Source organism: Pantoea sp. EABMAA-21 (assembly GCF_030053335.1).
GTDB lineage: Bacteria > Pseudomonadota > Gammaproteobacteria > Enterobacterales > Enterobacteriaceae > Pantoea > Pantoea communis.
In genome coordinates this window covers 1-52,519 of record NZ_JASGBX010000023.1, presented here as the reverse complement: position 1 = coordinate 52,519, position 52,519 = coordinate 1, and the positions used below count along the sequence as shown (strand labels likewise).

The window sequence follows — 52,519 nt, the reverse complement described above, 5'->3', positions numbered from 1 at the left end:
TTTTACGTCCGGAGACGCTGATATCAATCCTGCGAGTGCCCACACAGATTGTCTGATAAATTGTTAAAGAGCGGTGCAATCAGCGCCTTAAGCTGCTGTTGCGAGGTGGCGTATATTACGCTCTCCTCCTTCAGAGTCAAACACTTTTTTCAGCGTTTTTCTCCAGCGGGATGAATTTCTTCACTCCCTGCTGAGCCGTCTGCGTTGCCGCTTTGCCGTCTCAGTGGTGGCGCATTATAGGGAGTTATTCGGGGCTGACAAGGGTTTATTGCAAAAAAATGATCGTTCGACCTAAATTTAGCCACAACGCTTTATTTCACAACGATTTGCCTGGTAACTGCACAAAATCCTGGGCAAAAACCGCCACTTTATTCCAATCGGTGTATTCCACTTCTTTAGAGGTATCGGTCTCACCGCCCGTCATACGCATAATCAGTTGAATCATGACACGGTCAAACCAGCGATAGTGAGGATAACGCAACGCGCCGGCAAACACCGCACAGCAATCTGGCTGCCAGGGTGACTGCTCCAGGAACTTATGCGTATAGGCGTTGGTTGCTGGCGTGCACTTATCTGCTTTACGCGCCGTAAGATTGACGCTGAAGAAGCCACTGACGCGCTGATGCAGCTCAGCTTTATGCTGAGTAACAAACTTCATTAATGCCGGATGGAAATGTCCGTAACGAATTGAAGCGCCAATCAGCACGCGATCATACTGCGACCACTCAACCTGCTGTACTTCCAGTAAATCAATCACGTCACACAGCTGCTGCGGCGCTAGCGTCTGTGCAATACGCGCTGCGATCTCACGGGTTTGCCCATCACGGCTGGAATATAGAATCAATGCTTTCATTAGATAATCCTGTTTCTCTTATTCACGCCAGAAGGTCGGGGTGAACAGGACCAGCAGTGTGAACACCTCAAGGCGTCCAAACAGCATGGTTAAAATCAAAATCCACTTAGCGACGTCATTCATAGACGTGAAGTTATCCGCTACAACACCTAAGCCTGGGCCGAGGTTATTCAGCGTTGCGGCAACCGCAGCGAAAGCGGAGAAGTCATCGACGCCCGTCGCGATAATCGCCAGCATGCTGAGTAAGAACACCAGCGCATAAGCAGAGAAGAATCCCCATACCGCTTCAAGGATACGCTCCGGCAGTGCGCGATTACCCAACTTGATGGTGTAGACCGCGTTCGGATGCACCAAACGCTTAAGCTCACGCGACCCCTGCTTAAACAGCAGCAGAATACGAATCACCTTCAAGCCACCGCCAGTCGATCCCGCCATACCGCCGATAAAAGCCGAACAGAGCAACAGTACAGGCAGGAATAATGGCCAGCGCGCAATACTATCGGTGGTAAAGCCAGCAGTCGTTGCCATCGACACCACCTGGAAAAAGGCCTGGTTCAATGTTTGCCAACCGCTGGCATAGACGTTGTGGAACCACAGCACTACCGTACAGATCAGCACTAACGTCAGCTGTACGCCAATAAACATGCGAAATTCGGGATCGCGCCAGTAAACTTTGAGGCTGCGGCCGCTCAATAAAGAGAAGTGCAAGCCATAGTTACAGCCCGAGATCAGCAGGAACACCGCCACGATGGTATTGATGGTAGGACTGTTGAAGTAGCCGATACTCGCATCATGTGTAGAAAAGCCACCAATCGCGATGGTCGAGAAGCTGTGACCGATGGCATCAAACACCGGCATGCCCGCCAGCCACAGCGCCACCGCACAGGCCACGGTAAGTAAGACATAGATTAGCCACAGCGTTTTAGCCGTTTCCGCAATACGCGGGCGCATCTTGTTATCTTTTAACGGCCCCGGCATCTCAGCACGATAAAGCTGCATGCCACCCACGCCCAGAATCGGCAAGATGGCCACCGCCAGTACAATGATCCCCATACCGCCCAGCCATTGCAGCATCTGACGATAGAACAAAATCGCTTTCGGTAAGGTATCAAGGCCCACCAACGTAGTGGCGCCCGTGGTGGTCAGCCCAGAGAAGGATTCGAAGAAAGCATCGGTAACCGAAAGGTGCGGCTGTTCGGCAAAAATGAAAGGCATCGCACCCACACTACCCAGCACCGTCCAGAACAGCACGACGATCAGAAACCCTTCGCGCGGTTTAAGTTCGGTTTTCTTTTTGCGATTAGGCCACCACAGCAGCGAACCAATCACAATCGCCATCATAAAGGTCTGGCTAAACGCGCGTCCGGCGCCATCGCGATAAATTAAGGCCACCAGCCCCGGTAGGATCATCGTCACCGAGAATAAAATTACCAACAGTCCCACGATGCGGGTAATGGCGCGAAAATGCATTCAGCCGTTCCTTTAAACAGATGCTTTTAGTTGTCCAGCGGGATGAGCGTCAGCGCGCCCCGGCTGTAATCAGAAAGGTTTTGCCGAAAGCCATCAATTTGCGGATGCGGCAACGCCAGACGTAGCGCGATACGATCCTGATAATGGCTCTCTTCAATGATGCCGTCAAAGCGTTGCAACAGACGCTCGATATCACTCAACTGGGCATAATCACATTGCAAGGTAAAAGATTGCATCGGCACTTTACGCGCACGCATCAGTTGCTTCAGCCCCTGCTGCACGCCGCCGCCATACGCTTTCACTAATCCACCGGTACCCAGCATGATGCCGCCATAATAGCGCACTACCACTGCGGTAATTTCACCGACGCCGCTACCCATCAACTGTGCCAGCATCGGTTTGCCCGCCGTGCCAGAAGGCTCACCATCATCGGAGAAACCCAGTTGCTGCGAATCATCCGGCGCACCGGCAACCCACGCCCAGCAGTGATGGCGCGCCGCAGGATGTTCCAACTTCACCTGCTGGACAAAAGCACGCGCCGCCTCAACGCCAACGGTATGCGCCAGATAAGTCATAAAGCGGCTTTTCTTAATGGTTTCCTCACTGAGGCTCACAGCCTCAGCGGGAATATCGTACGCATCCATCAGGCCAGATGCAGATCGCGCGTCATGTTTTCAACGCGATTGGCATGAATCACCACATTATCTTCGATACGAATACCCCCGTACGGTTTCAATGCGTCGATCGCCTGCCAGTCAAAGTACTGGCTGTATTTGCCGCCACGCAGTTTTGCCAGTAGTGAATCGATAATGTAGAAGCCTGGCTCGATGGTCAGCACCATGCCCGGCTCCAGTACGCGGGTACAACGCAGATAAGGATACTGTGATGGTGCCGCCAGGTGCGTGCCATTGTCATCCTGCATAAAGCCTGCGACGTCATGCACCTGCAAGCCCAGCGGATGGCCCAAACCGTGCGGCATAAACGGACCCGTCAGGTCTTCCGCCACCAGCGTCTCTTCGGTCAGACCTTTCACCAAATCGAACTTCAACAATAGACGGGCAATACGCTGATGCATTTGCAAATGGTAATCGGTGTAACGCACGCCCGCTTTCAACGTCGCAATCAGCGCCAGCTCTTCTTTATTCATCGCCTCTACCATTTCGGCATAACGCGATTTGCTTTGGGCTGCATAGCTGCGCGTCAGGTCGGCGGCGTAACCAAGGTATTCCGCACCCGCATCAATCAGGAAACTGTGGCGCTTCGCCGGTGGCTGATGGTCGAGCCTGGTGTAGTGCAGCACCGCAGCATGTTCGTTAAGCGCGATAATATTGCCGTAGGGCACATCCGTATCACGATGGCCAGTCGCCGTCAGATACGCCTGGTTGATATCGAACTCACTCATACCTGAGAAGAAGGCTTCTTTCGCCGCGCGATGTCCTGCAACCGCCAGCTTCTGCGCTTCGCGCATACAGGCCAGTTCGTAATCCGTTTTGATGCTGCGATGGTAATGAAGGAAGTCGATCACGCCTTTGGGATTCACGCGATCGCTATTGATGCCGAGTTGTGTGGCGCGGGAGGGCACAGGTCCGATATAAGCCACATTGTCGCGCTGAGCCGGCAGCAGTTGCCCAATATCATAGGCATCTTTCAGGCCCACCACCTCAACATCCTGAGTCCAGAAGCTGTTGGGCAATGGCTCGACGTTATGCCAGTAATCCACAGGTGAGTAGAACCACAACTTTGGCTTGTTAACGCCATCGATCCATAACCAGCAGTTAGGCACTTGTGTGACAGGAACCCAAGCCTTGAATTGCGGATTCACCTTAAACGGGTAGTCGTGATCGTCGAGAAAAACGGTTAACAGCTCGCCAGAGTGAATCAACATCGCATCAAGTTTAAAGCGTGCCAGCACCTGTTGCGCTCGCTGTTGCAGCGTATTGATATGCGCGTGATACAGGGTTTTCAGTGAATCCATGGACTTGTCTCCGATATCGCGAAATTGGCCGCAGTGTAGCACAGCCTCAAGTCTGTTGCCGTGCTGCACTCGCTGTGATCGGCGTATCAAATAAGCAAAGACTTGTTTGCAAAAAATTAACATGCCGCCCACACTCCAACTCATCTGGTATGACCAGATCACCTTTCGCGGTTTCAGGAGACGGACATGCTCTACCAAGGCGATACCCTTTCAGTTCACTGGCTTGATGACGGCATTGCCGAGCTGATTTTCGATGCCCCCGGTTCAGTGAACAAACTCGACACCAAAACAGTTGCCTCATTGGGCGATGCACTCAGCGTGCTGGAGCAACAGCCCGAGTTGCGTGGCCTGCTGCTCACCTCGGCCAAACCGGCATTCATTGTCGGTGCCGATATCACCGAATTCCTGTCGCTATTTGATGCGCCAGAAGAGAAGCTGAGCCAATGGCTGGCGTTTGCCAACAGCATCTTCAATCGCCTGGAAGATTTGCCGGTGCCGACTGTCGCTGCGATTGACGGCTACGCGCTGGGCGGCGGCTGCGAGTGTGTGCTGGCGACAGATTTCCGCGTCGCGACGCCTGCTGCACGCATCGGCTTACCGGAAACCAAACTGGGCATCATGCCGGGGTTTGGCGGCAGCGTGCGCTTGCCACGTTTGCTCGGCGCTGATAGCGCACTGGAGATCATCGCCGCTGGAAAAGATGTTGATGGCACCAGCGCCCTGCAACTCGGTTTGGTCGATGCCGTGGTGAGCAGCGATAAACTGCGCACCGCAGCGCTCACCATGCTGCAAGATGCGATGGCACAAGGCAGCTGGCAGGCCCGCCGGGCACCTAAACTAGCGCCTCTGAAGCTCAGCCCGATTGAAGCGGCGATGAGCTTCACCATTGCCAAAAGCATGGTGATGCAAACCGCAGGCAAGCATTATCCCGCGCCTATCACCGCGGTGAAAACCATTGAAGCGGCATCCGGTTTACGTCGTGACGATGCATTGAAACTGGAAACCGCTGCATTCGTGCCGCTGGCACAAAGCGATGTGGCGCGCGCGCTGGTCGGTATCTTCCTGAACGATCAATATGTCAAAGGCCTGGCGAAAAAGCACAGCAACACAGCCGGTGCACCGCAGCAGGCCGCCGTGTTAGGCGCAGGCATTATGGGGGGTGGGATTGCTTATCAGTCGGCATGGAAAGGCGTGCCGGTGAAAATGAAAGATATTAATCCGCAGGCGCTGACGCTGGGGATGACGGAAGCCAGCAACCTTCTTAACAAGCAACTGGAACGCGGCAAGATTAACGGTACCAAACTGGCGAGCGTTCTCACGACGATTCAGCCCACGCTGGATTACGCCGGTTTCGAACGTGCCGATGTGGTGGTCGAGGCCGTGGTCGAGAACCCACAAATCAAGGCCAAAGTGCTGGCAGAAACCGAGCAACATCTGCGTGATGATGCCGTACTCGCCTCCAACACGTCGACCATTCCGATTAGCCAACTGGCGCAATCGCTGCAGCGTCCAGAAAATTTCTGCGGCATGCACTTCTTTAATCCCGTACCACGCATGCCACTGGTTGAGGTCATCCGTGGCGAGCAGACCTCAGAAACCACCATCAGTAAAGTGGTGGCCTGGGCCAGCAAGATGGGCAAAACACCGATCGTGGTGAATGACTGCCCGGGTTTCTTTGTGAACCGAGTGCTGTTCCCCTACTTTGCTGCTTTCAGCCTGCTGCTACGCGATGGCGCTGATTTCCGTCAGATCGATAAGGTGATGGAGAAACAGTTCGGCTGGCCTATGGGCCCGGCCTGGTTGCTGGATGTGGTGGGCATTGATACCGCCCATCACGCACAACAGGTGATGGCGCAAGGCTTCCCTTCCCGCATGCAGAAAGATTACCGCGACGCGATTGATGTGCTGTTTGAAGCCAAACGCTACGGCCAGAAAAACGGCCTGGGCTTTTACAGCTGGGAGCAAGATAAAAAAGGCAAAGCCCAGAAGAAAACCGATCCGGCTGTTGATGCGCTGCTGGAACCGATTTGCGAGCCGAAACGCGTGTTCAGTGATGAGGACATTGCTAACCGTATGATGCTGCCAATGCTCAATGAAGTGGTGCGCTGCCTCGAAGAGAAGATTATCGCCTCACCGGCTGAAGCCGATATGGCGCTGGTGTACGGCCTCGGTTTCCCTCCGTTCCGTGGCGGTGCCTGCCGTTATATGGACACGCTCGGCAACGGCAATCTTGTCGACCAGGCCAAACGATATCTCTCCCTTGGCACGCTGTATGCGTTACCCGAACTGTTAGTGCATAAAGCGCATCAACAGCAAAGCTGGTATCCCGCAGCCCAACCGATTGACGAAGCGACACTGCAAAGTGCCTGAGGTAATGAATATGGAAAAGGTAGTCATAGTTGATGCAGTGCGCACACCAATGGGACGCTCAAAAGGCGGCGCGTTTCGTCAGGTACGCGCGGAAGATCTTTCGGCGCATCTGATGCGCGAACTGCTGAGCCGCAACCCCGGCGTTGATCCGGCCTCTCTGGATGACATCATTTGGGGATGCGTGCAGCAGACGCTGGAACAGGGCTTCAACATTGCGCGTAACGCAGCACTGCTGGCCGAAATTCCGCACCGCGTGCCCGCCAGCACGGTGAATCGCTTATGCGGTTCGTCAATGCAGGCGCTGCACGATGCGGCACGCGCCATTATGGTGGGCGATGCGCACAGCTGTTTGATTGGCGGCGTCGAACATATGGGCCATGTGCCCATGAGCCACGGCGTTGATTTCCATCCGGGTTTGGGCCGCACCGTGGCAAAAGCCGCTGGCATGATGGGATTAACCGCTGAAATGCTGGCGCGCATGCATCACATCACCCGTGAGCAACAGGATGCCTTTGCGCTGCGTTCACATCAGCGCGCCTGGGCTGCGACTCAACGCGGCGATTTCAAACGCGAAATCGTGCCGACCTATGGCCACGATGCCGACGGCGTATTGAAACGCTATGAAACGGATGAAGTGATCCGCGAAGATACCACGCTGGAAGGGTTGGCTGCGCTGCGTCCCGCGTTTGATCCGGTCAACGGCAACGTTACGGCGGGTACATCATCGGCACTCTCCGATGGCGCGGCTGCCATGTTGATCATGAGTGAAAGCCGCGCGCGCGAACTCGGCCTGACCCCGCGTGCACGTATTCGCAGCATGGCGGTGGTCGGCTGTGATCCTTCCATCATGGGTTACGGTCCAGTGCCAGCCAGCAAACTGGCACTGAAGCGTGCCGGATTAAACGTGCAGGATATTGATCTGTTTGAGCTTAACGAAGCCTTTGCCGCGCAGACACTGCCGTGCATTAAGGATTTGGGATTGCTGGATCAGCTTGATGAGAAAGTGAATTTGAATGGCGGCGCGATTGCGCTGGGGCATCCGCTGGGATGTTCGGGGGCGCGTATCAGCACGACGCTGCTCAATCTGATGGAACGTCGTGATGCGCAATTTGGTCTGGCGACCATGTGCATTGGCTTAGGCCAGGGGATCGCGACGGTGTTCGAACGCGTTTAATACGTTGAAGCACGTGTTCCCGCCCTTTCGGGCGGGCTTTTTTACTCAGATAAAGGCAAACGCATCGCCAAACATCTGCGCTTCAACTGCACCACGTTCCGCGCAAAAACGCTCACGTGCAATCTTTGCCATCTCAAAGCGGCCCGCAATATAGATATCGTGCTCGCTGAGAGTTTCATAGTCCTGCATCACGGCGGTCAACACCGTGCCACTACGTCCATCCCAACCCTCTGCGGGTTGTTCCACCACCGGAATCACCTTGAGATGAGGATGCTTGACCGCCAACGCGTTCAACTCATCCAGATCGTACAAATGCATCAATTCCCGGCCGCCCCAGTAGATGGCGATATCGCGGTCTGGCTGCTGCGCCAGTGCCGTCAGCAGAATCGAACGTGCATAGGAGAAACCGGTGCCGCCCGCGATCAGAATAATGGGGCGATCGCTGTCTTCACGCAGCCAGGCATCGCCATGCGGCATATCCACCGTGATTTGACGATCGTCTTTGATGCGATCCATCACCGCCATCGCGTAGAGATTGAGGTCAGATGCGCCAATGTGCAGCTCAATGATGTCTTTTTCCATCGGGGTTGAAGCCAGTGAGAAGGGGCGCTTATCACGCTCATCCATCACCACCATCAGATATTGCCCCGCGCGGAAAGTAAACTCCGCCGCCGGAATCAAACGAACGCGGTAAACGGTATCCGTAATCGCTTCGACCGAAGTCACCTTGCAGTTTAACGTCGTCATACGTGCCCTTTTTTATGGTTTTCTGCCGCCTTTAGCGCTGCGGCGGCTCGGCAAAGATAGCTAACTCATCCCAAATGGCGTCAATACGCGCGGTCACCGCCGGATCTTTCACAATCGGTGTGCCCCATTCGCGAGTGGTTTCGCCCGGCCACTTATTGGTGGCATCAAGTCCCATCTTCGAGCCCAGGCCGGAAACCGGAGAGGCGAAGTCGAGATAGTCAATTGGCGTATTCTCCACCATCACGGTATCGCGCGCCGGATCCATACGCGTGGTGATCGCCCAAATCACATCGTTCCAGTCTCGTGCGTTGACGTCGTCATCGCATACGATCACAAACTTGGTATACATAAACTGGCGCAGGAAAGACCAGACGCCAAACATTACGCGCTTGGCATGCCCGGCATATTGCTTCTTGATCGTCACCACCGCGAGGCGATAAGAACAGCCTTCCGGCGGCAGATAGAAATCGACAATTTCCGGGAACTGCTTGATCAGAATCGGCACCAGCACTTCATTCAGCGCCACACCCAATACCGCAGGTTCATCCGGTGGACGACCGGTATACGTTGAATGATAAATCGGGTTGCGACGTTGCGTTACGTGCGTCACGGTAAATACCGGGAAGCTGTCTATTTCATTGTAGTAGCCTGTGTGGTCGCCGTAAGGGCCTTCTGGCGCCATGTCACCCGGTTCGATGTAACCTTCTAAAACGATCTCTGCGCTGGCTGGCACTTCAAGATCGTTAGACAGGCACTTCACCACCTCGGTTTTATTACCGCGCAGCAAGCCAGCAAAAGCATATTCCGACAACGTATCGGGTACCGGCGTCACGGCGCCCAGAATCGTGGCCGGATCGGCACCCAGCGCCACGGACACCGGGAAGCGTTCGCCCGGATGGGCTTTGCACCACTCCTGGAAATCCAGCGCGCCGCCGCGATGCGACAGCCAGCGCATGATCACGCGGTTTTTGCCGATCACCTGCTGGCGATAAATACCCAGATTCTGACGTTCCTTATGCGGACCACGCGTGACGGTTAAGCCCCAGGTAATCAACGGCGCGGCATCGCCCGGCCAGCACTTCATTACCGGGATGCGCGACAGATCGACATCATCACCACTGAAGACCTCTTCCTGACACGGTGCATTGCGCAGGCGCTTGGTCGGCATGTTCAGCACTTGTTTGAACTGCGGCATTTTATCGAACAGATCGCGGAAACCTTTTGGCGGCTCGGGTTCTTTCAGAAACGCCAGCAGCTTGCCCACTTCACGCAGCGCGCTGACCTCTTCCTGTCCCATGCCCATCGCCACACGCTTAGGTGTGCCAAACAGGTTACACAATACGGGCATGTCGTACCCTTTCGGGTTCTCAAACAGCAGCGCCGGACCGCCGGCACGCAGGGTGCGATCGGCAATTTCAGTCATCTCCAGCTCAGGATCGATCTCCTGAGTGATGCGCTTTAACTCGCCGCGCTGCTCCAGCAACGCGAGGAAGTCTCGTAAATCCTGATATTTCATGCGGCGTTAGCTTCCAGCCAGGGTGAATTGGCCATTATAGGTCTGATTCACGCCGGTGTGTTGTGGTTTGTGGTTCAAGCTGGCTGACAGGAGAAAGGCACCAGCGATTGAATGGCCAGCACATCGTGATGTGCGGCGATTGGCTCACCATGACGGAACACTTTAAAGTCTTCGCCGCGCGCGCTGTAGTAACGCAGGCGGTTTTCACTGACGTGCAGGAAACTGGCTTCTCGCAGGGCGATCACCGACTCATGTGGATTGACGGCGCAGAACTCCGCCAGACGCTCATCACGCGTTTCCCCCATATGCCCGCTGACGTGAGCATCCAGATAGTGCGGATTGATCTGCACCGGGAACAGGCCTAATGCAGGCAAGACCACGCTGCTGCGCACCGGCATATCGTTGGTGGTACGGATTGATGGCGTAGCCACATTGCAACCGGCGCTCCAACCGATGTAAGGCACATCTCGCTCACGCACGGCACGCTGAATCGCCACGATCAGTCCGTGCTCATGCAGCATCTGATTGAGGAACCAGGTGTTGCCGCCGCTCACCAGGATCAACTCCGCCTGTTCAATCGCTGCTACCGGGGAGTCAAACTCATGCACGGTGCGCACCTGAATACCCAATGAGTCAGACAGGTCTTGTGCACGCTGCGCATGGTCGCCACGAATAATGGCATAGGGTACCAGTACGGCCGAGGTGATACCGCGTTGGGCGATCATTGCGTGCAGTTGTGGGTGAGCGTAGCTCAATAGTGGCGCGTCTTCGGCCACTTTGCCATTACTTAATAAGAACAGTTCCATCAGCCAGTCCTTTTTCAAATGAGAGCGAAGGATGGGGAAGGAGTCTGATACAGATGGTCATCAGCCGTCAATTTTCTTGCAAGAAAGCGTTAATAAGCCGCACCAATCGGAAAATTCGTAGTGATTTTTATTTCACAGCCGCGTTTCCACTGGCCGATGCGCTATAACTCTGACAGCAGGTTTGTTATTCTTAGCGTCCAATATTTGGGAGCAGTTATGGAATCCTGGTACTTACTCTATTGCAAACGTGGACAGCTGTTGCGCGCGAAAGAGCATCTTGAGCGGCAGGAGGTGAATTGCCTCAGCCCGATGATCGCTCTGGAAAAGATTGTGCGCGGTAAACGCACCACGGTGAGTGAGCCGCTTTTTCCCAACTATCTGTTTATCGAATTCGATCCGGAAGCGATTCACACCACCACCATCAGTAGCACGCGCGGCGTCAGCCACTTTGTGCGCTTTGGCGCGCAACCGGCAACGGTCTCCAGCGAAGTGATTGAAGCGCTGCAAACCGATGTGCCGCAAATTATGCTGGATCCAGAAACGCCACAAAGCGGTGATGAAGTGATCATCACCGAAGGGACTTTTGAGGGGCTGCGCGCTATTTTTGCCGAGCCTGATGGCGAAACCCGCTCGGTGTTACTGCTAAACCTGCTCAACAAACAAGTGATGCGCAGCGTCGACAACAAACAGTTCCGTAAGCTTTAAACCAGTTTAAACAGCTGACGTGCGTTGTGATTGACCTGCGCACCCAGCGCTTCAGCCTCTTCCCCACGCCAGTTCGCCACCTGCTGCACAATATGCGGCAGGAAACAGGGCTCGTTTCGACGCGAAGGCGGCCGTGGATGCATATCACGCGGGAGCAGATAAGGCGCATCGGTTTCCAGCAGCAGACGCTCGGCTGGAATCAATGGCAGCATCTCACGCAATTCCAGGCCACGACGTTCATCGCACACCCAGCCGGTAATGCCCACCGATAAGCCCAAGGCCAGGCACGAATCCAGTTCATCACGCGTGCCGGTAAAACAGTGTGCCACCGCGCCCGTCAATTTCGGCAGCCACGGCTCCAGCACTGCAACAAAACGATCGTGTGCTTCGCGGCAGTGGAGGAACACCGGCAGTTGTAACTCTGCTGCCAGCGCCAGCTGTGCATCAAAGGCATACTCCTGCTGGTCGTGCGCCGAGAGATTGCGGTTAAAATCGAGGCCGCATTCACCGATGGCCACCACTTGCTCACTCTCTGCCAGACGGCGCAGCGTGTTCGCCGTCTCCGCCGACCATTCACTGGCGTGATGCGGATGCACGCCGGCTGTAGACCAGCAGTAGCCAGGATGCTGTGCCGCGAGCTGACGCGCCTGCTGGCTCTCCAGCGCATTGGTGCCGGTAATCAGCAGGCCGGTGACGCCTGCTTCGCGCGCGCGTTTAACCACCTGATCGCGATCTTTTGCGAATTGCGTGCTGGTCAGGTTTACACCGATATCAAACATGTCTTCTCCCAAATAAAAACCGCCCAATGTGTGGGCGGTTTAGATTCTTAACGCTCATCCCGCTCGCGTGCGGGAATGCCTTGTCAGGATTCGGTATTCTGTTCCTCATCCTCTGAATCTGACGCCTTGCGCCCTTTACCCACATAGTAACGGGAGAAGAATACGCCGACTTCAAACAGGCAGTACATCGGAATAGCGAGCAAAGTTTGCGAGAAAACATCCGGCGGTGTGAGCAGCATCCCAACAACGAACGCGCCAACCAGAATGTAGGGGCGTTTCTTTTTCAAATCCTCTGGCGAGGTAATGCCGGTCCAGCACAGCAAAACAATCGCAATCGGTACCTCAAACGCTACGCCAAATGCCATGAAGAGAGTCATGACGAAGTCGAGATAATTGGTGATATCAGTAGCAATGGTGACGCCCTGTGGCGCGGTTTTGGCAAAGAAGCCAAACGCCAGCGGGAACACGATGAAGTAAGCGAAAGCCACGCCAACGTAGAACAGCAGCGTACTGGAGAACAGCAGCGGCATCACTAGCTTACGCTCATGGCGATACAGCGCAGGCGCCACAAAAGCCCACACCTGATACAAGATCACCGGCACCGCAAGGAACACCGAAACAATGATGGTGAGCTTTATGGGGGTGAAGAACGGTGAAGCCACGTCAGTGGCGATCATGCTGGCACCGGCCGGCATCTGGCTAATCAGCGGGGAAGCCACTAAGTGATAGATGTCGTTGGCGAAATAAACCAGGCACAAAAAGATAGCAAACACCGCAATAATGCAGTTCAGCAAACGCTTACGCAGCTCAATCAGGTGGCTGATGAGCGGTTGGGTATCTTCAACGGCCATGTTTATCTTTCATCTTTTACGGTGGGGGTGGGCGTCGCATTCTGCGCGGTATTAACAGGTGCCGCAGCCTCTGCTGTTACCGGTTGAGGTTTCTGAGCCGGTGCGCTGGCCGGGTGCTCTGCCGCCGCTGGCTGAGGTGCCTGAGCCGGTGCGCTGGCCTGATGCTCTGCCGCCACCGCCTGAGGTGCCTGAGCCGGTGCGCTGGCCTTGTGCTCTGCCGTCACCGCCTGAGGTGCCTGAGCCGGTGCGCTAGCCTGATGCTCTGCCGCCGCGGGGGTGACCGGAAGCTGGCTTACCGATTCAGAAGATGTGCCTGCAGACGACGGTTGATGAATGGTGTTCGCTTCATCTTCCGCTTTTTCGATATCGATGCTCTGCTGCACAGAACGCTTCATCGAATCGGCGGTTTTACGCAACTCTTCCATCGACTCTTTCAGTTCCGGTGACAGTGAGCCACGGCCCGCTTCCTCAACCTTTTTCAGGCTGTCCTGCAATTCCTGCAGTTTCAGCTCCTGCGCCAGTTCGTTTTGCACGTTAGCAGCCAGGGAGCGAATCGCCCGAATCCAGCCCACGACGGTTTTCACCGCAACCGGTAATCGTTGCGGGCCAAGAACGATCAGCCCGATAACGAACACCAATACCAGTTCACTAAAACCAATATCGAACACAGTTAACCCTTACTTGTCCCGGGCGTCGTCTTTACTCGCCGAGGTTTGCTGTTTGTCTGCCAGAGTCTTGGCGTTGAAGTCAGCGTCCTGCTCTTTCGGTTGATCCTTTTTATCGTCCTCATCGCCCATGGCTTTTTTGAAACCACGAATGGAAGAACCTAAATCCGAACCCAGGTTACGAAGTTTATTGGTACCGAACAGAAGAACAACAATGACGGCAATGATTAACAATTGCCAAATACTGATACCGCCCATGAGATATGCCTCTAATATTCTGTGAAAAACTTTGAATTGAAACGCACAGAAAGCCCGTATGAATTCGGGCTTTAGCCTGCGACATTACGCGATTTGCACCAGGCAAACAATCAGTTTGTCTTGCGCCAGCCTATCAGCCAGGTGACGATGCCAGCGGCCATTAATAAGGCGGGGAAGAAATCCCAGTCGGGTCGACTTAACAGCACCGCAGTGCCACTTAATAACAGTGTAGCCCCTACGCCAAACAGATAACGTGCCTTGTGATGGCGCGTACGTTGCGCATTCATATCGCTGACCAGTTTATCGACGCTGTGCTGCAATAATTTATGCTGACGCATGCTGTCGTAGAACAGTTCAGGCAACTCCGGCAGTTTTTCAGCCCAGAATGGCGCCTTCTCTTTCACTGCGCGCAGAATCGCAGGAATGCCGATCTGATCTTTGATCCAGTCTTCGAGGAACGGCTTCGCGGTTTTCCACAGATCGAGCTGCGGATAAAGCTGACGGCCAATGCCCTCAATGTAGAGCAGCGTTTTCTGTAACAGCACCAGTTGCGGCTGCACTTCCATATTGAAGCGACGCGCGGTGTTAAACAGGTTAAGCAGCACGTGGCCAAAAGAGATCTCAGCCAGCGGCTTCTCGAAAATCGGCTCGCAGACGGTACGAATGGCGAACTCAAAATCTTCCACATTGGTATCCGGCGGTACCCAGCCTGAATCCACATGCAGTTCTGCCACTTTACGGTAATCACGGTTAAAGAAGGCGATGAAGTTTTCCGCCAGATAGCGCTTATCTTCTTTATTCAACGAGCCGACAATGCCGCAGTCAATCGCGATGTACTGCGGATCTTCTGGATGGTCATAGCTAACGAAGATGTTGCCGGGGTGCATGTCAGCATGGAAGAAGCTATCGCGGAACACCTGGGTGAAGAACACCTGCACGCCGCGTTCTGCCAGCAGCTTCATGTTGACACCATGCTTCTCCAGCGTCGCCACATCAGAAATGGGAATGCCGTAAATACGTTCCATCACCATCATCGATTCGCTGCAGTAATCCGAGAACACTTCCGGCACATACAGCATCGGGCTCTGCTCAAAGTTACGACGCAGCTGAATGGCGTTCGCCGATTCACGCAGCAGATTGAGTTCATCAATCAGGGTCTTTTCGTAATCGCGCACCACTTCAACCGGGCGCAGACGACGACCATCCGGCAACAGACGAGGAACCCAATGCGCCATGCGGTAAATCAGCTTCATATCCGCTTTGATCACCGGCAGGATGTCCGGGCGAATCACTTTGATCACGACGTCACGGCCGTTAGACTTAAGCGTAGCAGTGTGAACCTGCGCAATCGAAGCAGAAGCCAGCGGCTTAATATCAAAATCGTCAAACCAGGTGTCGACAGGACCGCCAATGGATTGTTCAATCTGCTGCTGGGCTTTCAGCCCATCAAAAGGCGCCACGCGATCCTGCAACACCGCCAGTTCATCGGCGATGGCCGGTGGGAAGAGATCGCGGCGCGTCGAAAGCATCTGACCAAATTTGATCCACACTGGACCAAGTTGCTCCATTGCCAGACGAATGCGCACGCCCGTCGATTCATTTTTGTGCTTGTTAGGGATCCAGAAAATACAACGTCGCCAGATACGAAGCGGCAACGTGATGCGCATGTGAGGAATCAGTTCATCAAGCCCGTAAGTCAGAAAGACCTTGATGATGAAGTATAAGCGCCGAATTTCTCCCAGCGTCATTTCGCCTCCAGCTGTGCTAAACGCGCTTCGAGCGCATTAAGCGAACGTTCCATCGCTTCAACCTCTTCACAGAACCACGCCAGCTCCAGTGCACCGGGCGCAACCCGCCACTCTTCCGTCAGCACCTGACCGAGATAATCCTGCCGACGTGTCACCTGTCGCTGCACAAATTTCAGCGCCTGCTGAGCAGCCTGACTGACACCCTGCGCGGCAATGTCGCCGATCCACGGCGCCAGATACTCGGCTGGATCGAGCTCAGCGAGATCCATTAGCGCAGAGAATTGCTGAACCACTTGCAGATCGCCTTCCACGTCCAGCTCACCGCTACGGATCAAACTGGTCAGCTGCTGGCGATCGCGCAGTTTCGGCAAGGTGCTGAGGCGCAGGCTCACGCTACAGTCGCTGCTGTCCTGCCAGTCACTCAGCACATCCAGCTGCGATTCGCTAAACACCAGCACCAGCGGGAAATCCAGCTCCTGCAGGCGCAGCATCAGCACTTTACCTGCCAGACGTTGACGCGCGGCTTTCAGGCTACGATCACGATACAGAACACGATTGAGGGCGGTTTCAAGGCCGCCCGTGATTAGCGGGGTAAAAGTCATGATCAATCAGAACTTAAAGCCGCGATGCAACGCCACAATACCGCCGGTCATGTTGAAGTAAGTGGTATTTTCAAAACCCACATCGTTCATCATCGCCTTCAGGGTTTCCTGATCGGGATGCATACGAATCGATTCTGCCAGATAGCGATAGCTATCGGCATCCTGCGCCACCAGCTGCCCAATACGCGGCAGGATGTGGAAGGAATAGGTATCGTAGGCTTTGCTCAGCGGTTCCAGCAGCGGTTTGGAAAACTCCAGCACCAGCAAGCGTCCGCCTGGTTTCAGCACCCGGAACATCGAGGCCAGCGCCTTCTCTTTTTCGGTGACGTTACGCAAACCGAAAGAGATGGTGATGCAATCGAAATAGTTATCCGGGAACGGCAGCGCTTCGGCGTTGGCCTGCACATAGCTGACGTTGCCTGACACGCCCATATTGCGCAGCTTCTCGCGGCCCATCTTCAGCATCGAGCTGTTGATATCCGCCAAAACGACCTGACCCGTCTCGCCCACCAGGCGAGAGAATTTTGCTGTCAAATCGCCGGTACCGCCAGCCAGATCCAGCACACGCTGACCACGACGCACGCCGCTGCTGTCGATAGTAAAACGCTTCCAGACACGATGGATGCCAAACGACATCAAATCGTTCATCAGGTCATATTTTGCCGCTACGGAATGAAACACGTCCGCGACTTTATCGGCCTTTTCGCTTTTCGCGACGGTCTGAAAGCCAAAATGGGTAGTTTCCTGCTGTGATTCATCTGCCATCGGGTTTACCTGTTCCACAAACAATTCTTGCCGAAGTGTATCAGAGTCGCGCTACGCGAGCACGCGACCACCGTGCTATTCGTTGATGCGGCGCAGTGAAGCGGTGGGAGAATCTGCCACATTTTCATTGGGCTCGGGATCGTCCGCCCAATCTTCGCCCGCTTCTTCCGGCTGCGCTTGTTCGACCAATTGGGGATTGATCGGCCGTTTAATCTCTACGCCTAACGCGCGGAAGGATTCGCTTTGCGCAATCAAATTGCCGCGCCCTTCTGACAGCTTTTTCATCGCCTGATGATAACTCTGCTGCGCTTTATCGAGGCTGTGACCGATACCGCTCATATCATCCACAAACAGCCGCATTTTATCGTACAACCGCGTAGCTCGGTCGGCGATGCGTTGCGCATTACGACTCTGATGCTCATAACGCCAGAGGTTGTTGATGGTGCGCAACGCCACCAGTAATGTCGTAGGGCTTACCAGCATGATGTTCTGCTGCAGCGCTTCGCTGATCAGCTCTGGCTGCCGATCAATCGCCAACAAGAACGCGGGCTCGACCGGAATAAACATCAACACATAATCCAGAGAGCGTAAACCGGGCAATTGTTGATAATCTTTTCGCCCCAGCAGCCGAATATGGCCGCGCATGGCGTTAACGTGCTCCTGGATCGCCTGCTCGCGCGTGGCTTCATCTTCCGCGTTGAAATAGCGTTCGTAAGCCACCAGCGTCATTTTGGCGTCAATCACCACATCCTTGCCCTGCGGTAACCGCACGATCACATCCGGTTGCATCCTGCCCTGCTGCTCCAGCTGCACGCTGACCTGCGTCTGATATTCATAACCTTCGCGCAGACCGGAGGCTTCCAGCACCCGCGCCAGCACCACTTCGCCCCAATTGCCCTGGATTTTATTGTCGCCTTTTAGCGCTTTGGTGAGGTTGACCGCTTCCTGCGCCATTTGCGCGTTCAACTGCTGCAGTTGACGAATTTCATGGGCCAGCGTGTGGCGTTCGCGGGCTTCCTGGCCAAAGCTATCCGTCACCTGGCGACGGAAACCATCCAGCTGTTCACGCAGCGGACCAATCAGCCCGTTAAGGCTTTGCCGATTCTGCTCATCCACCCGACGTCCGCTGTTTTCAAAGATGCGGTTGGCCAGATTTTCAAACTGTGCGCTGAGACGCTGTTCGCTGTTAGTGAGCAGGCGCTGCTTCTCTTCTGCGCCAAAACGCGTCTCTTCTAAACGGATGGTGACTTCACGCAGTTCAGCTTCTTGCGCACTGTTCACTTCCAGCTGATTACGCAATTCCCGGCTAAGTTGTTCGCTCTCGCCACGCCAGTAATCGAGCTGTTGCAGCCGTTCCTGTGCACCGCTGAGCGTGCCATGAAGCTGCCGCAGTTCTTGCTCGCGCTGCTGAATTTGTTGTTGTAACCGTTCGAGCTGCTGCTGCTGACGCTGTTGCGCCTCTTCCAGCAGGCGGCGTTCGGTAGTGAAGCTGGCGTGCTGGTGCCCGGCCCGCAACTGGGCCAAAATCCAGCCGAGACCCAGTCCGGCCAGCGCCAGTGCGCCGTTAATGATAAGTTGCTGATCCATAATCCCCCCGCGGATCGTTTCGCTGAGGGAAAAGGTAAGTCGCTACTGTATGAATGTCCAGACAGTTGTGTAGCTGGCAGATCATTTACAGCGCTTTCACCGTCAAATCACCCGCCTTCCACGCATCAATCAGGAAAAACGGCATTGGCAACAGCCATTCACTGCCTTTCACTTTGGCGGGATAGCACCAGCTTTGTCCGTTGTGAGTGAGTTCAACCTGCTGCCAGCCGTTATCAACATTCTCCACCTTGCCCGCCATGCTGGAATACCCTGCGTTGCTGCCGACGTGAAAACGCTCGGTTTGCCAGCGAATTGGCGGATGTGCGGGCCACGCCTGGGCATGATGGAATCGGAAGATGTCATCATGATTCAGCAGGCTTTCGCGCACCGTCGGCCACAACGCCACTTTGAGGAAGTATTGATCGGTGAAGCGTTCACTGCCGCTGTACTGGGCGATAAAGTCGCGTATCTGCTGTTCAACGTTGTGGAATACGCCATGACAGCCGCCCCACATGCCTGCCAGCAGCAGTTCGGTATGCGTAAAGTAGTCACGCATGTGATGGAACCAGCAGGGCGATTGCAGCCAGGCTTCTACCGCCGCCACTTCACGCTCCGACAGCAGGGAGTCCGCATCTCGCACGATATAACGCTTTACGCATGGATCATCCATCACCAGAAAGCGCCACAGCGTCGGGAATATGGTCTTCTCATGTGACATATCCACTAACTGGACATTTGACTGCTTCAGACGCTGCCAGACGTGTTGCGGCACGCTGTCGTCAAGATAGATGCGACACATCCAGCCGGGATAGAACTCGCGCGCAACATCGATATTTTTGATCAGCGTTTCACAGTAGCGTGGTTGGCCACCATACAGACTGAAAGAGATGATATTTTCAGTTGGATTGGTGGGATTGAAAGACGGCGGTGCTTCTGCGGGATACGCCACTGTGTGGCCCTGACGAAAGATCGCGTCAGACTTCTCCAGCGACTCACGGCCGTAACGTGCCACTTCATCGTGCTTTTCCAGCCAGCCACACACTTCGGTTAAGCCATCGAGCCAGGTGTCGGAAGCCTGCGCACGCTGCGCTGCCGATGCCTGATAGATCTTTTGATAAGTTTTGTAGGATTTTTTGTACTCCCCCACGCGCATTAGCGTCAGCGCATAGTCACTCAGTACCTGCATGTTTTGCGGCATGACGCGCAAAACCTCTTCACAGCACTGACGTGCCACGGGGAAATCAGAGGCCGCCATCGCCTGGCGGAAACGCGCTGCCACGCTCTCAATGCGAGACTGAGCAGCCGTGGAAGGATGATTAAAGGCAGGACGCGGAGCAGAAACCGTTTTGCGCATAGTTGTTTTCTCAGTATCAGCTGAAAAACGTGCGCAATGTGATGGCAGCAGGGAATTCCTTATCCGTAATACCTGCTGCCTTGCGCACTAAATTAAGCGACGCGCGGCTTCTACAACAATTTTTACCGCATCGCTTTCGGTCTGTTTCATGGTCGCGGCATCCGGGATCTCTTTTTGCGTACGGTTAACGATAACACCCGCCACCATGCCCGCTCGCAGCCCCTGACTGGCGCACATGGTTAACAGTGTAGCGGATTCCATCTCATAGTTAAGAACCCCCATTTGCTGCCACTCTTGCATTGAGCCCTGGAAGCGATTCACCACACGTCCTGAGAACGTGTCGTAACGTTCCTGCCCCGGATAGAAGGTGTCAGATGAAGCGGTGATACCAATGTGCGTTTTGGCACCGCAGGCTTCTGCTGCGGCCACCAGCGCGGTGGTGCAGGTGAAATCGGCCACTGCCGGGAACTCCATCGGCGCAAAGTGCAGGCTGGCACCGTCAAGACGCACCGAAGCAGTAGTCACCAGCACGTCGCCTACATTGATATTCGGCTGGATCGCCCCGGTCGTGCCCACACGCAGGAAAGTGCGCACGCCGAGCTGCGCCAGTTCTTCCACGGCAATAGAGGTCGATGGACCGCCGATCCCGGTAGAACAGACCACCACCGGCTTGCCATCCACTTCCGCCAGGTAAGTGGTGAATTCACGGTGCGAAGCCAGATGCTGCGGATTATCCATCAGCGCAGCGATTTTTTTCACACGCTCCGGATCGCCGGGAACGATAGCCAGTGTGGCTCCTTTCAGATCGGCTTTAGTGATACCAAGGTGGAAAACGTCAGACTGGGCCATAACAGACTCCTGATAGATAAGGGATATGCGTGTCACTCTACGCCAGAGCGCCATATAAATATGTGATTTATTTCACCATCGACAATGAAACTTACATTATCAGAAAATTATTATGTGATTCACATCACACATTGCAGCTCGGCAATTCTGAATTGCTACAAGCGGTGCTGTGTAAGTTCGGGTGGCAGTGTTAATAGAGAAGAAGAACATAAATATACATCCCTCTGAACCCTACGTCAGCCTTGCTCCTGAAGCAGGCTATAGTTACGTGATTGCGCATTTGCTAGCACGGAGAGAACCATGAAAACCGAAGACAATATGGCACAAAAATCAGTAGCCGGTGGCTTTGCCCCTGCCGTTCAGCCCATCGCCAGCAGCACCATTACCACCGTCAGTGACGCTATTCACACCGGTGAAACTTCTGTTCCCAGCCAGGGAGAAAACCTTCCGGCTTATTATGCTCGCCCCAAATCCTATGAAGGCAAACTACCGGTGATTCTGGTGGTGCAGGAGATTTTTGGCGTTCACGAACATATTAAAGATATCTGCCGTCGTCTGGCGCTGGAAGGCTATCTGGCGGTCGCACCTGAACTCTACTTCCGTGAAGGCGATCCCGGTGACTACAGTGATATCCCGACACTGTTCAAAGAACTGGTCAGCAAGGTGCCCGATTCTCAGGTGCTGTCCGATCTCGATCACGTTGCCAACTGGGCCGCACGCCACGATGGCGATATTCGTCGCATGGCCATCACGGGCTTCTGCTGGGGCGGACGCATCAGTTGGCTGTTCGCCGCGCACAATCCGCAGGTGCGGGCGGCAGCGGCCTGGTATGGTCGGTTAGAGGGTGAGAAAACCCTCAAACAACAAAAACATCCTATCGATGTAGCCGTCGATCTTAACGCACCGGTGCTCGGATTGTACGGCGGTCAGGATGAGAGCATCCCGTTAGAGACCATTGATAAGATGCGTCAGGCACTGCATGCCGCCAATGCCAAAGCGGAAATCGTGGTGTATCCGGAAGCGGGACACGCGTTTAATGCCGATTATCGCCCAAGCTACCATGCTGACTCAGCCGCTGATGGCTGGGTACGAATGTTGGCCTGGTTTAAGCAGTATGGCGTTGCACCCAACGCGTAATAACAAGGGGCGCTGCAAGGCGCCCCTGTTTCTCACGATTAAGCCGATTCCGCGCGCAGCTTTTTCGCGGCGGTCACCATGTTCGCCAGCGCCTGCCGGGTTTCTCTCCAGCCACGGGTTTTCAGACCGCAGTCCGGGTTGACCCACAAACGTGCGGGCGGAATGCTTTGCGCCGCTTTGTGCAGCAGATCTTCAATCCATTCGACGCTGGGTACGTTCGGGGAATGAATGTCATACACACCTGGCCCAATTTCGTTCGGGTATTCGAACGCTTTAAACGCATCCAGCAATTCCATATCCGAGCGTGAGGTTTCGATGGTAATCACGTCCGCGTCCAGTGCCGCTATCGATTCCATGATGTCATTGAACTCGCAATAACACATGTGCGTGTGGATCTGCGTTTCATCCTGCGCCACAGCCGCGTTGAGGCGGAAGGCATCCACTGCCCAGGACAGGTACGCCGCCCACTCCGACTGGTGCAAGGGTAAGCCTTCGCGCAGCGCGGGTTCATCAATCTGGATGATCCCGATCCCGGCTTTTTCCAGGTCTTCCACTTCATCACGCAGCGCCAGTGCAATCTGTTTAGCAAGGGTTTCCCGCGTCACGTCTTCACGCGGGAATGACCAGCACAAAATCGTGACCGGGCCGGTGAGCATGCCTTTCACTGGCTTTTCAGTCAGCGATTGCGCGTACTTCGCCCACTCAACGGTAATCGGCTGCGGACGACTGACATCACCGATGATCACCGGCGGCTTCACACAGCGAGAGCCATAGCTTTGCACCCAGCCATTTTGCGTAAACACGAAGCCATCGAGGTTTTCGCCAAAGTATTCCACCATGTCATTACGCTCTGCTTCGCCGTGCACCAGCACATCCAGCCCGAGCCGTTCCTGTTCGGCAATCGCCTGCTTGATGTGCTCCGCGATGCCGGTGCGATAGTGGCCTCCATCGATATTGCCTTTTTTGAAGTCGAGTCGCAGGCCGCGAATTTCGGTGGTTTGCGGGAAGGATCCAATCGTGGTGGTCGGCCAGGCAGGCAGATTAAAGCGATGGCGCTGCGCTTTGGCGCGTTCGTCATAGTGGCTGACGCGCTCAACGTCTTTGGCCTGAATATTCGTCAGACGTGCGCCCACTGCGGCATTGTGCACGCGCGAAGAATGAGAACGGGCACGAATCGGCGCGCTCCACTCCGTCAGCGAGGCCGCATCGTTATTATTGAGCGCCTGGCTCAACAACCTCAGCTCAGCACACTTCTGTAAAGCAAAGGCAAACCAGCTTTTCACTTCCGCATCGAGCCGGGTTTCGACACTGAGATCGATCGGGCTGTGCAGCAGCGAGCAGGAGGAACCAATCCACAGATTTTCACGCTGCCCGACCAGCGGTTGCAGGCGATCGAACCAGCAGCTGAGCTCGGCACGCCAGACATTGCGGCCGTTGATCACCCCGACTGAGAGCAGCCAGTCGGCGGGGAGCTGTTGGTGGATATGCTGGATGTCATCTTTGCCATGCACCAGGTCAACGTGTAAACCTTGAACCGGTAGCGTCTTAATCACGTCGAGATTTTGACCGATGCTGTCAAAGTAGGTCGTCAGTAGCAGTTTTACATGACCTTGCAGCGCATCGTAGGCAGGCTTGAACGCATCACGCCATTCCTGTGGCAGCTCCAGCACCAGCGCGGGTTCATCGATCTGCACCCATTCAATACCGCGCTGATGCAGTTCAGCCAGCACTTGCTGATAGACCGGCAGTATCGCTTTCAGCAACGACAGGCGGTCAAACGGCTCACCTTTGACTTTGCCCAACCACAGGTAAGTGACCGGTCCCAGCAGCACCGGTTTGATCGGGTGACCCAGCGCCAATGCTTCGTCCACTTCTTCAAGGAGCTGTGTCCAGCTTAGTGAGAACTGCTGGCCCTGAGTGAATTCCGGCACCATATAGTGATAGTTGGTGTTGAACCATTTGGTCATTTCAGCGGCGGCGGCAGGATTGCCGCTGGGGGCGCGGCCACGTCCCAGACGGAACAGCGTATCGAGATCGACCGATCCATCCTGGTTCTGATGGCGCGCCGGCACATTGCCCAGCATCAGGCTGGTGGTCAGCACATGATCATACCAGGCGAAATCACCCACGGGCAGCAGATCCACCCCCGCGTCTTTCTGCTGTTGCCAGTGACGAGCGCGCAGCTCGCGCCCCACGGCCAGCAGCGTTTCCTGTGAGCTGTTACCTGCCCAGTAGCTTTCCTGTGCTTTTTTCAGTTCACGACGCAGACCGACACGAGGGAAACCGAGCGTATGGTTCAGAATGGTCATTTAGTGATCTCCAGATATGCTTAACGGGTCGAGCCCGTTTACGTTCATCCAGCGAGTGACATTGCCGTCCGCTGAACGGCTCAACTGGACGAAAGTCATGTGGCGGTGGCGCTTGCTTGAGATGTTTAGCCGTCCAGATGTTTACACCGCCATAATCTGCGGGTACTGTATGTTCCTCAAGCGCAATTTGTTCAATCTCGATGTGAAGGACTCTCATGATCGAACTCAAACATCTGAGAACGCTGCAGGCGTTGCAAAATACCGGCTCGTTGGCCGCTGCCGCCGCTCAGCTTCATCAGACACAATCGGCGTTATCGCATCAGTTCAGCGATCTGGAACAGCGGCTGGGCTTTCGCCTGTTTGTGCGCAAGAGCCAGCCGTTGCGGTTTACGCCGCAGGGGGAAATCATGCTGCAGTTGGCCGAGCAGATTTTGCCGCAGATTCAGCAAGCGTTGCAGGCATGCCACGAGCCGCATCAGACCACGTTACGCATTGCCATTGAGTGCCACAGCTGCATTCAGTGGCTGACGCCAGCCCTCAATAATTTCCGCCAGAGCTGGCCGCAAGTGGTGGTCGATTTTAAATCGGGCGTGACTTTTGATCCCCAGCCCGCCCTGCAACAGGGCGAACTGGATGTGGTGTTGACCTCCGATATCCTGCCGCGCAGCGGTTTGTTCTATACGCCGATGTTTGATTTTGAGGTACGTCTGGTGCTGGCCCCGGACCATCCGCTGGCGAAGCTGGAACATATCTCACCGGAAGATTTGGCCGATGAGGTACTGATGATCTATCCGGTGCAGCGTCAGCGTCTCGATATCTGGCGTCATTTCCTGCAGCCTGCAGGCATCAGCCCGGCGCTGAAGAGTGTGGATAATACGCTGTTGCTGATTCAGATGGTGTCAGCACAGATGGGTATTGCGGCCCTTCCGCATTGGGTGGTGGAGAGTTTTGAAAAGCAGGGTTTGGTGGTGACCAAGACATTGGGTGAGGGTTTGTGGAGCCGTTTATATGCCGCTGTGCGCGATGGTGAGCAGCGTCAGCCGGTGTTAGAAGCCTTTGTGCGCTTCGCCCGTCAACACGCCTGTGACCATCTGCCGTTTGTGCGCGATGCCGCCCGCCCGGGTTCACTGCAGTCGATTTCTTGATGTTCTCACGGGCGACCTGTGTCGCCCGTGCTGTTATCCCTGCCCGGCCTGCTCTATAATGCGCCGCCTCAATCCGCGACAAAGAGAGTTTCACCATGACGAGTAACGATGTTCTGCGCAGCGTGCGCTATATGCTTGATTTGAGCGATAGCAAAGTGGTGGAGATTTTTGCCTTAGCGGGCAGTGAAGTGCCGCTGGAGGATGTGCAGGCGTGGATGAAGAAGGATGAGGATGCGGCGTTCCGTAAGTTGCCGGACGTGCTGATGGGCTATTTCCTCAACGGTTTGATTTTCTTCCGTCGCGGTAAGAGTGAAGATGCGCCCGCACCTTCAGTTGAACGCCGTATGAATAACAATATTTTCATCAAGAAGCTGCGTATCGCGTTTGCGCTGAAGACCACGGATATTCCGGTGGTGCTGGAGAAGGCAAACTTTAAGATTTCCCAGGCGGAAGTCGGTGCGATTTTCCGCAATCCGGATCATAAAAACTACCGCGAGTGCGGTGACCAGATTCTGCGTAACTTTTTGAAGGGATTGACGATGATGAATCGTCCTGCGGCGCCAGCCAAGAAGGTGTAATCGCTTTTTGATCGGAGTTAGGTCAGATACAGGCCGCTCCGATCACGAAGGAATCTCACATCCCTGTGGATCGGCCTCGCCATCCATGGCTCAGACGCTTCGCTCTTCGTAGCGGCCTGTATCTTCCCTTTGGCTTAGGTGCTGCTTTTTCCCAGCACATAGCGCTTCTGCAAGTTCAACGAAACCAGATCAAGGATCGTCTCACTCAGGCATCGCTTTTGGACCCATGTCCCACTATCCAGCGCTTATGCACGTATAGCGAAGCGAAAATGACAATCGCCCCGGCAATAAAGCTCGGCCAGTGCGGTTTCTCTTGCCAGATCGCCAGATTGACCAGCAAGCCCGCTGGCACGTGCATGTTGTTCATAATGCCCAGCGTACCGGCATCGACCTGCGTCGCACCGTAGTTCCACATAAAGTAGCCCAGCCCGGAAGCCGCCACGCCCAGCCAGACCAGAATGCCCCACTGCAGTGAGGTGGTTGGCAGTTTATTCGGGTTACCCCACAGGCTCCACGCAATGATGGCGATGATCACCGCGCCAAGATAGAACCACGAGAAGGCCGTGTGTTGCGGCATTGGGCGGGTTTCCTGCAAGCGCTTGTAACCAACCATACCAATGGCGAAGCAGATGTTAGCCGCCTGAACCAGCAGCAAACCGAACCAGAAATGATCGCTGACTTTGTCATAGCGAATGATGGCCGCACCGGCTACCGCCAACAGCGCGCTGAAGGCATAGCCGATTCGCAGCCGACGTCTGCTGAGCAAATCGTAAATCAGCGTGACGTAGAGCGGCGTCATCACGGTAAACAACAGGAATTCTGTCACGCTGAGGTAGGTATAAGCCTCAAAACTCAGCAGATACATGACGCCAAGTTGCAGCATCCCCACCAGCATATACAGCAGGATGGTTGAGGCGCGATAGCCCTTCCAGCGCAGGAAGGGTAAAAAAACGAGCGCAGCTAACCCAAGGCGCATCAGTACAGAGAACCAGGAGTCAACCTGGCCCGCAAGGTATTCCCCTATCAAACTAAAGGAAAAAGCCCACAAAATGGTGGTAACGATCAGTAACAGCACGGTATTGATCCCAAAATGAACAGTGGCGCTAGTGTAAACAAACTGTCGTGGACGGGCTGAAATATCTGGTTGACGAGTGGTCAAATTAAAATCAAACAAATCGCCGTATCCCCGTCACTCATTGAGATAAGGTCCATTGCTGAAATCAGGTCGCTGGTTGCAGATGCAGTGAATCTGATTCGACACGGCAACGGATTCCCCTTACAAACCCAAAAGCCCCGACGCCTCATGCGCGAATACCAACATTTCCTGGTTTATATCGCTCTTTAATGTCATCAAACTGTAACAATTGTGTCACACATCACAGTAACGTGGCGCAACCATCACTATCCTTTGCGCGAAATGGAACTTTGGTTTTGTTGTTACGCCAGAGGGCTTTTGACCCAACCTGCTGGGAATTTATAAAAATATTGCGCCCTGGAGGGCCACCTTCATGTTAAGTATCTTCAAACCGGCACCGCATCAGCCGCAAGTCGCTGACGATCGTGTCGATCCGCTCTATCGTCGGTTACGCTGGCAAATCTTCATCGGCATTTTCTTTGGCTATGCCGCCTATTACCTGGTCCGTAAAAACTTTGCGCTGGCGATGCCCTATTTGGTTGAGCAGGGCTTTTCGCGTGGCGATCTTGGCTTTGCGCTGTCCGGAATCTCCATCGCCTACGGTTTTTCCAAGTTCATCATGGGTTCCGTCTCTGACCGTTCAAACCCGCGTGTCTTTTTACCTGCCGGACTGATTCTGGCCGCTGCGGTGATGCTGTTTATGGGCTTTGTACCCTGGGCCACCTCCAGCATCATGGTGATGTTTGTGCTGCTGTTCCTGTGCGGTTGGTTCCAGGGCATGGGCTGGCCACCGTGCGGTCGCACTATGGTGCACTGGTGGTCGCAGAAGGAACGCGGCGGGATTGTCTCAGTATGGAACTGCGCCCATAACGTGGGTGGTGGTATTCCGCCCTTACTGTTTCTGCTGGGTATGGCATGGTTTAACGACTGGAAAGCCGCGCTCTACATGCCGGCGTTTGGTGCCATCCTCATCGCGATTATTGCCTTTGCCCTGATGCGCGATACGCCGCAGTCTTGTGGTTTGCCGCCGATTGAGGCGTACAAGAATGATTATCCGCCAGACTACAGCGAGGATCATGAGGAGGAGTTGACGGCGAAGCAGATTTTTATGCAGTACATCCTGCCTAATAAGCTGCTGTGGTATATCGCGCTGGCCAACGTGTTCGTTTACCTGCTGCGCTACGGCATTCTCGACTGGTCACCGACCTACCTGAAAGAGGTGAAGCATTTCACGCTGGATAAATCTTCGTGGGCTTACTTCTTCTATGAATATGCGGGCATTCCCGGCACCTTGCTGTGCGGCTGGATGTCGGACAAGGTGTTCAGAGGCAATCGTGGCGCCACCGGCGTGTTCTTTATGACGCTGGTAACCATCGCCACCGTGGTGTACTGGCTTAACCCACCCGGCAATCCAGGTCTCGATATGCTGTGCATGATCGTCATCGGCTTCCTGATCTACGGTCCGGTAATGTTAATTGGTCTGCATGCGCTGGAGTTAGCGCCGAAGAAAGCGGCTGGCACGGCAGCAGGCTTTACCGGTTTGTTTGGTTATCTCGGAGGATCGGTGGCAGCCAGTGCGATTGTCGGTTACACCGTGGATTACTTCGGCTGGGATGGTGGATTCATGGTGATGATTGCGGGATCGGTGTTGGCGGTGATTTTGTTGCTGCTCACCATGGTCAGCGAGCATAAACATAAGAAACAGATGGCATAACAAAAATGGGCCGGTATCACCGGCCCATTTTTTTAAGCAAGGAACAACTTACGCAACGTGTGCGGCACCGCATCTTCAGCGTTGCTGCCAATCACTTCCAGCGTCGGCAAGGTATCTTTCAACCGCTGCTGCGCATTGCGCATAATGCAGCCTTTACCCGCCATGCTCAGCATTTCCACGTCATTCATGCCATCACCAAAAGCGATGCACTCTTTCAATGAGAAGCCAAGCTGCTTTGATACCGCCTCCAGCGCGTGACCTTTCGATACGCCACCCGCCATCACTTCCAGACAGGTCGGCAGTGAGAAGCTGACGTTAACGCGATCGCCCCAGCGCGCTTCGATCGCCAGCTCCAGCGGCACCAGACGTTCGGGATCGTCGCAAGTAAAGAAAACCTTGCTGATGCCGTCGGTTTCAAGCATGCCCGGCTGATAAACCTGATAGTTAAACACCGACTCACGGAAGTAGTCCTGCTCCTCCGGGCGATGACGGCTCATGTACCACTCATCGTCACGATACACGTGCGTCAGGATATGCTCATCGTGGTACTGCAGACCGTAAAGCTCGCTGGCGATATCGGCGTCGAGGTTATGGCTAAACACCAGTTCACCGTCTGCGTTGTGCACGCGAGCCCCGTTGGAAGTAATCATGTACGCCGGAATGCCAAGGTTATCGCGCATCTGGCCTACGTCGATATAGTGGCGGCCGGTGGCGAAAACGAAGTGGACATCTTGCGCCACCAGTTCCTGCAGCGTGGTACGGGCAAAAGGCGTCAGGCGGTGTTCCGGTGAGAGCAGCGTGCCATCCAGGTCGGATGCGACGATGTGGTACATGTAAACCTCTGGTATTGATGTCGGAAAATGAGTTAAACGTGGCGCTCGAAAAAATCGACCACCAGGTTGAGCGCTTCAGCGCGCATAGCGTCTGTTTCAAACAAAATCTCGTGACGCGCGCCTTGAATCACATACGGCACGGTACCTTCGCAGGGATGTCCCGCGTCAGCCATCGCCGTACAAAAAATATCTTGTGCGCGGTTATCCACCACATCGTCTTCGCTGGCCTGTAACACCAGGGAAGGCGTGGTGATTTTCGCTGCCTGGCTGATGATACTGCGTCCGGCATAGACGCCTTCGCGCACCCAATGATAGGTCGGGCCACCGACGCGCAGTCCCGGATCGTCCGCGTAAAAACGCAGGTTGCGCCGATAGCGCTCCCGACTGTGCGTCAGGCGATTAATGCCAAACGGGCTGGCGCGCCAGCGGCCGGTGCCAAGCGCATAGCGTTCGCGAATCGCCGGCAGTTTTTCCGCCCAGTCCAAAATCGGGTGCGCCATCCAGTCAGGCAACGGCAGCACAATGCCAAACATCGGTGCCGAGAATACCGCCGCATGAAAAGCCTGCGGTTGACGCGCCAGAAACAGCGCTAAAATCGCACCGCCCATCGAATGCGCCAGCACGTAGCGTTGCTGATAATGGTTGCTGACCATCTCTTTCAGATACAGCGTTTCTAAGTCGTCAACATAGTGGCTGAACTCAACCACATGGCCGCGATGCGAATCCGCCAGCAAGCGATCGGAGCGGCCCTGCCCGCGATGGTCAATGATCACCACGTCATAGCCGCAGTGGAACAGATCGTAAGCCAGTTCCGGGTATTTGATATAGCTTTCGATGCGGCCGGGAACAATCAGGATGACACGGCGATGTTGCGGTGAGGTGAAACGAACATAGCGAATCTTCAGGTTACCGACGCCGGTGAATTCGCACTCTTCACGACGACGCCAGAAGTCGAGCAGCGGACCGGTAGCAAAGGCGGAAAAGCCTTTCTCTCGCCCGAGCCAACGCTGTTTGTGATGCTGCATCCGTCCCCCTGAAAAAAAGCCTCATCGCGCGTCTGTACGCCATAGCGCACCGCGATATTCTGGCGTATTGTGTCACACTTCGTTCACTTCAGGGAATGTCACGCATGACCATTGAATGGTGGTTAACCTACCTGTTGACCACAACTATCCTCAGTCTTTCACCCGGTTCTGGTGCCATCAACACCATGAGCACCGGCATTAGCCATGGCTATCGCGGCGCGGCGGCTTCCATCACTGGCTTACAGCTTGGGCTGGCGATTCACATTGTGCTGGTGGGTGCCGGTTTGGGTGCGCTATTTTCACAATCGATCATGGCGTTTGAAGTGCTGAAGTGGGCAGGCGCCGCCTATTTGGTGTGGCTGGGCATTCAGCAGTGGCGTTCCGCAGGCGGTATTGATTTGGATGCCGTGGCAAAAGCGATGCCGCGTCGTCGCCTGTTCAAACGCGCCATTCTGGTGAATCTCACCAACCCGAAAAGCATCGTGTTTCTCGCCGCACTGTTCCCGCAGTTTATTCAGCCGCACCAGCCGCAGTTGATGCAGTATCTGGTGCTCGGTGTCACCACCATCGTGGTCGATATTATCGTGATGATTGGTTACGCCACGCTGGCAACCCGTATTGCGGGGTGGATTAAAGGGCCTAAGCAGATGAAGCTGATGAACCGCACCTTTGGTGGGCTGTTTATGGCCGTCGGTGCGTTGCTGGCAAGTGCGCGCAGAATTGCTTAAGACGTTTTAAAAAACCGCGGCACCGAGGTGATAACCGTCAGTGCCGCAGCTATTTCAAGGTAGTCAGTGCGCAAGTTCTGAAGCACAGATGCTGAACGTAAAGCGCGCGAGCACTGCCCGGTGGCGAAATGGCAAGTAAACCCGATTTAACGCGAGATAATCAGGTGGATGCCGAATCCGGCAAACAGCACACCCGCCATCCCATCGACCCACTTCGCCATACGCTGATACTTATCACGCATCCACGGTAGTGCAAAAATCGCCGCGACCAGCGTGAACCAGGCAAAGGTCTCACCGATAATCAGCAGGAATAAACCCCAACGCTCCATCGCGCCCACATCATTACCCACAAACAGCGAGAACACGCTGCCGAAATAGATAATCGCTTTCGGGTTCGACAGATTAGTCAGAAAACCTTTCAGGAAACTCATGCCTTTTTTTGGCAACTCCACCACCGGCGCATCAACCTGCGGGGCTTTATGTTGCTGACGTGCCGAGCGCAGGAGTTGCCAACCCATCCACAGCAGGTACAAACCACCGCCCACCATGATGATTTCATGCAGCCAGGCCATTTTTTGCAGGATCAGATGCAAGCCCATCAGCGCCACACCGGCCCAGATCACGATTCCCAGCGTAATGCCCAACACGCCCATCATCGCCTCTTTACGTGAACGGCTGGCCGCCGTTTGCGACACAAAGAAGAAGTCCGGGCCGGGACTCATCAGCGCAACCAAATGCACCAGCGCGACGGTGGCGAATAACATCAACATGGTTTCTTTCCTTTACTCTTCATCGACATGTTCTTTGATCATCACCAGGAACGGTTTACCAAAACGTTCCAGCTTGCGATGACCGACACCGTTCACGCTCAACATTTCTGACGCGGTAATCGGCATTTGCTCCGCCATCTCAATCAATGTGGCATCGTTAAACACCACATACGGCGGAATGTTGGATTCGTCGGCAATCGCCTTACGCAATTTACGCAGTTTGCCAAATAACGTGCGATCGTAATTGCCGCTGTGCACTTTCGGCGAGCTGCTGCGGCTCTTCACCGTGACGATACGCGGCACCGCCAGCATCAATGGCACTTCGGCACGCAATACCGGACGCGCCGCTTCCGTTAGCTGTAAAGCGGAGTGCATGGCGATATTTTGCGTCACCATACCAAGATGGATCAGCTGACGCAGCACGCTGACCCAATGCTCCTGGCTCTGCTCACGACCAATGCCGTACACCGGCAATTTGTCGTGCCCGTTATCGCGAACGCGGTGGTTAGTGGAACCGCGCAGCACGTCGACAATATAGCCCATACCGAAGCGCTGGCCGGTACGATAGATGCTGGAAAGCGCCTTCTGCGCCTCCACCAAACCATCATAGCGACGCGGAGGATCAAGGCAGATATCGCAGTTGCCGCACTGCTGCTGACGCCCTTCACCAAAGTAGTTGAGCAGCACTAAACGACGGCAGGTTTGCGCTTCGGCAAACGCGCCCATCGCATTGAGCTTGTGACGCTCAATATCCTGTAACGGGCCGGGCGCCTTCTCCTCCAGACATTTACGGAGCCACGCCATATCCGCCGGATCGTAAAGCATCATCGCTTCTGCGGGCAGGCCATCACGCCCGGCGCGGCCGGTTTCCTGATAGTAGGATTCGATATTGCGCGGAATATCGAAGTGCACCACGAAACGCACGTTAGGCTTGTTGATGCCCATACCAAATGCCACAGTGGCGACCACAATTTGCAAGTCATCACGCTGGAAGGCTTCCTGCACGTGCGCGCGCTGGGCGCTGTCGATACCGGCGTGATACGCGCCGACACTCAGCCCACGGCTTTGCAGACGCGCAGCCGTGTCTTCCACCTTGGCACGGCTGTTACAGTAAATAATGCCGCTCTTACCGCGCTGCTCTTGCACGTAGCGCAACAGCTGATCGGTGGGTTTGAATTTCTCCACCAGCGTGTAGCGAATATTCGGGCGGTCAAAGCTGCTGATTTGAATCAGCGGATCGTCCATCTGCAACAGATGAGCGATGTCATTACGCGTGGTTTCGTCAGCGGTTGCCGTCAGCGCCATCACCGGCAGATCCGGGAAACGCTGACGCAGTTGACCAATCGAGCCATATTCCGGGCGGAAATCATGGCCCCATTGCGAGATACAGTGTGCTTCATCCACCGCCAGCATCACCGGATTCCACTGGTGCAGGCTGTCGAGGAAGTTATCCATCATCAGACGTTCAGGCGCAATATACAGCAGCTTCAGCTTGCCGGTGCGACAATCCGCAAACACTTGCTGCTGCTGCTCACGCGTTTGCGTCGAGTTAAGACACGCCGCTGCCACGCCGTTGGCCAGCAATTGATCGACCTGATCTTTCATCAGTGAGATCAGCGGTGAAACCACCAGCGTCAACCCTTCGCGCACCAGCGCCGGGATTTGATAGCACAGCGATTTCCCGCCGCCGGTCGGCATCACCACCAGACAATCACGCCCGGCAAGAGCGGTTTCGATGATGGTTTGCTGACCGGGACGAAATTGCTGGTAGCCGAAGGTATCTTGTAATACCTGCTGCGCCAGCATTTCCTGATTAAGCACTGCCGATGTTGCCACGGTAATCCTGTTTTTCTGACTGGTTAGAACAGATCGTTAAGTGTTACGCCCACGCCAAAACGGGTCTGGCGGTGGTTATAGTCGATAAGCGATTCACCATACCCGCTGAACAGCTGGGTGTAAAAGCGCACATGTTCAGAGATAGGATAGCTCCAGGCGAAAGTCGCGCCGCCATAGCCGCTGTTCCAGTTGTAATTACCTTCCACGCTGAAAATACTTTCACCCATTTCATAACCGAGCTTGGCGCGATAGTAGCCCATGTACTTGGTGATGTCGGGGTTATCATCATTATTTTCATTTTCTGGAATGCGATACCAGGGTTTGATTTCCGCGAGGAAGTTACCGTTCTGCGCCATCAGACGCGCATAGACGCGGTTCCAGCTGCGTGAAGTCGGATCGCTGCGGCCGTTCGACTCGTGATTCAGACCGGTTTCAATATCACGCAGTGTCCAGCCCGCAAAGGTATAATCCGTTGCCCAGCCGAGGAAAATCTGCGGTTCATAGTTGGTTTCACGGAACGGCGATGAGGCTCCACGGTTAGAGAGCTGCCACCACGAACGTTGCGTATAGGATGCGGCCAATACCGAATTATCACCCAGAATGCCACGCCACAGCGGGAACGCCAGGCTGAGCTGGAATTTTACTTCATCGTTTTTTGCTTTGTCTGCCCAGTTGTACGAAGAGATCGCCTCTTTGTTCATGTCGCTGGTGTAGGTGTAGAGCAAATAGTTGTTTTCGTAAGGATAAAGCACGAACGGGTTATCGTGTTTCTCCAACAGGTTCGCAATAATACTGCCCTTCACTGCCGGGGCGTCATGCACCTCTTTTATGGTGGCTTCATCAGCCTGTGCCAGCGCAGGTATCATCAAAGCTGCGGTCAGCAACGCGTATAGCTTACGCATAACATTCTCCAGGGAACTGCGTGTTGTCATTATTAGGCCCATGTTCAAAAAGCACGCCATTCTACACGCAAAGAGACAGGTTGATCAGTGCCGATTTCTGAAACTGGAAAGCCGCGCGAACGCGGCATAATATACACAACTCTTTAACATCTTAAGGCAGAAAACATGTCATCCCCGTTGCTGTCACAGCAGGAAGCTCGCCGTCTGATTGGCGAAATCTTTGTCTATCACATGCCCTTCAATCAGGCGCTCGGTTTGGAGCTGGACCGCCTCGAAGCCGATTACGCCGAATTGGGCTTTGCCAACAAAACCATGCTGGTTGGCAATGCGGCCCAAAATATTTTGCACGGTGGCGTGATTGCCTCAGTGCTGGATGTCGCTGCCGGGCTGGTGTGCGTCAGCCATGCGCTGTCGCGTCAGGAGAGCATCAGCGAAGAGGAGTTGCGTCAGCGTCTGTCGCGCATGGGCACTATCGATATGCGCGTTGACTATCTGCGCCCCGGACGCGGCGAACGCTTTGTCGCTACCAGCAGCCTGCTGCGCGCCGGCAATAAAGTGGCGGTAGCGCGAGTGGAACTGCACAACCAGCAGGGCGATTATATCGCCACAGCAACCGCCACCTATTTGATTGGCTAGTTAGCTTTTTGGAAAGCATGATGGATACGCAACAAACGCGTCAGGGCATTGGCTATGCGCTCGGCGCTTATTTTATCTGGGGCATTGCGCCAGCCTACTTCAAGCTGGTGAAAGAAGTCCCGCCAACAGAAATCATGACGCATCGCGTGATTTGGTCGGCACTGTTTATGCTGGTACTGATTACCCTGAGCCGGAGCTGGCAGCAGGTGCGCACGGTGCTCGCTCAGCCAAAGAAAGTGCTGTTGCTGGCCGTCACTGCCGTCACCATTGGCGGCAACTGGCTGCTGTTTATCTGGGCAGTGAATAATCAGCACATGCTGGAAGCCAGCCTCGGCTACTTTATCAACCCGCTGATCAACGTAGTGTTTGGCATGCTGTTCCTGCGCGAGCGCTTCCGCCGCTTGCAGTGGCTGGCGGTGTTGCTGGCAACGATTGGCGTGCTGGTGCAGCTGTGGCAATTTGGCTCGCTGCCGATTATTGGCCTGGGGCTGGCGCTAAGTTTTGCTGTCTACGGTCTGCTGAGGAAAAAAATCCAGGTGGATGCGCAGAGCGGCATGCTGATCGAGACCGCATGGTTATTCCCGCTGGCGGCCATCTATTTGTTTGGCTTTGCTGACAGCGCCACCAGCCACCTCAGCGCCAATCCAATGAGCCTCAATTTCAAGCTGATCGCGGCGGGCATCGTCACCACGATTCCGCTGATGCTGTTTGCCGCCGCCTGTGCGCGTCTGCGTTTGTCGACCGTGGGCTTTTTCCAATACCTCGGTCCCACGTTGATGTTCCTTTTGGCCGTGCTGTTCTACGGCGAGAGCCTGACGCCGGACAAGATGGTCACCTTCGGCTTTATCTGGCTGGCACTCGCCGTATTTATCGTTGATGCAATCGCGTTCTCAGCTCGCACCCGCGTGCGCGTAGCGTGAGATAAAACGCGCGATAGCCGGGCCGGTCAGCAGGATGGTGAACAGGCGTAAGGTCTGCAACGCCATCACAAACGCGATATCGACCCGGCTGCCCGCCGCAATAATCGCCACGGTATCCAGCCCGCCCGGGCTGGTTGCCAGATACGCCGTCATCAGATCGACGTGCAGCACCTGCGTCAGCATCCACGCCAATCCACCACACAGCAGCATCAAGCCGAAAATCGACACCAGCATTTGCGGAAGGGTGCGCAGCGCCAGCAGGAAGATCGGGCGCGTAAAGCGCAAACCCACGCTCCAGCCAATCAACGCATAGGCCAGCGCCAGCAACCACTCCGGCACCTGCAAAGTGGCGACATCGGTGCCGTGGAGCGTCGCACCAATCAGCGCGGGCAGCAGCAGCGCACCCGAAGGGATACGCAGTTTTTGTCCCAGCCAGGCGCCCGCGAACATCACCACCAATGTCAGGATGAAGCTGCTTTGTAAAGCAGGGAACCATACCAGCTCCACTGCACCACCGTTGGTGCCCAGCCCAATGCGCGCCACCACTGCCGCCGCAGTCGCCACAAACAGAACGCGCAGATACTGCATAAACGCCACTAAGCGCACGTCCGCACCGAAATCACCGGCCATCGCCACCATCGCAGAAGCGCCGCCGGGAGACGATCCCCACGCACCGGTTGGCCCTGGAAGGTTGCTAAAGCGCACCAGTAGAAAACCTGACAAACCGCTGGCCGCCAGCGTAAGCACCAACACCGCCAGCACCACCGGCCAATCCGCTAACAGCGGTGAGAGAATAGCCGGTGACAGTGTTTGCCCGATCATGCAACCCAACACCGCTTGTGCGAGCACAAACAAACGTTTGTCGATGCGTACGGTGGCGCCAGAAAGGCCCATGACGGTTCCGACGATCATCGGACCTAAAAGCAGTGCAGCAGGAAGGTGAAACAGCTGGAGAATGATCCCCAGTACTAACGAAGCAATCAGCAGAATGGTCCACTGCTGTCGCAAAGAAAAACGCGCCATAGGGTGGAAATCAGAAAGTGAGAAGTGACAACAGCCTACGCAGAATTGTGATGCAGCGCCAGTTTAAAGGGCCGCAAATGCGGCCCCGAAAGCGTTACAACCAGTTTTTCCGTTTGAAATAGAGGTACGGCGCCAGACCGGCAAGGATCATCAGCGTAATCGCGCCAGGATAACCAAAACTCCATTTCAGCTCAGGCATAAACTCGAAGTTCATCCCGTAGCTGGATGCCACTAGCGTGGGTGGCAGGAATACCACCGACACCACTGAGAAGATCTTAATGATGCGGTTCTGCTCGATGTTGATAAAGCCCATCGCCGCCTGCATCAGGAAGTTGACCTTCTGGAACAGCGATTCGTTATGCGGCAGCAGGGATTCGATATCGCGCAGGATTTCACGCGCCTGCTCCAGCTGATTGCCCGGCAGGCGAGCTTTACGCACCAGGAAGTTCAATGCACGTTGGGTATCCATAAGACACAAACGCACTTTCCAGCCGATATCCTCCAGCTCCGCCAGACGCGACAGCGCCTGATCGTACTCTTCGCCCTGTTGCCCTTCCATGATCACGCGGCTGAGTTTTTCCAGCGCGCTGTAGATGTTCTCGATCTCATCCGCCAGCTGTTCGATTTTCGTCTCAAACAGATCCAGCAACAGCTCGTAGGCGTTGCCATCGGTCAGCGTCTGGTTGCGCGCACGCATACGATACAGACGAAAAGCCGGCAGTTCGCGCTCGCGTAATGTATAGAGGCGATCTTCACGGATGGTGAACGCCACGGTGGAGTTGCCAGCGTGGTCTTCCGCATCTTCAAAGAAGAAGAAGGAGTGAATGTGCAGTCCATCTTCATCTTCGAAGAAACGTGCGGAGGCCTCGATGTCTTCCAGCTCCGGACGCGTCGCCAGGCTTTGACCCAGCTCAGATTGCACACGATCGCGCTCAGTGTCGTCGGGCTCGATGAGATCGACCCACACCGAGGTGTTGAGTGTGTCGTTGTTGTCTTCCAGTTCGATGCGCGTCAGGCGATCGCGTTCGAGTTTAAAAGCGCTCAGCATAGCAATACTCCCCATTGCAGACTTAATGGGACAAGGCGGCACACCGTGATGCCGAAGGCAAAACGGGCACGGCAAAGCCTGAACGCGGAAACTTTCGCTTCAAGGGTAAATCAGTGCTGACTCGTGCGACGAGAGTGTAAAGGGAGGTCGCTGATAACCGCTAAGGCTACCCGCGTATAGAGGTAGCCTTAGATGTTATTCCTGTTAAACAGGCGGTTGAGCCAGCATCGACTGGGCGCGTCCAAGGCATTGTCCTCTCATGATAATAGTGCGCGCATGTTACGCTGAGACGAAAAAGTCGTCAAGGTAACGCAACGGCGCTACACCGTTTCCAGACGCGCGTACGCCGCCACCAGCCACTTGATGCCCTGGCCCTGAAATGCCACCTGCAAGCGGCTGTGTTCACCGCTGCCTTCGAGGTTGATGATGGTGCCTTCACCGAATTTGGCATGGCGTACACGCTGGCCCAGCGCGAATCCACTGTCGTTTTCCGTGATTGGCGTGCCCATGCGTTGATGGCTCACCGGACGGCTCACACTGGCGCGCAGACGCACTTCCTCGACGCACTCTTCCGGCAATTCGCCGATAAAACGCGATGGACGGTGATACACTTCTTTACCATAAAGGCGGCGAGTTTCGGCGTAGGTCAGCGTGAGCTTCTCCATCGCGCGCGTGACGCCAACGTAGGCAAGACGACGTTCTTCTTCGAGGCGGCCACCTTCATCCAGCGACATCTGGCTGGGGAACATGCCCTCTTCCATACCCACAATAAAGACCTGAGTGAACTCAAGACCTTTCGCCGAGTGCATGGTCATCAGCTGTACCGCGTCCTGCCATTTATCAGCCTGGCCTTCACCCGCTTCCAGCGCCGCATGCGACAGAAACGCCTGCAGCGGCATCAGATCTTCATCTTCGTCCTGATAGCTGAACTGACGCGTGGCCGTCACCAGCTCCTCTAAGTTTTCAATACGCGCCTGGCCTTTCTCGCCCTTTTCCTGCTCGTACATGATCCACAGGCCGGAATCCTTGATCACGCGATCGGTCTGCACGTGCAGTGGCATATCGGCGGTTTCCGTGGCCAGCGAATCCACCAGCTCGCAGAAGCGCTGCAGCGCGGAGGCCGCACGTCCCGCCAGGGCTTTGTTTTGCAGCAGTTCACGCGTCGCTTGCCACAGCGTTAATTGCTGTTCGCGCGCGGTCTGGCGCACCACATCCAATGTGCGATCGCCCACGCCGCGCACTGGCGTGTTCACCACGCGCTCAAACGCGGCATCATCATTGCGGTTCGCCATCAGTCGCAGATACGCCAGCGCATCTTTGATCTCCTGGCGTTCGAAGAAGCGCATGCCGCCGTAAATACGGTACGGCATGCTGCCTTGCAACAGCGCTTCTTCCAGCACGCGCGACTGGGCGTTGCTGCGGTAGAGAATGGCGCAATCCTGCAGCGCATTGCCGTTCTCATGCCAGGTTTTGATACGGTTGACCACGAAGCGCGCTTCGTCTAATTCGTTAAACGCGCAGTAGAGGGATATCTTTTCGCCGTCACTGCCATCGGTCCACAACTCTTTACCGAGGCGACCATTGTTATTGGCGATCAGCGTGTTAGCCGCTTTCAGGATGTTATTGGTCGAGCGGTAGTTTTGCTCCAGGCGAATGGTTTCCGCGCCAGGGAAATCCTGCAGGAAGCGCTGGATGTTCTCGACCTGCGCGCCACGCCAGCCGTAAATCGACTGATCGTCATCCCCGACGATAATCACACGACCGGTATCGCCCGCCAGCATACGGATCCACGCGTACTGGATGTTGTTCGTATCCTGGAATTCGTCCACCAGCACGTTGCTAAAACGCTCGCGGTAATGATTCAGGATATGCGGCTTGTTCAGCCACAGCTCATGCGCACGCAGCAGCAGTTCGGCAAAATCCACTAAGCCCGCGCGATCGCAAGCCTCCTGATAAGCCTGATAGATGCGCAGCCAGGTTTGTTCAATCGGATTACCGTAGCTTTCGATGTGTTTTGGACGCAGCCCTTCATCTTTTTTGCCGTTGATGTACCACATGCCCTGGCGTGCAGGCCACTGTTTCTCATCAAGGTTCATGGCTTTGATCAGACGCTTGAGCAGGCGCAGCTGATCGTCGCTATCGAGAATCTGGAAATCCTGCGGCAGATTGGCATCAAGATGATGGGCACGCAGTAAACGGTGCGCCAGGCCGTGGAAGGTACCAATCCACATACCGCCCTGACTGGTGCCGATCAGTTGATCGATACGATGGCGCATTTCAGCCGCCGCTTTGTTGGTAAAGGTCACCGCCATGATCGAGTAAGGCGAGCAATTCTCTACCGACAGCAGCCAGGCAATGCGATGCACCAGCACGCGCGTTTTGCCACTGCCTGCCCCGGCCAGCACCAGCAGATTGCTGCGCGGCGCGGCGACCGCCTCGCGCTGTTTGTCATTCAAGCCGTTAAGCAGATCAGAAACGTCCATAAGCACCGTTTTGCCAAAATAATAAAAGGAGGATTGAGAAATGCGGTTTCTCAGCATTCAGTCAACGCACCATTTGTAGCGGCGCTATTCATCGCAAAATGAAGGGTGCCGCTACGATTTGTGCGTCAGGAAATGCCTGCCATCATCCAGCCATTAGCTGGATGAACATACAGCATTATAGCAGCGAGGTCAGCGATGCCAACTGATGAATTTCGACGTGCGGCAGCAAACGCGCATCATCAATCTTCATCAGATTGCCATCGCGCAGGTTGATCCAGCAGGCTTGCATGCCCGCGTTTATTGAACCGACCACATCGGTGGTGAGATCGTCGCCCACATGAAGAATATGCTCAGGTGCGATGTTCAAACGCTCAGCCGCCAGCTGATACATATCCTGCCACGGCTTAGCACGGCCGTGCGGGCCGGCGCGCAGGGCGAACTGGAAATAGTGGTTGATCCCCAGCTTTTCCGGACAGGCATTGCCGTTAGTGATCGCCACCAGCGGGACGCGCTCGCCCAGCCACGTCAGCGTTTGGTGCGTTTCATCCGGCATCTCGACTTCGCTGCGCCACTGATGGAATACACCCATCACTTCGCTGGCACCGGCGCGGGCTTCAGCAGCGGATAAGCCGATATTGATCATTGCCAGCTCAACCGAGCGGCGGCGCCACTCAGACACGTCGTGGTAAATTTCCGGCTCACGCGCCAGCAGTTCGTCACGCAGCGCCTGATAATCAGCGGGGGTGAATTCACGCAATGCCGGATGGAAGGCCTGCAACGCGGCGTGGGATTCGGCAGTGGTTTTACGGATCACCGGATGGTTGTCATACAGCGTATCGTCGAGATCGAAAGTGATCGCTTTGATCGGGCCCAGCGGGCGGTAGAACTTCATTCAGACTTTCCTCGTTTAGCACGTGGATGCGCCGCGTCGTACACGGTCGCCAGATGCTGGAAATCGAGATGGGTATAGATTTGCGTGGTCGACAGATTAGCGTGCCCGAGCAGTTCCTGCACCGCACGCAGATCGCCACTCGATTCGAGCAAATGGGTCGCAAACGAGTGACGCAGTTTATGCGGATGAATATGGTTGGCCACGCCCTGCTTAATGCCCCACTCGGCAAAGCGCTTTTGCACGTTACGCGCTGAAATACGCGTGCCGCGACTGGAAACAAACATTGCATCATCCTGCGGCGCGAAGCTTGCACGCAGTGGCAGCCAGTGTTGCAGCCAGGTCACCGCCGTGCCACCAATCGGCACACGTCGCTCTTTACTGCCTTTCCCCAACACCCACACTTCACCGGCGTCGAGATCGACATGACGACAATCCATGCCCACCAGCTCCGACAAACGTAAACCGCCGCCGTACATGGTCTCCAGCATCGCGCGGTCGCGCACCGCCAGCGGATCGTTCAGGTCGATTTCCAGCAGCTGGTTAACCTCGTCGACATCCATATTTTTTGGCAGATGACGAGCATTGCGCGGCGTGGAGATGCCTTTGGCCGGATTGGCGCTTAGCATCCCCTGGCTGACCTGCCAGTCAAGAAAACTGCGCAGTGCTGACATACGTAATGCCAGACTGCTGGGCCCGAGTCCGGCACGACGGCTGCGAGCCGCCAACTGACGAACCTGTGCGGGCTCCAGTTGTGCCCATGAGGCGATCTTCATCTCATCGGCCATCGCGGTCATCGTCTGCAACTGGCGGGTGTAATTCTTTTGCGTCAACGGGCTGAGCTGGCGTTCGACTTTCAGATAACGCAGAAAGCCCTCTACGGCTGGCTGCAACGGGCTGACGTCACTCATGCGCGTTCAATCCAGCGAGACAGCAGATCCGGCAGCATTTGCGCCAGATGCTGTAACAGCAAAGTGCCCATGCCCGCTTGATAATGCTGGTTGTCGCGGCTGCTGAAAATTAGCACGCCAAGCTCGCCTCGTTCGCCCATCAGCGACATCGCCACCGACCCGATGGCTTTCGCCTGAGGCAACAACAGCAGTAACTCCGGGCCATTCAGGCTGCCAAGGTAATGATGTTCAGCACCAAAGCGTTGAATACGCAGCGGCTCAAAAGCCTGACGAGAAAGACCCAACTGGGTGAAATCAGAAGGTGCGCCGATGTGCCAATGGTCGTTGAACACCCGCACATTGGCGCCGGCCAGACCCAACTCACGCGCCCAACGGTGCAGACGCGTTAACATTTCCTGCAGGCTGTCCGCCGCGGCAAGATGGCCTTGTAACCCCAGCAGACGATCGAACAGTTGATGGTTGGCCGTGGCCTGCTCCATCAACAGCGTGATTTCCTCTTCCAGCTGCTGGATGTGGTTGCGCTGACGCGCCATGTGCCACTCTACCAGCGACACGCTGCCGCGCACCGGGTGCGGCACCATCATCTGTTCAACCTGGCGCGCATTGCGAATAAAGAAATCGGGGTTCTGGCGCAGGAAGGCGCTTACCGACTGATCGTCCAGCAAAACCGCGCTGTCGGTTTGCTCTTCGACATTTTTCATAGATGAATAAACCCATCGTAGACGTGTGTGGCTGGCCCGGTCATAAACAGCGGCTGACCCACTCCTTTCCAGGCGATATGCAGCGTTCCGCCAGGCAAATCAACGCGAACTTTTTCCGCCAGAATGCCTTGCTGAATGCCGCAGGCAACGGCTGCGCAAGCGCCGCTGCCACAGGCCTGGGTTTCACCCGCGCCGCGTTCATACACGCGCAGACGAATGTGTTCAGGATTAACCACTTCCATAAAGCCCACGTTGACGCGCTCGGGGAAGCGTTCGTGGCTTTCCAGCAGCGGACCGAGGGTTTCCACGGCGGCCGTTATCACACTCTCAACCTGAATCACACAGTGCGGGTTGCCCATCGACACCGCACCAAACATCACGGTCTGCTCCGCAACACGTTGCAGATACAGGCTTTCCGCTTTATTGGCGCGCAGCGGCACCTGTTGCGGATCGAAGTTGGGTTCACCCATGTTGACACGTACCAGCTCATCGCTGGTCACGCTCAGCACCATACGCCCGGTTTGCGTACTCACGCGGATGTCGCTTTTGTTGGTCAGCCCTTTCAGGCGCACAAAGCGAGCGAAACAGCGTGCACCGTTACCGCACTGAGCCACTTCGCTGCCATCGGCGTTGAAAATTCGGTAATGAAAATCGAGATCCGGATCGTAAGGCGGTTCGACGATCAGCAGCTGATCGAAACCGATCCCCAGATGCCGATCCGCCAGACGGCGAATCAGTTCCGGCGAAAAAAAGACGTTTTGCGTCACAGCATCCACAACCATGAAATCGTTGCCGAGACCGTGCATTTTCGAGAACTGCATTTTCTGCTCCGCCGGATTACTCATAGAGATTAGTTCGCCTGTGAACCCGATTTGCTGGTGACCAAACCGTTAACGTCAGCATCCTGCGCCGCTTTTTGCTGCTGTTGGGTGACCTGCTGGTTTTGTTTGGTCGGCTGATCTTTGGGCGGGAAATACAGCGGTCCTTTCAGGCCACAGCCTGCGAGGCTGACCAGTGCCAGCGCGATACCCAGCTGACTTATCATGTGTCTCATTCTGTCTGCTCTTCCTGTCCTTAAGCCTTGGCTGCTTATCATCGCAGTTGACGTTGTAAAAGCAACAGGAAATACCCGCAAATCCGGGCGCATGTCAGAGGAAAAGCCAATCCCACCGCGCGAACGCAGGCGGGATCAATGCATTTGGTAGCGCGGCTGGAAATCGCCGTTGTCGTTATCGGGCTGCGTCGCACAGAGCTGTGTCAGCGTCTGGCTGCGGAATGGAATCACCTGGAAGCGATCGCCCGCGTGCACAATCTGGTAGAACTGCGGCAGGTTGAAGTTGATAAAGCTGGAGCCATAGGTGAATCGATCATGCGACGAGGAGTAAAAACGGCTCACATCACGCACCAACTCTTCTTTGCTGCCTTCACAATGGTGATAAACCTCAACGCGATTGGTTTCGTCGAGTATATAGATGTTGAAGCCGCGATCGTCATTGGTGTCTTCAAAGAAGAACTGAATGATGCCTTCGCTGGCATAGCCGTTCACCACCGGCGGTAATGGCGTTTGATTCGATTCCACTTTGATCGATAAACCGTGCAGCTTGTTGTTGGAAATCGCGCCGTAGAACTCCACCGCATTTTCCAGTTTCTGCACCGAGACGCTCATGCGTTCGAAGAACAAGCCCCACGTCTGGCCCGCCATGCGCAGCGCTTTAAAGCGGCCTGGCTCCTGACGGGTACTCGACAGACGCAGCTCAATACACTCAGACACCAGCTGCTGTACGCGGGTACGAATCAAACCGCGCAGATGCTGGCTGTAGCAGAACACTTCCACCGTATCCGGCGGTGCGGCGTCCTGATGCATTTTGCCGAGAATGGTTTTCAGCGCTTCGATCATCGCCTGCTCACCGCTGAAGTGCAGCGTACGCACTTCATTCCATGAGTTGCGGTACAGCAGATCAATGCTACCAATCAGGCACTGTTGCTGCTGGCCGAAGCTGAACACATCCAGCTTGCGAAAATCAAAGTGCACCACCTGATTGCGGAAGGCGGAGGTCGGATCGTGTTCGAGGTTAACGATAATCGCCAGATGACGGATTTCGCACGGGCTGTACAACGCTTTTGGCGTCGGCGCAGGTACACGCAGCGGGAAGTGGCTCGACACATCGTTCACCAACTCCTGCAAACGCGGCAGATCGCAGAATTCGTTGCCCTTCATATGTAAACGCGTTTTGCTGGTCAGCAAACCGTTGAACCACGCCCACGCCACTAACTTGTTCAGGTAGCGGTTATATTCCAGCGGCTGATGGCTGATGATCGAACTCATGTCCGGCGACTGGTTGTAAAGATACCAACCGGCGCGATTGGCGCGACCTTCCGGCACATGAATAAAGGTCAGATTATCTTCCGACAGGTCAGGCGAAATCTGTGGGTTCACCAGCGTCACTTTGCCCGGCAACGCTTCAAACGCGGCATACAGTTTACGCGTCAGCACGCCGATATCCTGCGGGCTGGCACTGACGCTTAAATTGTTACGACGGGCAAAACGGATCAGGTTGCGATAGCTCTGCATCATCGCATCCAGCAACTCGTTGTGCGCTTCACGCACACGCTCAATTTTCCACTGGGCGCGGTTATCCAATACCGCAATTTTCTCTTCATCCCAACCCCACTCTTTCACCAGCTGCGAAAGAATCTCGCGACGCCAGCCTGAGCGGTGATGGTGGTGATCGTCACTCGAGAGCTTCTCACACACTTTTAAATAGAAACATCGACGCACCAAATCAAGGCGCGCCATGTCATCGACGCTGGTCAGATAGCGCGTCACGCGCTCCAGCATCATGCAATAAGGGTCGAGACCGAAGCAGACAATTTCGCCATCGTGCAGGCGCTGTTTGATATCCATCGCCAGCAATTGCGTGTTCGGGTATTCCCAGCTGTACGCTTCTAACAACAGGGTTTTCAGCACCGCTTTGTACGGTGAATCGATGCTTTTATACAGCTGCCACAAGCTGGCCCCGAAGTACTCTTCGGCTGACAGCGTGCCGAGGCCGCCGAGATCCAGCCACTCATTCGGCGTCAACACGCCTTGTGAATAGAGTGACATCACGTAATCGTCGTAATGGTGCTCTTCTTCGCCGGGCACCATGTTCCACAGGATGCGTTTACCGGCCATACGCACAGCGGTACGGTAGAACTCATCCAGCAGCAAAATATGTTGGGTAGAACCGCAGTCTTCACCACCGAGGCTGCCGCTCTCATTGTGGCGGAAACGATTCTCGTCGATCAGGAAGAAACTGACTTCCACACCCATCGACACACACCATTTCTGCAACAGGGTACACTTGCGCTGCAGATTGAGGCGTTCTTCATTATCTAACCAGGATTGGTGACACACCCAGATGTCGAGATCGGACACGCTGTTCTGACCGACGGACGAGGTACTGCCCATCGAGTAAATGCCGGTAATCGGACGTTCACCTTTGACCGCAGTGCTGAGATCCAGAGACTGATCGCCTGCCAACTGTTGCAACAAATGCTGTTGGTTTTCATCAGTCGTGAAGAAGCTGACGCCGTGGGGAACGCTACCGTCAAGGTAGCCCGGCATCAGCGGGTGATGATAGTGCAGTAATGTTGGCAGCAGACTGTAGACTTGCTGGAAGGCAGGTCCCATAGCAGCCAGTGCGCGATCAACGCGCAGCTGGTTAATTGCATCCAGTCTCTGTTTCAGTGTCTCAATGTAGAGGTACAAGACGTTTCGCCTGATTGTCCCAGTGTTAAGCACCCTGTTTCCAAAACCTGCCGCTTAATAATAAAGATGTTGGGCAAATTATTGCTGGAAACGTGATCAATCTAACACCTGGAGGATTGACCGTAAAGAAAGTTGCGCTACATGACAGTTTAGCACGTTCCCCATGTAGCCCTGCTTTTTCGGACTTAGACGTCAGAAAATGACGCAATAATGCGTAACAACTGACATCGAGGCCTTTTCAATCCGTTGAAACTGACAGCATTCCCCTATCAATGATAGGATAATCGATGAACGATCAAAATGGTTAACAGCATGTTAAACAAAATTTTCAGAATTGCTACCAGACAAAGTCCCCTTGCTTTATGGCAGGCACAATATGTCCAACAACGCCTGATGGCAGCACATCCGGGCGTGCAGGTTGAGCTGGTGCCTATGGTCACCAAAGGCGACATCATCCTCGACACACCGCTCGCTAAAGTCGGTGGAAAAGGCCTGTTTGTCAAAGAGCTTGAACTGGCAATGCTGGAAAACCGTGCCGATCTTGCGGTGCACTCCATGAAGGATGTGCCGGTGGATTTCCCGGAAGGCCTGGGCCTCGTCACCATCTGCGAGCGTGAAGACCCGCGTGATGCCTTCGTTTCCAACCTGTATAACAGCATTGATGAACTGCCACAGGGCGCGATTGTGGGGACCTCCAGTCTGCGTCGTCAGTGTCAGCTCAGCGCGCGTCGTCCCGATCTGATCATACGTTCGTTACGCGGGAACGTGGGCACCCGTTTAGGTAAGCTGGATGCCGGAGAATATGACGCCATTATTCTGGCCGCGGCAGGCCTAAAGCGCTTGAACCTCGACGACCGCATTCGTCAGGCGATGCCCGCTGAAATCTCGCTGCCCGCCGTGGGCCAGGGCGCCGTCGGCATCGAATGTCGCCTTGATGATCACGAACTGATTACCTTATTGCAGGCGCTGAATCACGACGACACCGATGTTTGTGTGCGCGCTGAACGCGCGATGAACACACGCCTCGAAGGCGGTTGTCAGGTACCGATCGGCAGCTTCGCCGTGCTGGAAGATAATCAGCTATGGTTACGTGGCTTAGTCGGCTCACCGGATGGCCAGCAAATGGTGGTAGGTGAACGCCGTGGTCCGCGCGAAAACGCCGTGCAAATGGGGATTTCCCTTGCAGAAGAGCTGCTGGATGGCGGCGCCCGCGACATTCTGCGCGACGTTTATCAGGGGCAAACACCCGCATGACCATTCTCGTGACCCGCCCGGAACCCGCTGCCAGTGAACTGGTTTCGCGTCTGCGAACCCAGGGAAAACTGGCGTGGACTCTACCGCTGATTGAATTCACGCCGGGTCGCGATCTGCAACAATTGCCGCAAAAACTGGCGGCTTTACGGCCGGGCGATCTGGTGTTTCTGCTGTCACAGCAGGTGGTGCTGTTTGCCCATCCAGCGCTACAGCAGAGTGCCCTCACCTGGCCCGAAACACTCGACTACTATGCTATAGGGCGCAGCACCGCGCTGGCACTGCATACCGTCAGTCATCTGAAAGTAGACTATCCTCATGCGCGGGAGACCAGCGAAGAGTTAGTGCGCCTCAACCGTCTGCAACAGGTAAAAGGCAAGCGTGCGCTGATTTTGCGCGGCAGCCCAGGCCGCGAGTTACTGGCTGAAACCCTGCTGGAACGCGGCGCCGAGGTGGAATACTGCGAGTGCTATCAACGGTGTGAAAAGTATTATGAGGGCGCGATTGAGGGCCGTCGCTGGCGCGATCGTGGAATTACCACGCTGGTGGTCACCAGCGGTGAGATGTTACAACAACTCTTTGCACTGTTTCCGCCAATCGATCGTCGGGAATGGTTATTGCACTGTCGACTGGTGGTCGTCAGTGAACGTTTGGCTACTCAGGCCGCCGAATTAGGCTGGCAGGATATTGAGGTAGCCGATGGTGCTGATAACGATGCGCTGCTGCGCGCGTTACGCTGAACTTAACAATGGGATGAGCCATAATGACGGAACAAAAAGCCTCCTCCGCCATGGTTGAAGAAACCACCCCTGCGGACACTTCCCCCACGCCAGACGGTAAAAAGCCTCGCGATAAAAAAAGCGATGGCAAAGTACTGAGTGCGGTGGCGATTGTGATTGCGCTGGCGATTGGCGCGGGACTTTACCTCAATGGGAAACATCAGGCCGATTTACAGGCTCAGACAAACCAGAACCTGAGTGAACAGCTGAGCGCCCTGCAGCAGCAACTGGGCAGCGACAAACAACAGCTGACGCAACAACTGGACACCGCGAACACAGCGTTGCAGGAAGCGCGTACCCAGCAGGACAACAGCGCCAAAGAGCTGGAAACCCTGCGCGATAAAGTCGCGACGATCTCCGGCAATGACACCCGCACCTGGCTGCTGGCGCAAGCGGATTATCTCGTAAAACTGGCGGGCCGCAAGCTGTGGAGCGATCAGGATGTCACCACCGCCGCCGCGCTGTTGAAAAGCGCCGATACCAGCCTGGCCGATATGAATGACCCGAGCGTGATGAACGTGCGTCGTGCCTTAACGCAGGACATCAGTTCTCTCTCAACGGTGAGCCAGGTCGATTACGATGGCATCATCCTCAAACTCAATCAGTTGTCGAACGGCGTCGATAATCTGCGTCTGGCTGACAATGACAGTGATGATTCACCGATGGATGCCGATGGCGGAGAGCTTTCCAGCTCGCTGCACGAATGGCGTCAAAACCTGGTGAAGAGCTGGCATAACTTTATGGATGATTTCATTACCATCCGCCGCCGTGATAACACCGCACAGCCGCTTCTGGCACCGAATCAGGATGTTTACCTGCGTGAAAACATTCGTTCACGTCTGCTGATTGCCGCCCAGGCTGTGCCACGTCATCAGGATGAAATCTACAAACAGTCGATTGATGCGGTCTCAACCTGGGTGCGCGCCTGGTATGACACCAACGACGCTGCCACCAAAGCCTTCCTCGCACAGCTGGATGAGCTGAGTCAGCAAAACATCTCAATGGATGTGCCGGATACGCTGGAAAGTCAGGCGCTGCTGGAAAAATTGATGCAGACGCGCGTGCGCAACCTGCTGGCACAGCCATCGGTTCCGGCTGATCAACAGGGAGGCTAAGCATGCTGAAAGTATTGGTGCTTTTCCTGCTGCTGATCGCAGGCGTGGTATTGGGGCCGATGATTGCCGGCCACCAGGGCTACGTGCTGATTCAGACTGATAACTGGAACGTGGAAACCAGCGTTACGGGACTGGCAATCATCCTGATTCTCAGTCTGCTGGTGATTCTGTTCATTGAATGGATTTTACGCCGCGTATTCCGCACCGGTGCACGCACGCGTGGTTGGTTCACTGGACGTAAACGCCGCAGCGCACAGCGTCACACGCAGAGCGCTCTGATGAAGCTGGCGGAAGGTGATTACAAGCAAGTTGAAAAACTGCTGTCGAAGAATGCCGATCACGCCGATCAGCCGGTGGCTAACTATCTGCTGGCAGCCGAAGCGGCGCAGCAGCGTGGTGACGAAGTGCGTGCCAATCAACATCTGGAACGTGCGTCTGAGCTGTCCGAGAACGACACCATTCCGGTTGAAATCACCCGCGTACGCCTGCAACTGGCACGTAATGAAGATCACGCCGCCCGTCATGGCATTGACCGATTGCTGGAAGTCGCACCGCGTCATCCGGAAGTGCTGCGTCTGGCTGAACAGGCTTATATTCGCACCGGCGCATGGGGCGCGTTGCTGGATATTCTGCCCTCCATGCAGAAATCACAGGTTAACGATGAAGCCCATCGTGAGGCGCTACAACAGCAAGCCTGGCTAGGCATGATGAATCAGGCCATGGCCGATCAAGGCAGCGAAGGCCTGAAGAAGTGGTGGCAAAACCAGAGCCGTAAAACGCGTCAGGAAACGGCGCTGCAGGTGGCGATGGCGGAACATCTGATTGAGTGTGATGACCCTGATACTGCACAAAGCATCGTGCTGGAAGGATTGAAGCGCCAGTATGACGATCGCCTGGTGCTGTTAATGCCACGCATTAAAAGTGGCGATCCGCAATCGCTGGAGAAAGCGCTGCGCCAGCAAATCAAACAACATGGCGCAACGCCGCTGCTGCACAGCACCTTGGGCCAGATGCTGATGCGCCACGGTGAGTGGCAACAGGCCGCTGAAGCTTTCCAGCAGGCACTTGCACAACGCCCTGATGCTTTTGATTATGCCTGGTTGGCCGATGTCTATGATCGCCTGCATCGCCCCGAGGACGCTGCTCAAATGCGCCGTGAAGGTCTGCTTCTCACCTTGAAGACGAATCCAAACGCTTAATTTAACGATTGTTACTTTTGTGCACGCCGGGCTTGTCCCGGCTTTTTTTTGCCTGAAGAGTAGCGGCGTGAGGGTAAATCGCAGATAAAAAAACACCTGCCATAAGCAGGTGTAAGATCAGGTCGTTCAGACAACTGATGGTATCCGACTCAACGTAATGTCCTTCTTACTGCAGTAAAGCGTGCGCAATAACTGCCAGGCTGGACAACGGATACCGTAAGGGGCTCTGCATCATTCCCAGGTTTATGTAGCATCAGCAAACATAAGAGGTGGAATGAGCATCTACAGGATTATTATTGCATAAGCCGTGCCAGAATTGCAGATTCAGAGATAAGTTATTTTAAATCAGCAAGATAACCGTGCGGCCTCACTTCAGGCTGAGAAGTGCGTCGTTATTTCGCAACACTCCCCTCAATAACTGTCTCCTCTCAACGACAACCAATGCAAGGAACTGTCAGTCCATTTAATATCAATGGGTTATGAGTCTCATTATGACGACAACAGCCGGTGGTGTGATTTAAGAAGCCGCATGGTGTTGAGAAGCCGGGATGCTGAGTTGCTGAGTTGCTGAGTTGCTGAGTTGCTGAGTTGCTGAGTTGCTGAGTTGCTGAGTTGCTGAGTTGCTGA

General features: G+C 55.1%; 47 protein-coding genes. 14 read left to right on the top strand and 33 right to left on the bottom strand.

The window, feature by feature from the left end; genetic code table 11:
• Positions 1-316: 316 nt before the first annotated feature.
• The 4 genes from hemG to pepQ are packed head-to-tail and all read right to left on the bottom strand — an operon-like array spanning position 317 to position 4,298.
• Positions 317-853, bottom strand: a complete 537-nt coding sequence (gene hemG, locus QMZ65_RS23620; protein ID WP_283216856.1) for a menaquinone-dependent protoporphyrinogen IX dehydrogenase — start codon at positions 851-853, stop codon at positions 317-319.
• A gap of 18 nt (positions 854-871) precedes the next feature.
• Positions 872-2,323 carry a Trk system potassium transporter TrkH gene (trkH, locus tag QMZ65_RS23615; RefSeq protein ID WP_034827948.1) on the bottom strand — a complete coding sequence of 484 codons (1,452 nt, stop codon included), beginning with the start codon at positions 2,321-2,323 and terminating at the stop codon, positions 872-874.
• 26 nt (positions 2,324-2,349) lie between these two features.
• Positions 2,350-2,967 (bottom strand): IMPACT family protein, encoded by a 618-nt coding sequence (locus tag QMZ65_RS23610; protein WP_034827946.1) that lies wholly within the window; start codon positions 2,965-2,967, stop codon positions 2,350-2,352.
• Positions 2,967-4,298 (bottom strand): Xaa-Pro dipeptidase, encoded by a 1,332-nt coding sequence (gene pepQ, locus QMZ65_RS23605; protein WP_283003550.1) that lies wholly within the window; start codon positions 4,296-4,298, stop codon positions 2,967-2,969. The genes QMZ65_RS23610 and pepQ overlap by 1 nt, the downstream gene beginning before the upstream one ends.
• Positions 4,299-4,484: 186 nt before the next feature.
• On the opposite strand from pepQ, the gene fadB reads away from it, so the two are divergent.
• Positions 4,485-6,668: a fatty acid oxidation complex subunit alpha FadB gene (fadB, locus tag QMZ65_RS23600; protein ID WP_283216855.1), complete on the top strand. Its 2,184-nt coding sequence runs from the start codon at positions 4,485-4,487 to the stop codon at positions 6,666-6,668.
• A gap of 10 nt (positions 6,669-6,678) precedes the next feature.
• Positions 6,679-7,842 (top strand): acetyl-CoA C-acyltransferase FadA, encoded by a 1,164-nt coding sequence (gene fadA / locus QMZ65_RS23595; protein WP_283216854.1) that lies wholly within the window; start codon positions 6,679-6,681, stop codon positions 7,840-7,842.
• Positions 7,843-7,887: 45 nt separating this feature from the next.
• On the opposite strand, the gene fre is transcribed toward fadA, so the two are convergent.
• From fre to pepE, 3 genes are all read right to left on the bottom strand, one after another.
• The gene (fre, locus tag QMZ65_RS23590) at positions 7,888-8,589 is read right to left on the bottom strand and encodes an NAD(P)H-flavin reductase (RefSeq protein ID WP_160833391.1); all 702 of its coding nucleotides are present in this window, start codon (positions 8,587-8,589) and stop codon (positions 7,888-7,890) included.
• Positions 8,590-8,620: 31 nt separating this feature from the next.
• Positions 8,621-10,105 carry a 4-hydroxy-3-polyprenylbenzoate decarboxylase gene (ubiD, locus tag QMZ65_RS23585; protein ID WP_160833390.1) on the bottom strand — a complete coding sequence of 495 codons (1,485 nt, stop codon included), beginning with the start codon at positions 10,103-10,105 and terminating at the stop codon, positions 8,621-8,623.
• Positions 10,106-10,179: 74 nt separating this feature from the next.
• Positions 10,180-10,911: a dipeptidase PepE gene (gene pepE / locus QMZ65_RS23580; RefSeq protein ID WP_097118531.1), complete on the bottom strand. Its 732-nt coding sequence runs from the start codon at positions 10,909-10,911 to the stop codon at positions 10,180-10,182.
• Positions 10,912-11,127: 216 nt separating this feature from the next.
• Here pepE and rfaH point away from each other — a divergent pair, with 216 nt between their 5' ends.
• Positions 11,128-11,616 carry a transcription/translation regulatory transformer protein RfaH gene (gene rfaH / locus QMZ65_RS23575; protein ID WP_038643771.1) on the top strand — a complete coding sequence of 163 codons (489 nt, stop codon included), beginning with the start codon at positions 11,128-11,130 and terminating at the stop codon, positions 11,614-11,616.
• Here rfaH and tatD read toward each other — a convergent pair.
• The 10 genes from tatD to udp all read right to left on the bottom strand — a co-directional run bounded on the left by tatD (position 11,613) and on the right by udp (position 21,074).
• Complete coding sequence (gene tatD, locus QMZ65_RS23570; protein WP_283216853.1) at positions 11,613-12,395, bottom strand: 3'-5' ssDNA/RNA exonuclease TatD; 783 nt, start codon at positions 12,393-12,395, stop codon at positions 11,613-11,615. The two genes, rfaH and tatD, sit on opposite strands and share 4 nt — an antisense overlap.
• 83 nt (positions 12,396-12,478) lie before the next feature.
• Positions 12,479-13,246 (bottom strand): Sec-independent protein translocase subunit TatC, encoded by a 768-nt coding sequence (gene tatC, locus QMZ65_RS23565; protein ID WP_034827926.1) that lies wholly within the window; start codon positions 13,244-13,246, stop codon positions 12,479-12,481.
• A gap of 2 nt (positions 13,247-13,248) precedes the next feature.
• Entirely contained in the window at positions 13,249-13,914 is a 666-nt protein-coding gene (tatB, locus tag QMZ65_RS23560; RefSeq protein ID WP_283216852.1) for a Sec-independent protein translocase protein TatB, read from the bottom strand.
• Between the two features lie 9 nt (positions 13,915-13,923).
• The gene (gene tatA / locus QMZ65_RS23555) at positions 13,924-14,169 is read right to left on the bottom strand and encodes a Sec-independent protein translocase subunit TatA (protein ID WP_038643775.1); all 246 of its coding nucleotides are present in this window, start codon (positions 14,167-14,169) and stop codon (positions 13,924-13,926) included.
• 110 nt (positions 14,170-14,279) lie between these two features.
• Positions 14,280-15,917 carry a ubiquinone biosynthesis regulatory protein kinase UbiB gene (gene ubiB / locus QMZ65_RS23550; protein WP_097118529.1) on the bottom strand — a complete coding sequence of 546 codons (1,638 nt, stop codon included), beginning with the start codon at positions 15,915-15,917 and terminating at the stop codon, positions 14,280-14,282.
• The gene (ubiJ, locus tag QMZ65_RS23545; RefSeq protein ID WP_097118528.1) at positions 15,914-16,519 is read right to left on the bottom strand and encodes a ubiquinone biosynthesis protein UbiJ; all 606 of its coding nucleotides are present in this window, start codon (positions 16,517-16,519) and stop codon (positions 15,914-15,916) included. The genes ubiB and ubiJ overlap by 4 nt, the downstream gene beginning before the upstream one ends.
• A gap of 6 nt (positions 16,520-16,525) precedes the next feature.
• On the bottom strand, positions 16,526-17,284 hold the full coding sequence (gene ubiE, locus QMZ65_RS23540) for a bifunctional demethylmenaquinone methyltransferase/2-methoxy-6-polyprenyl-1,4-benzoquinol methylase UbiE (RefSeq protein WP_097118527.1): 759 nt from the start codon (positions 17,282-17,284) through the stop codon (positions 16,526-16,528).
• Positions 17,285-17,359: 75 nt separating this feature from the next.
• The gene (gene rmuC, locus QMZ65_RS23535) at positions 17,360-18,871 is read right to left on the bottom strand and encodes a DNA recombination protein RmuC (protein ID WP_211728837.1); all 1,512 of its coding nucleotides are present in this window, start codon (positions 18,869-18,871) and stop codon (positions 17,360-17,362) included.
• Between the two features lie 85 nt (positions 18,872-18,956).
• Positions 18,957-20,225: a tetratricopeptide repeat protein gene (locus QMZ65_RS23530; protein WP_283216851.1), complete on the bottom strand. Its 1,269-nt coding sequence runs from the start codon at positions 20,223-20,225 to the stop codon at positions 18,957-18,959.
• An 87-nt stretch (positions 20,226-20,312) separates the two neighbouring features.
• Positions 20,313-21,074 carry a uridine phosphorylase gene (gene udp, locus QMZ65_RS23525; RefSeq protein ID WP_038643781.1) on the bottom strand — a complete coding sequence of 254 codons (762 nt, stop codon included), beginning with the start codon at positions 21,072-21,074 and terminating at the stop codon, positions 20,313-20,315.
• A 300-nt stretch (positions 21,075-21,374) separates the two neighbouring features.
• Between udp and QMZ65_RS23520 the strand changes: the two genes are divergently transcribed.
• Positions 21,375-22,211, top strand: coding sequence for a dienelactone hydrolase family protein (locus QMZ65_RS23520; protein WP_211728840.1), 837 nt, complete (start codon positions 21,375-21,377; stop codon positions 22,209-22,211).
• Positions 22,212-22,249: 38 nt separating this feature from the next.
• Here QMZ65_RS23520 and metE read toward each other — a convergent pair whose 3' ends face one another.
• On the bottom strand, positions 22,250-24,520 hold the full coding sequence (gene metE, locus QMZ65_RS23515) for a 5-methyltetrahydropteroyltriglutamate--homocysteine S-methyltransferase (RefSeq protein WP_283216850.1): 2,271 nt from the start codon (positions 24,518-24,520) through the stop codon (positions 22,250-22,252).
• Positions 24,521-24,735: 215 nt separating this feature from the next.
• On the opposite strand from metE, the gene metR reads away from it, so the two are divergent.
• Both metR and QMZ65_RS23505 read left to right on the top strand, forming a co-directional pair.
• On the top strand, positions 24,736-25,665 hold the full coding sequence (gene metR, locus QMZ65_RS23510) for an HTH-type transcriptional regulator MetR (RefSeq protein WP_034827906.1): 930 nt from the start codon (positions 24,736-24,738) through the stop codon (positions 25,663-25,665).
• Between the two features lie 95 nt (positions 25,666-25,760).
• The gene (locus QMZ65_RS23505; RefSeq protein WP_034827905.1) at positions 25,761-26,243 is read left to right on the top strand and encodes a YehS family protein; all 483 of its coding nucleotides are present in this window, start codon (positions 25,761-25,763) and stop codon (positions 26,241-26,243) included.
• Positions 26,244-26,448: 205 nt separating this feature from the next.
• Here QMZ65_RS23505 and QMZ65_RS23500 read toward each other — a convergent pair whose 3' ends face one another.
• Positions 26,449-27,318 (bottom strand): carboxylate/amino acid/amine transporter, encoded by an 870-nt coding sequence (locus tag QMZ65_RS23500; protein WP_283216849.1) that lies wholly within the window; start codon positions 27,316-27,318, stop codon positions 26,449-26,451.
• Positions 27,319-27,751: 433 nt separating this feature from the next.
• On the opposite strand from QMZ65_RS23500, the gene glpT reads away from it, so the two are divergent.
• A complete protein-coding gene (gene glpT / locus QMZ65_RS23495) occupies positions 27,752-29,092 on the top strand; it encodes a glycerol-3-phosphate transporter (protein WP_058960357.1) in 1,341 nt (446 codons plus the stop codon).
• A gap of 32 nt (positions 29,093-29,124) precedes the next feature.
• Here the strand turns inward: glpT and yigL are convergent, their stop codons facing one another.
• Positions 29,125-29,925, bottom strand: coding sequence for a sugar/pyridoxal phosphate phosphatase YigL (yigL, locus tag QMZ65_RS23490; protein WP_034827894.1), 801 nt, complete (start codon positions 29,923-29,925; stop codon positions 29,125-29,127).
• Positions 29,926-29,957: 32 nt separating this feature from the next.
• The gene (gene pldB / locus QMZ65_RS23485; protein WP_160833382.1) at positions 29,958-30,950 is read right to left on the bottom strand and encodes a lysophospholipase L2; all 993 of its coding nucleotides are present in this window, start codon (positions 30,948-30,950) and stop codon (positions 29,958-29,960) included.
• A 104-nt stretch (positions 30,951-31,054) separates the two neighbouring features.
• Here pldB and rhtB point away from each other — a divergent pair, with 104 nt between their 5' ends.
• Positions 31,055-31,678: a homoserine/homoserine lactone efflux protein gene (gene rhtB / locus QMZ65_RS23480; RefSeq protein WP_034827889.1), complete on the top strand. Its 624-nt coding sequence runs from the start codon at positions 31,055-31,057 to the stop codon at positions 31,676-31,678.
• A 146-nt stretch (positions 31,679-31,824) separates the two neighbouring features.
• Here the strand turns inward: rhtB and rhtC are convergent, their stop codons facing one another.
• The 3 genes from rhtC to pldA are packed head-to-tail and all read right to left on the bottom strand — an operon-like array spanning position 31,825 to position 35,186.
• Complete coding sequence (rhtC, locus tag QMZ65_RS23475) at positions 31,825-32,448, bottom strand: threonine export protein RhtC (RefSeq protein WP_034827887.1); 624 nt, start codon at positions 32,446-32,448, stop codon at positions 31,825-31,827.
• A 12-nt stretch (positions 32,449-32,460) separates the two neighbouring features.
• The gene (gene recQ / locus QMZ65_RS23470) at positions 32,461-34,284 is read right to left on the bottom strand and encodes an ATP-dependent DNA helicase RecQ (protein WP_058960360.1); all 1,824 of its coding nucleotides are present in this window, start codon (positions 34,282-34,284) and stop codon (positions 32,461-32,463) included.
• A 23-nt stretch (positions 34,285-34,307) separates the two neighbouring features.
• Positions 34,308-35,186, bottom strand: coding sequence for a phospholipase A (gene pldA / locus QMZ65_RS23465; protein WP_034827877.1), 879 nt, complete (start codon positions 35,184-35,186; stop codon positions 34,308-34,310).
• A gap of 165 nt (positions 35,187-35,351) precedes the next feature.
• Here pldA and QMZ65_RS23460 point away from each other — a divergent pair, with 165 nt between their 5' ends.
• Together QMZ65_RS23460 and rarD are read left to right on the top strand one after the other, a co-directional pair.
• The gene (locus QMZ65_RS23460; RefSeq protein ID WP_097118521.1) at positions 35,352-35,822 is read left to right on the top strand and encodes a thioesterase family protein; all 471 of its coding nucleotides are present in this window, start codon (positions 35,352-35,354) and stop codon (positions 35,820-35,822) included.
• A gap of 20 nt (positions 35,823-35,842) precedes the next feature.
• A complete protein-coding gene (gene rarD / locus QMZ65_RS23455) occupies positions 35,843-36,742 on the top strand; it encodes an EamA family transporter RarD (protein ID WP_034827874.1) in 900 nt (299 codons plus the stop codon).
• Here the strand turns inward: rarD and QMZ65_RS23450 are convergent.
• The 9 genes from QMZ65_RS23450 to QMZ65_RS23410 form a co-directional block, all read right to left on the bottom strand.
• A complete protein-coding gene (locus tag QMZ65_RS23450; protein WP_058960363.1) occupies positions 36,713-37,765 on the bottom strand; it encodes an AbrB family transcriptional regulator in 1,053 nt (350 codons plus the stop codon). The genes rarD and QMZ65_RS23450 overlap by 30 nt on opposite strands.
• A gap of 94 nt (positions 37,766-37,859) precedes the next feature.
• Entirely contained in the window at positions 37,860-38,813 is a 954-nt protein-coding gene (gene corA / locus QMZ65_RS23445) for a magnesium/cobalt transporter CorA (RefSeq protein ID WP_034827871.1), read from the bottom strand.
• A gap of 320 nt (positions 38,814-39,133) precedes the next feature.
• Positions 39,134-41,296 carry a DNA helicase II gene (uvrD, locus tag QMZ65_RS23440; protein WP_058960397.1) on the bottom strand — a complete coding sequence of 721 codons (2,163 nt, stop codon included), beginning with the start codon at positions 41,294-41,296 and terminating at the stop codon, positions 39,134-39,136.
• 175 nt (positions 41,297-41,471) lie between these two features.
• The gene (yigB, locus tag QMZ65_RS23435; protein ID WP_058960364.1) at positions 41,472-42,188 is read right to left on the bottom strand and encodes a 5-amino-6-(5-phospho-D-ribitylamino)uracil phosphatase YigB; all 717 of its coding nucleotides are present in this window, start codon (positions 42,186-42,188) and stop codon (positions 41,472-41,474) included.
• The gene (xerC, locus tag QMZ65_RS23430) at positions 42,185-43,096 is read right to left on the bottom strand and encodes a tyrosine recombinase XerC (RefSeq protein ID WP_058960365.1); all 912 of its coding nucleotides are present in this window, start codon (positions 43,094-43,096) and stop codon (positions 42,185-42,187) included. Before xerC ends, yigB begins: the two co-directional genes overlap by 4 nt.
• Entirely contained in the window at positions 43,093-43,797 is a 705-nt protein-coding gene (locus QMZ65_RS23425) for a DUF484 domain-containing protein (protein WP_034827865.1), read from the bottom strand. Before QMZ65_RS23425 ends, xerC begins: the two co-directional genes overlap by 4 nt.
• The gene (dapF, locus tag QMZ65_RS23420; protein WP_283216857.1) at positions 43,794-44,618 is read right to left on the bottom strand and encodes a diaminopimelate epimerase; all 825 of its coding nucleotides are present in this window, start codon (positions 44,616-44,618) and stop codon (positions 43,794-43,796) included. Before dapF ends, QMZ65_RS23425 begins: the two co-directional genes overlap by 4 nt.
• 29 nt (positions 44,619-44,647) lie before the next feature.
• The gene (lptM, locus tag QMZ65_RS23415; protein WP_097118519.1) at positions 44,648-44,851 is read right to left on the bottom strand and encodes an LPS translocon maturation chaperone LptM; all 204 of its coding nucleotides are present in this window, start codon (positions 44,849-44,851) and stop codon (positions 44,648-44,650) included.
• Between the two features lie 135 nt (positions 44,852-44,986).
• Entirely contained in the window at positions 44,987-47,548 is a 2,562-nt protein-coding gene (locus QMZ65_RS23410) for a class I adenylate cyclase (protein ID WP_283216848.1), read from the bottom strand.
• Positions 47,549-47,860: 312 nt separating this feature from the next.
• Between QMZ65_RS23410 and hemC the strand changes: the two genes are divergently transcribed.
• The 4 genes from hemC to hemY are packed head-to-tail and all read left to right on the top strand — an operon-like array spanning position 47,861 to position 51,892.
• Positions 47,861-48,802 carry a hydroxymethylbilane synthase gene (gene hemC / locus QMZ65_RS23405; protein ID WP_097118546.1) on the top strand — a complete coding sequence of 314 codons (942 nt, stop codon included), beginning with the start codon at positions 47,861-47,863 and terminating at the stop codon, positions 48,800-48,802.
• The gene (gene hemD / locus QMZ65_RS23400; protein ID WP_034827859.1) at positions 48,799-49,539 is read left to right on the top strand and encodes a uroporphyrinogen-III synthase; all 741 of its coding nucleotides are present in this window, start codon (positions 48,799-48,801) and stop codon (positions 49,537-49,539) included. Before hemC ends, hemD begins: the two co-directional genes overlap by 4 nt.
• 23 nt (positions 49,540-49,562) lie before the next feature.
• Positions 49,563-50,693: a uroporphyrinogen-III C-methyltransferase gene (hemX, locus tag QMZ65_RS23395; protein ID WP_034827857.1), complete on the top strand. Its 1,131-nt coding sequence runs from the start codon at positions 49,563-49,565 to the stop codon at positions 50,691-50,693.
• Between the two features lie 2 nt (positions 50,694-50,695).
• On the top strand, positions 50,696-51,892 hold the full coding sequence (hemY, locus tag QMZ65_RS23390) for a protoheme IX biogenesis protein HemY (protein ID WP_058960370.1): 1,197 nt from the start codon (positions 50,696-50,698) through the stop codon (positions 51,890-51,892).
• The last annotated feature ends 627 nt before the right edge of the window (positions 51,893-52,519 follow it).

Excerpts from the sequence above, each read along its gene's own strand:
- hemG (WP_283216856.1), bottom strand. The coding sequence starts at position 853 with ATGAAAGCATTGATTCTATATTCCAGCCGTGATGGGCAAACCCGTGAG.
- trkH (WP_034827948.1), bottom strand. The coding sequence starts at position 2,323 with ATGCATTTTCGCGCCATTACCCGCATCGTGGGACTGTTGGTAATTTTA.
- QMZ65_RS23610 (WP_034827946.1), bottom strand. The coding sequence starts at position 2,967 with ATGGATGCGTACGATATTCCCGCTGAGGCTGTGAGCCTCAGTGAGGAA.
- pepQ (WP_283003550.1), bottom strand. The coding sequence starts at position 4,298 with ATGGATTCACTGAAAACCCTGTATCACGCGCATATCAATACGCTGCAA.
- fadB (WP_283216855.1), top strand. The coding sequence starts at position 4,485 with ATGCTCTACCAAGGCGATACCCTTTCAGTTCACTGGCTTGATGACGGC.
- fadA (WP_283216854.1), top strand. The coding sequence starts at position 6,679 with ATGGAAAAGGTAGTCATAGTTGATGCAGTGCGCACACCAATGGGACGC.
- fre (WP_160833391.1), bottom strand. The coding sequence starts at position 8,589 with ATGACGACGTTAAACTGCAAGGTGACTTCGGTCGAAGCGATTACGGAT.
- ubiD (WP_160833390.1), bottom strand. The coding sequence starts at position 10,105 with ATGAAATATCAGGATTTACGAGACTTCCTCGCGTTGCTGGAGCAGCGC.
- pepE (WP_097118531.1), bottom strand. The coding sequence starts at position 10,911 with ATGGAACTGTTCTTATTAAGTAATGGCAAAGTGGCCGAAGACGCGCCA.
- rfaH (WP_038643771.1), top strand. The coding sequence starts at position 11,128 with ATGGAATCCTGGTACTTACTCTATTGCAAACGTGGACAGCTGTTGCGC.
- tatD (WP_283216853.1), bottom strand. The coding sequence starts at position 12,395 with ATGTTTGATATCGGTGTAAACCTGACCAGCACGCAATTCGCAAAAGAT.
- tatC (WP_034827926.1), bottom strand. The coding sequence starts at position 13,246 with ATGGCCGTTGAAGATACCCAACCGCTCATCAGCCACCTGATTGAGCTG.
- tatA (WP_038643775.1), bottom strand. The coding sequence starts at position 14,169 with ATGGGCGGTATCAGTATTTGGCAATTGTTAATCATTGCCGTCATTGTT.
- ubiB (WP_097118529.1), bottom strand. The coding sequence starts at position 15,917 with ATGACGCTGGGAGAAATTCGGCGCTTATACTTCATCATCAAGGTCTTT.
- ubiJ (WP_097118528.1), bottom strand. The coding sequence starts at position 16,519 with ATGACTTTTACCCCGCTAATCACGGGCGGCCTTGAAACCGCCCTCAAT.
- ubiE (WP_097118527.1), bottom strand. The coding sequence starts at position 17,284 with ATGGCAGATGAATCACAGCAGGAAACTACCCATTTTGGCTTTCAGACC.
- rmuC (WP_211728837.1), bottom strand. The coding sequence starts at position 18,871 with ATGGATCAGCAACTTATCATTAACGGCGCACTGGCGCTGGCCGGACTG.
- QMZ65_RS23530 (WP_283216851.1), bottom strand. The coding sequence starts at position 20,225 with ATGCGCAAAACGGTTTCTGCTCCGCGTCCTGCCTTTAATCATCCTTCC.
- udp (WP_038643781.1), bottom strand. The coding sequence starts at position 21,074 with ATGGCCCAGTCTGACGTTTTCCACCTTGGTATCACTAAAGCCGATCTG.
- QMZ65_RS23520 (WP_211728840.1), top strand. The coding sequence starts at position 21,375 with ATGAAAACCGAAGACAATATGGCACAAAAATCAGTAGCCGGTGGCTTT.
- metE (WP_283216850.1), bottom strand. The coding sequence starts at position 24,520 with ATGACCATTCTGAACCATACGCTCGGTTTCCCTCGTGTCGGTCTGCGT.
- metR (WP_034827906.1), top strand. The coding sequence starts at position 24,736 with ATGATCGAACTCAAACATCTGAGAACGCTGCAGGCGTTGCAAAATACC.
- QMZ65_RS23505 (WP_034827905.1), top strand. The coding sequence starts at position 25,761 with ATGACGAGTAACGATGTTCTGCGCAGCGTGCGCTATATGCTTGATTTG.
- glpT (WP_058960357.1), top strand. The coding sequence starts at position 27,752 with ATGTTAAGTATCTTCAAACCGGCACCGCATCAGCCGCAAGTCGCTGAC.
- yigL (WP_034827894.1), bottom strand. The coding sequence starts at position 29,925 with ATGTACCACATCGTCGCATCCGACCTGGATGGCACGCTGCTCTCACCG.
- pldB (WP_160833382.1), bottom strand. The coding sequence starts at position 30,950 with ATGCAGCATCACAAACAGCGTTGGCTCGGGCGAGAGAAAGGCTTTTCC.
- rhtB (WP_034827889.1), top strand. The coding sequence starts at position 31,055 with ATGACCATTGAATGGTGGTTAACCTACCTGTTGACCACAACTATCCTC.
- rhtC (WP_034827887.1), bottom strand. The coding sequence starts at position 32,448 with ATGTTGATGTTATTCGCCACCGTCGCGCTGGTGCATTTGGTTGCGCTG.
- pldA (WP_034827877.1), bottom strand. The coding sequence starts at position 35,186 with ATGCGTAAGCTATACGCGTTGCTGACCGCAGCTTTGATGATACCTGCG.
- QMZ65_RS23460 (WP_097118521.1), top strand. The coding sequence starts at position 35,352 with ATGTCATCCCCGTTGCTGTCACAGCAGGAAGCTCGCCGTCTGATTGGC.
- rarD (WP_034827874.1), top strand. The coding sequence starts at position 35,843 with ATGGATACGCAACAAACGCGTCAGGGCATTGGCTATGCGCTCGGCGCT.
- QMZ65_RS23450 (WP_058960363.1), bottom strand. The coding sequence starts at position 37,765 with ATGGCGCGTTTTTCTTTGCGACAGCAGTGGACCATTCTGCTGATTGCT.
- corA (WP_034827871.1), bottom strand. The coding sequence starts at position 38,813 with ATGCTGAGCGCTTTTAAACTCGAACGCGATCGCCTGACGCGCATCGAA.
- uvrD (WP_058960397.1), bottom strand. The coding sequence starts at position 41,296 with ATGGACGTTTCTGATCTGCTTAACGGCTTGAATGACAAACAGCGCGAG.
- yigB (WP_058960364.1), bottom strand. The coding sequence starts at position 42,188 with ATGAAGTTCTACCGCCCGCTGGGCCCGATCAAAGCGATCACTTTCGAT.
- xerC (WP_058960365.1), bottom strand. The coding sequence starts at position 43,096 with ATGAGTGACGTCAGCCCGTTGCAGCCAGCCGTAGAGGGCTTTCTGCGT.
- QMZ65_RS23425 (WP_034827865.1), bottom strand. The coding sequence starts at position 43,797 with ATGAAAAATGTCGAAGAGCAAACCGACAGCGCGGTTTTGCTGGACGAT.
- dapF (WP_283216857.1), bottom strand. The coding sequence starts at position 44,618 with ATGCAGTTCTCGAAAATGCACGGTCTCGGCAACGATTTCATGGTTGTG.
- lptM (WP_097118519.1), bottom strand. The coding sequence starts at position 44,851 with ATGAGACACATGATAAGTCAGCTGGGTATCGCGCTGGCACTGGTCAGC.
- hemC (WP_097118546.1), top strand. The coding sequence starts at position 47,861 with ATGTTAAACAAAATTTTCAGAATTGCTACCAGACAAAGTCCCCTTGCT.
- hemD (WP_034827859.1), top strand. The coding sequence starts at position 48,799 with ATGACCATTCTCGTGACCCGCCCGGAACCCGCTGCCAGTGAACTGGTT.
- hemX (WP_034827857.1), top strand. The coding sequence starts at position 49,563 with ATGACGGAACAAAAAGCCTCCTCCGCCATGGTTGAAGAAACCACCCCT.
- hemY (WP_058960370.1), top strand. The coding sequence starts at position 50,696 with ATGCTGAAAGTATTGGTGCTTTTCCTGCTGCTGATCGCAGGCGTGGTA.